Below are 54,415 nucleotides of genomic sequence, written 5' to 3'. Positions count from 1 at the left end.
ACACGGCGTCGTAACCCGGCATGCCGCCCAGCGGACCATCGGCGCCAAAGCCGCTGATGCTGCAATGGATGAGGCGGGGAAAGCGATTCTCCAGCCAGCCGTCGCTGGCGATGCCCCACTTCTCAAGGGTACCGGGCAGAAAATTTTCGATCAGTACATCGGCGCGGTCCAGCAGACGATAGAGAATGTCGCGCCCGGCGGGTGCCGCCAGATCGATCGTGATGCATTGCTTGCCGCGGTTGATGGCGGAGAAGTAAGCCGCATCGCCATTGGCGTTGAATGGGGGGCCGAGCGTACGCGTGTCGTCGCCGGTGGGCGGCTCGATCTTGATGACGTCCGCACCGTGATCGGCAAGGATCTGCGCGCACATCGGGCCGGCGAGAATACGCGATAGGTCAACGACACGGATGCCGCTCAGCGCTCCACTCATGACTCACTCTCCTGTCTCCATCTTTCTTACTGCGGCGACCATCGAGGGCCCCCGCAGACCCGCCGGGCACTAGCCTCGGCTGGGCAACTCGACCACACCGGAACCCAGTACCGAGAGCTCGTCATTCTGATTGCGCGCTTCCTGCTCGATCTCGACCAGATGCTTGCCGTCTTCGACGAATTTACGCTTGACGTGCCCTTTGATGAACAACATGTCGCCTTCCGGGTTGTGGCGGCGGATCTTGCAACTGGCGCGGCGCAGGAAGCCCTCATCGCCCATCCAGTTGGTCAGGTGATGGGTGAGCCATGAAGTGCGCTCCGGCCCGTAGTCATAGGCGCCGGGGGCACCGACTTCCAACGCGAAGTCTTCTTCCCAGTGCACCCGTTCCGGTACGTCCGGAATGCCAAAACGATTGGTAATGCCCACGCCGGGATGCGCGTCGATCAACTTCCAGGCGAGTTTGTTGGCACGGATGTAGAGTCCGCCCCACCCTTGGGCGTAAGCGATGAAGCCGGTTACGGTCATCGGTCCCTTGAACATCACAGGCAAGGCCTCGCCCTCCGTCACGTCTTCCCAATAACGCGGCGTGGAACCGCGCACTTCCTCATTGCGATACAGGTTGTACGCCTCGGCGATTTCTTCTTTCGAATACCGGCGTGGCGCCTTGGCGCGCACTTCTTTGTATTTGGTGCCCTGCTCGCGCGCATGATCGCGCTCGGTGCGAAAGCACCAGCTGTCCGCTTCGGCAACCTTGTCGCCTTGCTGATTGAAGAAGTCGACGTGATAGATCTGCTGAACGGCACGGCCGGCAAAACGCGTTTCGTGCTCGATGAGTTCTTTCAGATAGGCTTCGGTACGGATTTCATCGTTGCGATGCACGGGTTTGTGCCACGTCCAGTCCGCGCCCGACCACATCGCATGCACACCCGGCAGCCCACCCACATACCCCGACACGATGCGGTCGGTGGCAAACAGGAAACTGGGCAGCGCGATGATGCCGCCGTATTTGGTTTTGGCCGCATACGCAGGATCGCACCACAGTGGATTGTCATCCCCAATGCCGTGCGCATAGTGGCGAATGTTGTCGCGGGTGGCTTCGTAGCACCAGGGTTCGGCGGTGTTGTCGATTTTCCTGCCGATGCGTTCCCGCAAGGCATCGAGACCGTTCTCGGTGATTTTGGGAAAACTTCTCTCGGCTAATTGAGCGGCCATGCTGTGTCTCCTGGTCTAGTTTTCAAGCATTCTCGTGTTCAAGCGGATTGCGCTACACGCTCCTGGTCCCGCAGTACTTTTCGATTTACTTTTCCCGCCGGCGTTTTCGGCAATTCGTCGACGAACACCACATGGCGGGGATATTCGTGCTGGCTCAATCGGCTGCGCACGAGGTCCTGGATTTCCTTGACGAAGGCATCGCCGCCGCTGCGCTGGGTAACGACGAATGCCTTGACGACCTGGCCGCGGATGTTGTCCGGCACACCGATGGCGGCCACATCGCGTACGTCGGGATGCTTGAGAATCGCGTCCTCGATCTCCACGGCACTCATGGTCCATCCGGCGGAAATGATCACGTCGTCCGCGCGGCCGGCATGATAGAAGTAGCCCTCGGCATCGACTCGGCCCAGATCCTTGGTGGCCACCCACGCCTCGTTGCGCCACACCTTGAGCTCGCCGGTTTGCCCGGGTGGGCAGGCGTGACCTTGCGGATCCTGAACCTCGACGCGCCCGCCGGGTACCGCCTTGCCCAACGAGCCGGGTTTAACCTTGAAATCCGGTGCGCCTGGATAGTTCACCAGCACCACACCGATCTCGGTGGTGCCGTACATGCTGCATACGGGGCAGCCAAACGTTGCGCGCACGAAGTCTTCCGTTTCGCTATCCATCGGCTCGCCGGTAAACGAAAGCTTTTGCAAGGCGTAGGTGTAGCGGTCCGCGACACCGGCATTGCGCATCATTCTGAAATGGGTGGCGGCGGCCGAAATGTTGTTGAACCGGCCGTCCTGCAAGGCTCGCAGCAGGCGCTCGGCATCGTACTTTCCTGCGTAGGCGCCGATCGTTACCCCCAGGGCCAATGGCGCCAAGGTACCGTGCCAAAGGCCATGCCCCCAAGCAGGCGAAGACGGGCAGAAGAAACGATCGCCCGGGCGGATACCGGTGCCATACAGCGCGGCCAGCATCAACGTGACCAGAGCGCGGTGCTTGTGCTTGACTGCCGCAGGCAGCTCGCGGGTGGTGCCAGAGGTGTATTGGAAGATCGCGTAGTCGTCGGCGCGGGTGTGCGGCTGAAACGCATCTGAAAAGGTATCGAGCTGCTGCATGAATGCTGCGTCAGCAATCACGACATCGACGCCGTCGATGCCCGACGACATCGCCGCTTTATCCTGATTGGTGAGCAGGATCTTCGGCGCGCAGTCGTTGACGCGCAAGCGGATACCGTCGGGTCCGAAAAGTGTAAAGAGCGGCACCGCAATCGCGCCCGACTTCATCGCCCCGAAGATCGCCACATAAAACGCCAGTGACGGCTCGAGCATGATCGCCACGCGATCGCCGGTGGCGATGCCGCGACCGATGAGGTAATTGGCGAATCGGTTCGACAGTGCGGCCAGCTCGGCAAAGCTGATGTGCACCTCGCCGCCATCGGCCTGCACGACGACGATCGCCTCACGATCTCCGGCAACGTGCCGATCGACGCATTCGTGCGCGATGTTGAACGACTCGCGATCGCCATCGAACACATCCCAAAGCTTCTGCGGCGCGTAGTGGGCTTGTGCATCGGCATAGCGGGTGAAGTCTGTGAGTTTTTGCATGATGGGGCGAGGAAGTAGCGAGCGTTGGAGTCAATATGATCGTCTTGAACAAGGTTGTCAATAGCGTTATAGGATTGTATTAGTACAACTAACGCTCAGTTTAAAGCGAGGCGGATTGCCACGCACGATTGCTTCAGCGCACGCGGACATGCAACGCGCCGGCACCCGTTGCCGCGCGCTTGCAGCGGTAGCGCCTTCTGCCAAATGCGTTATACCGAGGGTGTGATGTGGCGCGCGTTGTCGCCGTTGCGATCGCTCAGGATCTTGAAGATGCCTTGTGCGTGCAGCACCGGGCGCGTGCCGACTGCCAGGCTGCCACGCATGAAAATCATGCCTCGTGTGCGATGGGTTTCGGTCGCATGCGCCTCGATGAATTCGCCGGACGATACGCCGGATAGAAATTGCGAATCGGTGTGCAGCGTGATGCAGGCACGTCGATCGACCGCCCGCCATGCCACGAGGCTCAGTACGTGATCGATCAACGTTTGCAGTACGCCGCCATGTACCTGGCCGGCCGGATTCAGATGGCGTGCATCGGCTTGAAGCCCGTAGCGCCAATCCGCTTCATCTTTCGTCGTCCATAGCGGCCCGATGTGATTCATGAACGTGCCGCCGTTCAATCGCCTCCAACCGGCAGCAGCCAACGCTGCCTCGACGTCCGGTCGGTCGTGGTTTGGCATATTGATCGGGGTCTCTGGCACGTCAGTCATCGAAGTCCTTGAGGTGTGTGCAGCACATCCCGCTACTATTGCCTGCGCTGGGCGGGGTACGTCGGGTGTCGCGGAATTGGGGGCGGACTTCGCTGTCCGCGTGCGCGATACGTGTCTGGCACATTTTTTTCTTCACCCTGCGCTTTGTCAATCGGCATAAAGCGTTGTACGCATACAATCAGGTTTTCCGTTTGCCTCTCTCGCCCTATGCCTTCGCCCAAGCCTCACGATGATCCCCACCCCACCGATGCCGGTCCGCGCTTGCGTGCCGTGCCCGCCGTGTCGCGCGCCGTGGCGATCATGCGGTTGCTGGGGCGCGCGCCCAATCCCATGGGCGTGAAGGCCATCGCGCAGTCGTTGGACATGGTGCCCAGCACGTGCCTGCACATCGTGCGCGTACTGGTGGACGAAGGGCTGCTGAAAGTCGATGAAAGCACCAAGCGTTATTCGCTCGGTTCGGGGCTGCTGTCGTTGGCGCGAAGCGCTTTGCAAACCAACACCTTCCCCGCCATCGTGCAGCCGGCACTTGATCGCATCGCCGCCAAATGGAATGTGACCGCGATCGCGGCCGAAGTGGTGGATCTGGATCACATGATCGTGGTGGCGCTTTCGAAGTCGCAGGCGCCATTCAGACTGCACGTGGACGTCGGCAGCCGGTTTCCCGCGCTGATCAGCGCGACTGGCCGACTTGCCGCGGCGTTTTCACGTTCGCCGTGGGCCAAGATCGAGCAGCGCTTTCGCGCACTGCGATGGGAATCGCCTCCCGACTATGCGTCCTGGAAGGCCGACGTGGAACGCGCCCGAACGCAAAAGTTCAGTATCGACGTGGGCAACTATATCGCCAACGTCACCCTGGTGGCCGCCCCGGTGTTCGATGTGAAGCATCGCATCACGCATTCACTGACGGCAGCAGGCATCAGCAACGAACTCAATCCGCGCTGGGGGGAAGAGATTGCCGCCGATCTATTGCGTGAGGCTGAATTGCTGAGCGAGATGTCGCTGTCGGCAAAGTGAGTGTGCTGGTGAGGCACGCGCCATGGATCCAAGATGCGGATAACCACTTTCCCGTGATGCCGATAATGGCTTTTTTTTCGCGTGCAAATAACATGGCCGACGATCGCGGTGAGCGATGCGTCGGCCATGTTGCCAAACTTGCGCCTATCGTTTGATCGGCGTGACGGACTTCAGTTCAGGATTGAGCGTGGCGTATTCGGCCTTCGAGTCGTGGCCGATGATCAGTACGAGGATGAATCCCACGGCTGCAAGCAGCGCGAGAAACATCACCGCATAAAGATCGTTGCCGGTCGACGTTTTCAACGAACCGAAAATGGTGGGCCCGATATAACCGCCCAGATTACCGATCGAGTTGATCCAGGCAATACCGGCGGCGGCTGCCGTGCCCGATAGGAGCGCCGCGGGGATCGTCCAGAACACAGGCAGCGCCGAGAACACACCAAACGAGGCAAGCGTGACCGCGGCCATTTTCATGACCGGATCGTTGATCGCCGCAGCGGCGACCAGCCCGACCACGATGCACGCCAACGGGATAAGCACAAAAATCTTGCGCTCGCGCCGCGCGTCCGACCACCGGGTCCAGAACACCATGGCAATTGCACCCACCAGATAAGGGAACGCGTTGATGAAGCCCACTTCAACGTTGGTCAGGTTGCCGAAACCGCGAATGATCTGCGGCAGGAAAAAGCCCAACCCATACAGTGGCACGGTGATGCCCATGTAGACGAAGCCCAACCCGATCACGCGCCAGTTGAACAACGTTTGCTTCCACGAAATGTTCACGCGGGATTCGCGCTGGGCGCGCTCCGCTGCCAGGCGCTCTTCTAGCCACGTGCGCTCTTCATCGGTCAGCCACTTGGCGTTCTTCGGACGATCGGGCAGATAAAGCAGCACGAAGAACGTGAGAATGAGTGCCGGAATGGCTTCAAGAATGAACAGCCACTGCCACCCATGCAGGCCGCCCATGCCGTCAAGATTGAGGATGTAGCCGGAGATCGGCGATCCAATCACCGTGGAAATCGGAATGGCAAACATGAACCATCCCACGATACGCGCCCGATAGGCAGTAGGAAACCAGATCGTGATGTAGTAAATCACGCCCGGGAAAAAGCCTGCTTCAGCGGCACCGAGCAAGAACCGCACGACGTTCAGACTGGTAGGGCCGGTGACCCAGGCTTGCGCGGCCGAAAGGATGGCCCACGTGAACATAATGCGGGCGATCCACTTGCGGGCACCGAATTTTTCCAGGGCAAGGTTGCTTGGTACTTCAAAGATGAAGTAGCCGATGAAAAAGATACCGGCAGCGGCGCCAAATACCGCGCTCGTAAACCCAAGATCTTTCGACATCGCCGCGCCGGCGAAGCCCAGGTTGACCCGGTCGAGATAAGCGATGAAATAGCAGATCATCAGCAGCGGCAGCAGCCGCCAACTGAGCTTTGACATCGTGGTCTTTTCAATCGTGCTCATTTTGTCTCCAACGTATTTTTATTCACGGATCGATTAGCGCGAACGGCGTGGCCGCTTGCTCGATCTCACGTTGGCTAGTGTCAAGGACACTTCCTTACCACAAACTGAATATCAGTATTATTTCTTTAAGGCTTGCGTCACAACAACGGTAGAATCCCGCCTTTTGCCGGATCCGCCGACGTGACCGCCCCAACCTCTACGCCCCCTATCGACGATCATCGCACCGACCTGATCTACGCGCTTGAAGATCGGCCGCGTGGCTGGATCTCCCTGCTTGCTGCGTTTCAGCACCTGCTGGCCATCATCGTTCCGATCGTGACGCCAGGGTTGTTGATCTGCCAGGCGCTGGGGGTGTCGTCCCGCGATACCAATCTCATCGTGTCGATGTCGCTTGTGGTGTCGGGCATTGCCACGTACGTCCAATGCAAGCGTTTTGGCCCGTTGGGTGCCGGCTTGCTGATCGTTCAAGGCACCAGTTTCAATTTCGTTGGTCCCTTGATCGCAGGTGGCGCAATGATGGTGAAAGACGGTACGCCCGTCGAGGCAGTGATGGCGGCGATTTTCGGCGTCGTGATTGCAGGCTCCTTCGTCGAGATCGGTATTTCGCGCATCCTGCCGTTCGTCAAACGCTTGATCACGCCATTGGTGACCGGCATCGTGGTGCTGCTGATCGGGCTGACGTTGATCAAGGTGGGGCTGATCAGCATGGGGGGCGGCTTTGCGGCCATGGCAAACGGCACCTTCGCCAATGCGGAAAACCTCACCCTGTCGGGCTTGGTGCTGGCGATCATCGTGGTGCTCAATCGCGTGCACGTGGTGTGGGTGCGAAGCGCTGCGCTCGTGATTGCGCTGGCGACCGGCTATGCGGTGGCGGCGACGATGGGCCGCCTGGACTTCACCGGCATGCGTGAGGCTGCCCTCTTCCATATTCCCACGCCCCTGCATTTCGGCATCGGCTTTTCGTGGTCGTTGTTTGTGCCGATGTTGATCATCTATTTGGTGACGTCGCTTGAGGCGATCGGCGACATCACGGCCACGAGCAAAGTATCGCGCCAGCCCGTGGATGGGCCGGTGTGGATGCAGCGCATCAAGGGCGGCGTGCTGGTAAACGGCGTGAATTCATTGTTGGCCGGCGTGATGAACACGTTCCCCAGTTCGATCTTCGCGCAGAACAATGGCGTGATTCAATTGACCGGCATCGCCAGCCGGCACGTGGGCGTGTGGATCGCCGGCATGCTTGTGCTCTTGGGATTGTTTCCGCCGATCGCGGGCGTGCTGCAGGCCGTGCCCGAGCCGGTATTGGGCGGCGCTGCGATGGTGATGTTCGGCGCCGTGGCGGCCTCGGGCATCAATATTCTGGCGAGCATTCGTCTCGATCGGCGCGCGCTGCTGGTGATTGCCGTGTCGTTGGCCCTCGGCCTGGGCGTGACGCAAGTGCCGGAATTTCTGGCGCATCTGCCCACCACGTTGCGGCATGTGCTGGAATCCGGTGTGGCCACGGGCGGCTTGTGCGCGCTGATCCTGAACTGGTTCCTGCCGGAAACCCCTCCAGCACGACCCCAACACTGATCGCCGTCTAGCGGGCCCGGCGCATGGGCATGGCATCGATCACCGGAAAGATGTCCTGCAAACTGGCGTGACCCACCTCGGTCATCTTCTCGCCGCCGTCTTTACCCACGAGCACCAGGGTGGCCGGACCATCGGCCTTCAATCCCAGCGCACGCAGCAAGGCCTGCGTCTGCTGGGCACTCAGCGCCATATCATTGCGTGCGCCTTTGCCGGCCAGCACGGTGAACAGCACCATCTCCCGGTCGTCGAAGTCGCGTCTGACGGACGTCTGGCTCAACGCGCCCTCAATGCTGCGCACCAAGGGATCATCAGCCGAAGGCGCAACCAGCACCAGCGGGCGTGACTGCCAGCGCTCAGCCTCGAGCGGATTGCCGGCGGCACGCGCCGGTGATGCGGCCATCATTGTCAACACCGCCAGACCGGACGCGGCGCAAGCCGACAACAAAAAAGATCGGACGACACGGTTCATCTGCACACTCCCTGTTCATATGAATGACATCGGGTGCTTTGATCACAACCGCCACACCGCAACACTGACTCACTGTGCGGCAAGTATCGATCCCACGTGCGGGCATGCGGTCGAACCGGTTTACTCCGGCTTGATGCCCGATTTTCTGATCAGATCGCCCCACTTCACGCTTTCAGCCTCCATGTAGGTTTTGAACGCGGCGCTATCGCGGCCTTCGATCTTCATGCCCTGCAATTCCATTTTTTCACGAATGCCGGGATCGGCGAGCGTGGTTTTCACACCGTGCTCCAGCTTCTGCACGACGGCGGGCGGCGTGCCGGCGGGCGCATATAGCCCAAACCACGTCAGCGCTTCAAATCCCGGCAAACCGGATTCGGCCACGGTGGGAATCTCGGGTGCCGTGGGCGAACGCTGCAGGCTGCTCACTGCAATTGCACGCAGTTTGCCGCTGCGGATATGCGGCAATAACGTCGGCAGGTTGCTGAACATCAAAGGAATCTGATTGCCCAGCACATCGGTAATCGCCTGCGACTCCCCCTTGTAGGGTACATGCACCATCTGCACACCCGCCATGGCCGCAAACAATTCGGCCGACACGTGCTGCGGCCCACCCAATCCCGATGAGGCATAGGTGACCTGACCCTTGTTGTCCTTCAAATACTTGATGACGTCCTGCACACTATGCAAGGGCAGCGCGGGGTTCACGACCAGGACCAGGGGTACGGACGAGATCAACGACACGGGTACGAAACTCTTGATCGGATCGAAGCGCAGATTGGGGTACATGCTGGGGGCCACCACCATCGTCGACTGCGTGCCCAATAACAAGGTGTAGCCATCCGGTTGTGCGCGGGCGGCCGCTTCTGCGGCGATCGTACCGGTCGCGCCTGCGCGATTCTCGATCACGTAGGGTTGGCCGAGCGTTTGGCCCAGCCCTTGTCCGAGCAGACGCGCCACGTTGTCGACGGCGCCGCCGGCGGAAAATCCGACCAGCAAGGTGGTGGGCTTATCGGGATAAACGCTCTGCGCCTGCACACTCGATCCTGCAATCATCACGCTGAAGGCGACGGCTGCACCAAGCCACTGACGGCGAACCCGCATTTTCTTTTCCATTGTCTCGCTCCATATCGTTGTTATAGGCGTGTGAAGACCGCGTTCGATCGACGCTCGATGTCTTCCAGCCGGGAATTGCCGTGGCGCCGCCGTGATCCGAACGGCGCCCGCGACCCGCATTGGGATTACGTTTTCTGCGTGGCGCGCCAGGCGTCGTAACGCGCCTGGTTTTCCTTGTTGGGCGGGTACAGGCCCGGCAGTTTTTCGCCGGCTTCGACCTGCTGCATGATCCACCCCTCGAGCCGTTCCTGCTCCGCGGCCGCGTCGACCACCGCGTCGAGCAGTTCGGCCGGGATGAGGACTGCGCCATCGCCGTCCAGCACCAGAACGTCGTTAGGCATGATGGCCACGCCGCCGCAGCCGATGGGCTCCTGCCAGCCCACGAAGGTGAGCCCGGCCACGGATGGCGGTGCCGCCGCGCCGCTGCACCACACGGGCAGATTGCTGGCCAGAACCCCTTCGGCATCGCGCACCACGCCGTCGGTCACCAATGCAGCCACACCCCGCTTCTGCATCCGTGCGCACAGGATGTCGCCGAAAATTCCCGCGTCTTTCACGCCCATCGCATCGACGACGGCGATGGCGCCCGAGGGCATCGCTTCGATCGCGGCGCGCGTGGAAATCGGTGAGCCCCACGATGCCGGTGTAGCCAGATCCTCACGTGCAGGAACGAAGCGCAGCGTGAAGGCCCGGCCGACGATACGTTTGCGACCCGCCACGAGCGGCATCGCACCGCGCAGCCACACATTGCGCAGCCCTTTCTTGAGCAATACGGTCGTGAGCGTGGCGGTCGTCACGCCCGAGAGGACGTCGATCGTTTTCTGGTCGAGCGGCAATGATTCCACGGACATTGTGTGGGGTCTCCCTGTTGAGTGGTCTTGCTGCGATCGGATTGCGGCATGCGGTGGGGTACCCCGCCCGGTGCGCACGCCGACTCAAGATTTCTACCTCATTGTCGGATTCCGGTAACCGAAGCACAATGTCTTTTTTAGGCGTTTAAAACATAGTTTTTATTCATTCCAAGCAGGTGCTGCACGGTGGACACACGCTATATCGATACCTTCGTGATGGTGGCCGAGTGCGGCTCGATGGCCGAGGCCGCGCGGCGCATGAGCATTACGCCCACCGCACTTGCGCAACGCCTGAGGTCGCTTGAGCGGGAGTTTGGCGTGCCGCTCGTCATTCGCTCGGGGCGCTTTGTGCGCATTACGGAGGGCGGCGCCCGGTTGCTCTCGCACGCACGTCGCTTCCAGCGCGACATGCGCAGTCTGAAATCTGCAGTCGCCAGCGACGGCTTTCCCGGCGGGCTGCGTATCGGCACGATCCGTACGGCGTTGACGAATGTGATGCCGGAGCTGCTCAAGCAAGTGTCCGACCGGTATCCGTTATTGGATGCCACACTCGAAATCGGCGCTTCGCACGATCTTTATCATCAGGTGCTCGTCGGTAAAGTCGATGCCGCGTTGCTGGTCGCCCCACCCTTCAAGTTACCCAAGCCCTATGTGTGGGAAACGGTGCGCGTAGAGCCGCTGGTCGTGCTTGCTCCGGCGCAGCTTGCGCACGTGCCACTCAAAACCTTGCTCGCCGAGCAGCCGTTCATGCGTTACGACCGGCGCACCTGGGGCGGTGCGCTGGCGGAACAATATCTACAGGAACAAGGCATACAACCGCATGAGCGATTTGAAATGGATTCGCCTGACGGCATTTTGATGCTCGTGGGGATGGGGCTGGGTGTGTCGCTCGTGCCCAACTGCTATCGCCCGGAGAGCGTGCCCGCCAACGTCCATGTGCGGCCGTTACCGACCAGCGGGCTCACGCGCAAACTGGGTCTGCTCTATCCGCGTGAATCGCCTTACGCGCGACTGTTCGAGGCGCTTATCGGCGACGTCCGGGCGAATTGAGGGCTGCGGGCGACGAATGCGCGATCCCGCAGACAATCAAGCGCTCAGGAACCGTTCAGTGAGACGGCACCAGAACGCCGCGCCGACACTTAAATTAGCGTCGTTGAAATCGAACTTCGGATTGTGCAGATCGCGCCCACCGTCGGACGGGCCGTTGCCCAACCGCACCAGCGCGCCCGGCACCACCTGCTGCATGTACGCGAAATCTTCACTGCCCATGCGCCGGGGCGTGTTTTCCACAATGTCGTCTTCACCCACGAGTTCGCGGGCGACGGAAAGCGCCAGCGCCGTCGCGGCGATGTCGTTATCGACGACCGGGTAGCCTGCGATGTAATCGATCTCGACACGTGCGTCATAGGCTTCGGCGGTCGAATGGCAAATGCGCTCGATACGTTCCTTCAGCTTTTTGCGCACGTCAGGGTCGAACGAACGCACCGAAATGCCGATTTCGCCTTCGGCAGGAATCACGTTGAGCGCGTCGCCACAACGCATGCGGCCCACGGTCACCACAGCCGACTCATTGGGATCGACGTTGCGCGACACGATGGTCTGCAAGGCCATCACGATCGCGGCGCACACCACCACGGTGTCGACCGAGTGATGGGGACGCGCAGCGTGTCCGCCATGGCCAAATACCTTGATGAACACGCGATCGCCCGCGGCCAGAAACGTGCCTTCGCGAAACAGAAATTGACCTTGCGGAGCACCCGGATGGTTGTGAATGGCATAAATCACGTCGCACGGAAAACGATCGAACAGGCCTTCTTCGACCATCGTCTTGCCACCGCTATTGAAACCGGCCTCTTCCGCGGGTTGAAAAATGAGGTTGAGCGTGCCGGAGAAATTCTTCGTCAATGCCAGGTGCTTCGCAGCGCCGAGCAGCATCGTCATGTGGCCGTCGTGGCCACATGCGTGCATCAATCCCGTGTGCTCGCTGGCATAAGGCAAACCCGTTTGCTCGGCGATCGGCAACGCGTCCATATCGGCGCGCAAGCCAAGACGTTTCGTGCCGGCACCCACCTTCATCGTCGCGACCAGACCCGTGCCGGCGATGCCGGTCGTCACGGTGTAGCCCCAGTCCTTGAGCTTCTCGATAATGAAGCTCGACGTGGCATTTTCTTTGTAAGCAAGCTCGGGGCGCTGGTGAAAACCTTGCCGGATGGTTTCGAGCTCGGATTGAATGTACTGCAGGTCGTCGATGGTGGTGAATACGGGTGCGGGGGTCATGGGGCTGCAAAGGGAGTGGTGTGAACTGCCGTCAAGCGTAACGCAGGCGACAAAAGCTTGCAGTCCAGATGTTCCCTATCTTTGGCACCCCGGCGGTGTGATGTGACGGCTACAGAAAACCGATCCACCGTCCAGCGAGTACTGCGCCAAACCACAGCATGAGCGAGGCCGACGCGTGCAAGCGCATCGCCGTCGACATTTTGCCTTGGCCAACGGCGTGGGACCAGTCGGCGCGCCGATGCAACCAGACCGCATTCAAGACACCCAGCGTAACCAGCCCCACCTTGACCAAAAAGGCGGCATTTTCAACGTATTCATGCGGCCGCACGGAAAAGAGCCAGGCGCCGGTCGCGACCGCAACGAGCAACCCATCGCGGGCGATACGCGATAGATAGGGTCCCATGACCGCAAACGGAAGCGTTCGCGCCGCACCCAGCACCCGGCAGTCCAACGCGACGATCGCGCCGATCAGCACCCCCAGGGCGGCGATGTGTGCCGCGTTGACCAGCACGTACAGGTTAGGCGACCGTTGCAAATAAACGGCAGGCGGCAGACTTCCTATCCAGTCGAGCATGCGCCGGTTTAACGCTTGGCCTGGATCCGCTCGGGATAGATGTTGTACGTTTTGCCGGCTACTGTCACCTGCACGGCCTTCATCCGTTTTTCGGCATGGTCCTCGGCGCGATTGCCGGTGGCGGTGATCTTGTCGCCCACTTTGGCCGACCCTTCCACAAATCCCGATCGCTGGGTTTGTGAGGGATTGCCCAACTCCACGCGCCAGACGCCATCATTGGGCGTCTCGATATCCATTGTGGGATGGGGAGGCGCGATCTGCACGGCCTTGACCGTGCCGGATAACTGGATCTGTTCGGCGTCGGCCCAGGACCAGCCGTGGTGCGCCCAGGCACTGGTGGCGAGCATGCCGGCGGTAAACAATGCCAGGGAGGACTGCGCGACGAAACGGTATGACATGACGTGCTCCGGTGAGATAACGCAAAAAGTGACGCCAACCTGCGCAACGATTTATGCGACAGCACCAGCATCGGCTGCCGATGCCGGTCCAAATCACATCAACGACTTGCCTTGCTTGAGTACCTGATCGCAGGCCTTCTTGGTCAGTTCCTGCTTCAATCCGCCGCCTTTCAGGTCCACATTCTGGCCGTCCTTGCCGGTCAGCAAGCCACCCAATCCGGCCATGTAGCCCGTATCGCTCTTCTTGGCTTCAGGCGTCGCACCCGATAATTTTCCGAGCAACTTATCCTTCACGCCGGCGGCAGCGTTCGCATTCAGATAATTGTTCTTCATGCAGAATTCGAGCACTCCGGCGACGTTGCCCATGCTGCCGGACGTCAATGACGACATCGACATGCCGCCCAATCCCGATGCATTGGTACTGCTGCCCGCTGTGCCCCCCTGCCCGAGTCCGCCGAGTTGCCCCTTGACGGCATCCATCAATTGGGCGTGCGCGACGCCTGAGGGCAGAAAGCTCACCGTAGCGGCGGCAATTGCAATGGCATTCAATGATTTACGCATAAGAAGTGTCCTCTTCAATTCGCGGTTCATCCTAGACCTGCGAATTTGAGATCACAAGCGAAGGCCTTGGGCGCCATCGTCGTTGAATGCCGGGGCCTGTCACAAAGCACGGCCTTGCATGGTGAACCTCATAGGGAAAACGCACGATCGGCACGGTCACAATTCTGGATGTAAAGTTCTCGAAGAATTCTATTCATCCCAGGCTGAGAGGTTTATGCCCATGCGCCGTCTCCGCTATCTCACCAACCGCCATCGCGCACCCTCGACCAATCGCGCATTCGGCTTGTTGCTCGCGTTCAACGCCGGGGCAATCAATGCAGGCGGATTTCTAGTGCTCCATGTGTATACCTCGCACATGACCGGATTTGCGTCGCAGTTTGCCGATGGTCTGGTCACGGGCGATACGCGCATTCTGCTTGGCGCCTTGGGTGCGATCCTGTCGTTCGTGGTGGGCGCATTGGTGTGCACGATGCTTGTGCATTGGGGCCGGCAGCACCGGTTGCACAGCATTTATGCCCTGCCGCTGCTGCTCGAGGCGGCGCTCCTCTTCCCTTTCGGTATCGCGGGTGCCATCACCCTGTCTTGGAATACGCCATTCGCCGTACCCACCACGGTGCTGCTCCTGTGCTTCATCATGGGGTTGCAGAACGCCGTGGGGTCGAAAACGTCGAAGGGCGGCATTCGCACGACCCACATGACGGGCAACATCACCGATCTGGGCATGGAGCTGGGCAAGTTGCTGTATTGGAACCGTGCCGCCGATAAGGGTGCACACCCTGTGGTTCGGCATGACACCCAACGCCTGCGCACCAGCACCGGTTTGATCGTGATGTTTGTGGTGGGAGGTCTCGTGGGCGCAGTCGGGTTTCAATCGTTCGGATTTATTTGCGTGGTGCCACTGGCGGCAATCCTGTTGGCACTGGCATTGCCGCCCCTGGTCAAGGATGTTGCAGCATACAGTGCCCATCATCCACAAAAGCGCTGATAACCTCTGTCATTTGTTTAGATCTTCGCAAATTTGGGTGCATCCCGTTACCTTTTTATCGCATCCAAAGGCGGACGCCGCGCGTATGTCCTGAGGAGCCGGCGCATGTGCGCCTGCAAGCACTTAGGAGCAATGATGAAGTTGGAGAATGCGCTCTCGAACCTTCAGAAAGCCAGTGAGCGATATCAGGCGCTAGCGGACGATGCGACCAAACCCCTGGCGTCGCGCGATTACGCCGCCTACGCCCAGGCTGCTTACGAATTGCGTCATGCGCGTGAAGTCGTGGAAGACGCCATCGAAAAGAATGCCGCCGCGGTTCGGCGGGTGCCGCTGCGGCGCTGCGCTTAGCGTTGGGCCGAGCCGCCCGGCAAATTAGCCCGAATCAACAAGCCGGCAATTGAAATGCGACCGGCAATGTCAGGCAATGTATCGTGCGGCCCGAACCACCGCGCCTCCGCGATTTCGTCTTCCTGCACCGCAATCTCACCGCTCAGATACTCCGCAGTGAAGGCCACCATCAGCGAATGCGGAAACGGCCACGGCTGGCTGCCGAAGTATTGCAGGTTATGCACCCGCAGGCCCACCTCTTCGAACACCTCGCGATGCACGGTTTGCTCGATGCTCTCCCCCACTTCGACGAAGCCTGCGAGCGCCGTATGGCGCGCGGTGGGCGAACCCGTGTGCTTGGCGAGCAGAATCTGGTCGCCCTTTTTGATCAGCACCATCATGGCCGGTGAAATCCGCGGATAAGCGGATAATCTGCACTGCGGGCATCGCATGCAAAATTCGGTCTCCGACTGGATCGTGGCGGTGGCACAGGCGCCGCAGTAGCGATGCGTGCGCGCCCACTCGGCGATTTGGAACGCGCGACCCGCCAGGGCCATATCGGCATCGTCGAGTACGCCGAACAGCGAACGCAGTTTCTTGAACGCAAACCCTTGCGGCGCATCGCTTGCGCGTGACACAAAAGCGGTACGGCCGGGTTTGTGTGATTTCAGCCAGAGCGACTGTGCCTGGACGGCGGGTACGCCTGCGGTGTGGAAAATGCCGTCATCCGGCAATGTGCTGGACGTTTCATCGACCAGCAGTTCATCCCCACGAAACACGAAATTCACGGCACTTCCTCATCGCATGCTTGATGACTACGATAGTAGAAGAAAATGCGGTGCTGAACCGGCATAGTTCGATCGCAAGAAACGAATTTTTCTTGATGACCGGCTCGCCTTAAAGTGGCCGCATCGGCGCTTTCTTTCCAGACCATCATGTTGACGACCTCTCCCGCCCTCGCTGCACACCCCCCTTTCGCTGACGACGACGCCCGCTGGCATGCCGTGATGACGCGGGATGCCGCTGCGGACGAGGCATTCGTCTATGCCGTGAAAACCACCGGGGTGTACTGCCGCCCCAGCGCGTCGGCGCGCCTGCCCAGGCGCGAGAATGTGGTGTTCTTCGATACCGCGACTGCCGCCGAACACGCCGGTTTTCGTCCCAGTCGTCGAGCCGATGCGGACCAAACCGCGTCGGCCGCCAAACGCGCTGCGCTCGTGGCGCACGCATGCCGGGCGATCGACACCGCGACGACGCTGCCCAATCTTGACGATCTGGCCGCGCAGGCCGGCATGAGCACGTTTCACTTTCATCGGGTCTTCAAGGCCGAAACCGGCGTCACGCCCAAAGCGTATGCGAATGCTGCCCGCGCGCGCCGGATGCGCGATGAGCTGGCGGCCGCCAGCGGCACCATCACGGACGCGATCTACGAAGCGGGGTTCAATTCCAACAGCCGTTTCTACGAAACGTCCCAGGCACTGCTGGGCATGCCCGCGCGGGATTACCGTAACGGCGGGCGCAATGCCGAGATTCGTTTTGCCGTGGGCCAATGCAGCCTCGGGGCAATCCTGGTGGCGCAAAGTCAGCGCGGCATCTGCGCCATTTTTCTGGGGCCAGAGCCAGACGCGTTGGTGCGCAATCTGCAGGATCAGTTTCCTCGCGCCCGCCTGATCGGTGGCGACGCCGCATTCGAGCAGTTGATCGCCGAGGTCGTAGGTTTCATCGAGGCGCCGTCGATCGGCCTGAATTTGCCTCTGGACGTGCGCGGCACCGCTTTCCAAGAGCGGGTGTGGCAGGCGTTGCGCGATATTCCACCAGGACAAACGGCGAGTTATACCGATATTGCGCAGCGCATCGGCCAGCCAAAAGCCGTGCGGGCGGTGGCACAAGCCTGCGCGGCCAACCGGCTGGCTGTGGCAATCCCCTGCCATCGGGTGGTGCGCCGGGACGGCGATCTTTCAGGCTACCGCTGGGGCGTGGAGCGTAAACGCGAACTGCTGCAGCGGGAAGCCGTGGGTTGACCGTTCAACGCAGCGGGTCGGCATCCGCAGGTGAGGCGCTCTCCAGCCGGTATCCGATCTCGTCGGCCACCTCGCGCAGAATGTTTTGCGCCAGGTTGAAGGCCGTATTTGCGGCCGGCACGCCGGCGTAGATGGCGTTCTGAAGCAACACCTCTTTCAGTTCGTCCGGTGTAATGCGGGAATCGTCCTGCGCAAGCAAGCCCGCGCGCGCGTGCAGTTCGAATTCTTCCCAGCGTGCCAAAGCAAGCGTGACGCTCAATACCATCATCCGGCGCGTCTTGCGTTCCAGGCCCGGGCGGCTCCAGATGTCGTTCCACGCGTAGCGCGTGATCAAATTTTGATACTCGGCGGTGAAGGTGGTGGCGCGCGACAGCGATCGCTCCACCCACGCATCGCCGAGCACGGCGCGCCGGTTACCCAGCCCTTGTTCGAAATCGTCGGTACGGCTCATGGTCGTTCTCCTGAAGCGCGGCCCACGCCCGGTGCGCCTGATGGCGCGAGCGCCCACACCGGCGGGCACGCTGGTGGTGCGTCAGCATGTGTGGGCGTGGGCCGCATGGATATCGGGGTTTCAGTTTGCGGTGATGTTGTTGGCGCGCACGACATCGGCCCAACGCGACTGCTCCGCCTCCACGAAGGCGGCGAACGCGGCCGAGGAACTGCCGACGGGCGTCAGCCCCAGTTTGGCAAGTTTCTCCTTTGTGTCGGCACGCGCCAGCGTCTTTTGGATCAATGCTTGCAGCTTGGCGACGACGTCGGGCGGGGTGCCGGCCGGCAGGAAAAAACCGTTCCATTCGACAACGTCGAAGTTCTTGATGCCCGCTTCGGTCACCGTGGGCACTTCAGGCAGTTCAGGCATGCGTTTGGCCGAGGACACGGCGAGTGCGCGCAGTTTGTTGCCGGCCACATAGTTCAGGCTCGACGCGGCGTTCGCAAAATACATGTCGACCTGACCGCCCATTACATCCACGATCGCGGGCGCACCACCCTTGTACGGAATGTGCACCAGATCGATGTCGGCATCCTTCTTCAGCAGTTCCGCGGCCATCTGGGCCAGACTTCCCGGGCCATACGATGCAAAGGTGTATTTGCCGGGGCTTTGCTTGGCTGCTTTCAGGACATCGGGCAATGACGTGAAGGGCGAATTCGGCGCGACGACGAGGATATTGGGCACACTCACCGCTTGCGACACGGGAATGAAGTCCTTCCTGGCGTCGTAGGGCAACTTGCGCAAGACCGGGTTGATGGCGAAGGCAGAGGCGTCGAACAACACCGTGTAGCCATCCGGCGCGGCCCGCGCCACGGCAGCGGCGCCGATGGAGCCACTGGCCCCGCCCTTGTTTTCGATCACCACGCTTTGCCCGGATGCCTCGCCCATGCCTTGCGCAATGATGCGCGCCGCATTGTCGGCACCGCCGCCGGCCGAATACGGCACCACCACCGTAATGGGCTGACTGGGATAGTCGGCCGCGTTCGCGTACGCGGCGGCACCCATCAAAGCAAGTGCACCTGCGCACGTTCGCAGCATCGTGTTGTGTGTCATGTTTGGTCTCCACATCCCTTGGGGATTGTTGTCGTTGATGAGGGGGTTGGCATATCAGACGGTGGCGATCGGATTGACCGGTGCGCCGACCAACCCCGGTAGATGCAGGGGGGCAGCGGTCAGGAAGAACGCATGGCGGTCATTGGCCCTCAGCCACGCGGCCAGAGGCGTCAGATGCCAGAGCTCGCCCAGCGGCAGGCCGAGTTTGAAGAGGCACTGCTCGTGCAACGGCAGCAGCGGGCCGCGCGCCATGTCCAACGTGTGGTTGCGTTGTTCGACCGCATGGTTGTCGGCCGCGATGGCGGCGATCCTGCTGTGCTTGATCCACGCCAGCAAGTCGGCGTCGCGACCATCCAGCACGCAGCAACGCGTGCGCAGTTGCTCCTGGTCGTCTGGGCCCAATGTGAGGGCAAGGTCGGCCAGGCCCGTGTGCAAACACAGCACATCGCCCGGATAAACCTCGATGTTGTCGGCCGCCATGACCTGCTGCAGATCCTTCAGCGTCACCTGGCGGCGCGCATCGCCGAAATGCGCGCGCAGATCGACCATCACGCCCCGGCCCTGAATGCCGTGCATCGCCATCGGCGCAATGGATAATTCCGCTGTGCCCTGGAAACCGTCGTCGTGCGGCAGGCTCACCGTGAAGCCGTTGTACCCCGTGGGCATGGGCCGGTCAGTCCCATGAGGATCGAAAAGCGCGCCCACATGTCCCAACGCGTCCCATTGCGTCGAGTACTGGGGCGACAACGTCACGCTATCGTCGCTGATCACATCGGTTGCGCCAGGAACGTCGTTGGCCAGGGGATACCGGTACATGGGCACGCCATTTTTCTCGGCAGCGCGAATGACCGGACCCTTGCGGCGCGGATTGAGCACCGGCGCATGCGGCACATTCAGCGGCAGGCTCAGCGAAAAAGAGAGTCCTTCTCTAATCTCGCACGCCGCGCGCAGGCGTTGCTCGGCCTGAAGATGGTTGAGGGTGCCCAATCGATCGTCCGGGCCGAAATCGCCCCAATTCGATCCGTCGGGACGGGTCGTCCATCGCGGGGATGTGGTCAAAATGGTGTCTCCTCGTGCGCCGGCCGTGCGCATCGCGCCGGCGTGTGTCGTGGGATCCTGCCGGCCCGCCGCGTGATCGCGGTCTCATGCTGGGGACAACGAACGATACCTGTTTAAATATCGGGTTTGCACGTCGACGTCCACGCAATGAACCCTGAAGACCTTCAAAAGCTCGTCACCATGGAAATGCCCTATGGGCGCTACCAGGGCCGACTGATCGCCGACCTGCCGGCCACCTATCTGCACTGGTTTGCCCGCGAAGGGTTTCCGCCGGGCGAGATTGGCCGCTTGTTGGAATTGATGCGCGAGATCGACCACAATGGTCTGAAGCCGCTGTTGAATCCGCTCCGCGACCCGAATCGCCCGCCTTACGAAGCCTGACCCTGCCATGAATACTGCCAGCACCCCCCTTTCTTCCCCGCCCACGGCGTCGCCGCCGAATCCATCGCCCGGCATGCCCGGGTTCGGCGCGCTCGTGCTCCTCATCGTCGGCACCTTATGGTTGGGGATGGCCTACGGCGTACGCCATGGCGCCCTCTTCCTCGTCGGCGGTGCACTCGGCATCTCGCTCTATCACGCCGCCTTCGGGTTTACATCGGCGTGGCGTGTTTTCATCATGGATGGGCGTGGCCGCGGCCTGCGCGTGCAGATGATATTGCTCGCGATTGCGGTCGTGCTGTTTTTTCCGGCGCTGGCCAACGGCGTCTTGTGGGGTCAGGAGGTTCGCGGCCTGGTGGCGCCAGCCGGCGTAGGCGTCATCGTGGGCGCCTTCATGTTCGGCATCGGCATGCAATTGGGCGGCGGCTGCGCCTCGGGTACGTTGTTCACGGCGGGCGGCGGCAATGCCCGCATGCTCGTCACCCTGCTCTTCTTCGTCATCGGCTCCGTGCTCGCCACCGTGCATTTCGACTGGTGGGTGGCGCTGCCGTCATTGCCGCCGCTGTCGTTGGTCTCGTCCGTGGGTCCCGTGTGGGGCATCGCAATTTCGCTGGCATTGTTTGCGGCGATCGCCGCCTTCACCATGGCATGGGAAAAACGGCGTCACGGCAGCCTGGAAACCGCACCGCCTGCTTCGCGGCATGGCGCGTCGCGCCTGCTGCGCGGGCCGTGGCCGCTGGTGCTGGGCGCCGTTGCGCTGGCGGTGTTGAACTTCGCCACCCTCGCCCTGGCCGGGCGCCCGTGGGGCATCACGTCGGCGTTCGCACTATGGGGGGCCAAGGGTGCACTGATGCTGGGGATCGATCCCACGGCATGGGCGTACTGGCAGGCGCCGGCCAATGCCACAGCACTGGCGCAAAGCGTATTCGCCGACGTGACCTCGGTCATGGACTTCGGCATTATTGGCGGTGCGATGCTGGCGGCAGCGCTCGCCGGCAAGTTTGCGCCCAGCCTGGATATCCCGATGCGCTCGGTGCTCGCCGCCGTCGTGGGTGGATTGTTGCTGGGGTATGGCGCGCGCGTGGCCTACGGCTGCAACATCGGCGCGTACTTTTCCGGCATCGCTTCGGGAAGCCTGCACGGATGGGTATGGCTGGTGGCCGCGTTTGCCGGCAACATGGTCGGCGTCAAGCTGCGACCGTTCTTTTTCTTCGAACGCAAGGTTCTATCGCGCGCCGACGGCTGATCGGAGGGGTGGCGGAGTCACCGCCACACGCCGGTCACACCGCGAACGCAAATCCCGAGGTAGCACCGATCGCGACGGCCGATACCGCCAAAGCGACGACGTCGCGCTTGTCATTGCCATGCCGCCAGGCGGCAAATGCGGCGTACACCGAGGCGAGCGCCACCAGCAAAATTCCCAAACCCATGTCGTTCATCGTCTATCCCGAAAGTGAATGCCTTGTCAGGGGATAGACGCATCGGCAATCGGTTTAATCCACGGTCATCAACGATAAATACGCCGCAACGAAAATGATCTACCGCTGCGCCCGACCCTTTCTGCGCCGCGGCAAGCAAGCAGGCTGGCGACGCGCCACAACCGGCGGGCACGGCCATTTCACGTAAATTCGACGACGCGTTGCCTACGATTCGGCAAACGCGTGAGAGGTTAAGGCCCATGGGCGAAGTCATACATGCATTCGGAAGCGAGCCGACTAAAGCCGCCACCAACAAAGCCGCCACAACCAAGGCGAGCAAAGTACCTGAAGTGACCTTGGGGTTCTGGCTGACCAACATTGCCGCCACGGCGCTCGGCGAGACCTGGGGCGATGCGGTATCGGCGGCGTTGGACTTTGGTTTTTTCTCGGCAACCCTGATTCTGGGTGCAGTGTTTGCCGCCGCCGTGACGGCGCAGGTGCGTGCACAGCGCTTCTTGCCCGTGTGGTACTGGCTGGCCTTTGCGGCCACGACCACGGTCGCCACGACCTTGGCGGACGTGGCCGACCGATCTCTTGGCATCGGGTTTACGGGCGGCCTGCTGCTCCTGGCCAGCCTGTTCGGGGCGTCGTTGTGGGCGTGGCGCCGCGCGTTGGGATCGCTGTCGATCTACCGTATCGATACCGCCCGCTCGGAACGCTTCTATTGGACCGCCATCGTGCTGGCGCAGACCCTCGGCATGGCGCTGAGCGACTGGACGATGGAAGTGCCGGGCCTCGATCGTGAGGCCAGCATGATGATGTTTGCCGCGTTGCTGGCTGCGATGGCGGTCGTGTATTTCCGTACCTCGATGTCGCGCACGCTGCTGTTCTGGCTGGCGTTTGTGGCCACGCGTCCGCTAGGGGCCGTAGTGGGTGGACTGCTGGATCACTCGGCACAAGCCGGCGGCATGGCGTTGAGCCGCGGCACCACGATGATGGCCTTGGCGGGCGTCGTCTTGTTGTGCATCGTGCTGTTCAGGCAACGCGCCGCCGACAAGTCGCTATGAGATGCACTGCGGTGCGTTCAGTCGCTTCGCGACAACACACCTCCCACCCCCGCGAGCGCTTGACGATCGGGGTTACGTCCAGCGGCGATTGCTGGTGAAGCTGATCGACAGCCACTCGTCCAGATGCGCGAATTCGCCGAGCTGGGAGGCGATATCGGCGCGGATCGCATCGAAATTGACGACGGTCGCGTCGTAGTCCGCCGGCACCAGCACATTGATGTCGATCATATGCATCCGCCCTTGCTTGGCGACGTACATGTTGTAGTCGATGAAGCGATAACGTGCGCTCGCCTCGGTCATGACCCGCTTGACCAGATCGGTGGCGTCGAGGGGGGCGATCAGGAACACATCCCGCAGCGCCCGGCGGATGATCCGTAACGGCACCGGCGCCAACCCCGCCACCACGATCATCAGGATCAAGGAGTCGGCATACGGCTCCCATTGCGGATAGCCGGCACGGGCGAGAATCTGCGCCGCCCCGAATCCGATGAACAGGCCCAGCGTAATGAAGCCCGACATGAGAAAGCTGTTCATGTCGATCGTGATGAACTCCGATTCCAGCACGCGATTTACACGCCGCTCATAGAAATAAAGTCCGAAGCAGCCGATGCACGTGATCACGGCATATATCAGCGCGCCATCGAACGACACCACGTTGCCGCCCGAGAGCATGCCCTTCAAGCCATTGATGAACGCATACACACAGATGGCGAGCAGGACCGAGCCATTGAACAGCGCGACCAGCGGTTCGAGGTGCCAATAGCCATACTGGAATCGTTTGCTGCCCGATCGCAACAGCAACCGCGACACGACCAGCGCCAGGATCGACATCCCCGCGTCGATCGACGCAAACACCCCATCGAAGATGATCGCCTGTGAACCCGATAGCAACCCGAAGATGATGCCGAGCATGGCGAGCGCCACGGTGCACCAGATCGAGAGGGTCAGAACGCGTTGTTCGGTGGGATGGCGGGCGACTGTCATAGGCAACACAAGTAGTGGAAAACCCTAGGAATGTAACCGATCACGGTGGATTTTGCTAGTGATCGGCGCCGTCACAACCATGACGAAGATGTTTCAAGTCCTTGGCGTATAAGGGTTTTTCGCCAAGAATATGTCGCAGTCAGCCATCTGGCTGTCACATGCGCCGCCCAGAATGCGTCAACTGGACATTTTGAGGACGGCGACCGATGACGCTCGCAATCGAAGTTCGCGGCTTGAGTAAAACCTTTCGCGGATCGCGCAAGGCGCTGGACAACGTCACGTTGAATGTGGCGCCTGGCGAAATGGTGGCGCTGCTCGGCGCTTCGGGATCGGGCAAATCCACGCTGCTGCGTCATATTGCCGGATTCGTGGCAGGCGACACCGGTGCCGGATCGATTCGCGTACATGGCGATGAGATTCAACATCACGGTCGACTCTCGCGCCGCGTGCGCCTGGCCCGCCAGCAGATCGGCTTTGTCTTTCAACAATTCAATCTCGTTGGGCGGTCGTCGTTGATGACCAATGTGCTGACCGGCATGTTGCCCCGGGTGCCGTTGTGGCGCAGTCTGAGCAAATTCTTCCTGCAGCGGGAAATCGACGTCGGGATGGCCGCGCTTGCCCAAGTTGGTATAGACGATTATGCCTTTCAGCGCGCCTCGACACTCTCGGGCGGCCAGCAGCAGCGGGCTGCCATCGCGCGTACCCTGGTGCAAAACGCCCGCATCATTCTCGCCGACGAACCCATTGCGTCGCTCGATCCCGAGTCGTCGCGCCGCGTGATGGATACGCTTGCCGAGATCCAACGCACCCGCCAGGTCACCGTGGTGGTGTCGCTGCATCAAGTGGATGTGGCGTTGAAATATTGCCCCCGCGTGGTGGCACTGCGCCAGGGCCAAGTCGTCTACGACGGACCGTCGACCGAGTTGACCCCGCAGATGCTGCAAGACCTTTACGGCGCGGAGTTGAGCGAGTTGCTGCCGGCCGGGCTGCCCACACGCACCGACCCCCCATTCGCTGAACCCGCGGCACCCACGGTCACGGCCGATCGCCGTCATAACCGATTGCGCCGCCCTGCCCTGCAGACAGCCTAGTCAGCCAGACGTCTCGGCGCGGCCGACGGTCCAGCCCGCCGCTATATCCCTTCTTCCGCCCCACTGCTCGTTTACGGAGTTCGACATGCTTCGCAGAACCTTTTGCGCCCTGATCGCCGCCTCGGCCTTTGCCGCCCCTGCCTATGCGCAGGAAGGTAAAACCATCAACTTCGGCATTATCTCGACCGAGTCGTCATCCAACTTGAAGTCGGGTTGGCAGCCCGTGATCGACGATCTGAGCCGCGTGCTCGGCGTGCCTGTCAAACCGTTCTTCGCGTCCGATTATGCCGGCATCATCGAGGGCATGCGCTTCAACAAGGTTCAGGTGGCCTGGTATGGCAACAAGTCGGCCATCGAGGCGGTTGATCGGGCCAACGGCGAAGTGTTCGCCTCCGTCATCGATAAAGATGGCAATCCGGGCTACTGGTCGGTCCTGATCGTCAACAAAGACAGCGATCTGAAGTCGGTTGACGACGTGATTGCACGCGGCAAGTCGCTCAATTTCGGCGCGGGCGATCCCAATTCGACGTCGGGCACCGCGGTGCCGGGCTATTACCTGTGGGGCGAGCGCCGCGTCGATCCGAAGACGTTGTTCAAGACTTACCGCGCGAGCAATCACGAAACCAATTTGATGTCGGTGATCAATAAGCAGGTCGACGTCGCCGTCAACAACACCGAGGCGCTGGAGCGCTATCGCATCAGTACGGGCAAGGATGCCAACGACAGCGTCCGTGTGCTGTGGAAGTCGCCGTTGATTCCGGCCGATCCGATGGTGTGGCGCAAGGACCTCGATCCGGCGTTGCAGGCAAAGATCCGCGACTTCTTTCTGAATTACGGCAAAGGCCCCAATGCGGCCACCGAGCAGGCCAATCTGAAGGCGCTCACCTATCGCGGGTTCCGCGCGTCGGACAACACGCAGTTGGTGCCGATCCGCCAGATCGATCTGGCGCGTGAGAAGGCCAAGATCGAAGCCGACGGAACGATGAGCACCGAAGACCGGGCCAAGAAGGTCGCCGAGATCGACAACAAGCTGGCCGCGTTGGCGCAGCCCGTGAAGACCAACTGAGAGGCCTGACCGCTATGACTGTTGCCATGGCTGCTGGCACCCCGAACGCGCGCCCACCGCGCATGTCGCTCGCAACGATGCTCGCCTGGGCTACCGTGCTGGCGATCCTGCTGGGATCCTGGAACGGTGCCGATATGCGGCCGTTCGATCTGTGGCGGGATGCCGGCAACATGGCGACCTACGCGGCCGACTTTTTTCCGCCAAATTTCCGCGACTGGCGGATGTACTTGAGCGAAATGCTCATTACGATCCAGATCGCCGTATGGGGGACCTTTCTGGCCGTGGTCGTAGCGGTGCCGATGAGCCTGTTGAGCTCGTCGAATATCGTTCCGGCCTGGGTGTATGTACCCGTACGGCGGTTGATGGATGCCTGCCGTGCCATCAACGAAATCGTCTTCGCCATGTTGTTTATCGTGGCGGTGGGTTTGGGACCTTTTGCTGGCGTGCTGGCATTGTGGATCCATACGACAGGCGTACTGGCGAAGCTGTTTTCCGAAGCCGTCGAAGCCATTGATCCGCGGCCCGTCGAAGGCGTGCGCGCCACCGGCGCCAATGCGCTGGAGGAGATCGTGTACGGCGTGATACCCCAAGTCATGCCGTTGTGGATTTCATATGCCCTTTACCGCTTCGAATCCAACGTCCGTTCGGCCTCGGTGGTCGGCATCGTCGGCGCAGGCGGCATCGGCATGGTGCTATGGGACATCATGCGCAGCTTCCAGTACGCGCAAACGTGCGCGGTGATGATCATTATCGTGGTGTTCGTCACGCTGATCGACATGCTGTCGTCGCGTATCCGCCGCGCGTTTATCTGACGCCAGTCCCGTCGGCGCCCTATGCGCCGCGGGCACCTTGCGCGCCTTGGGCATGGCGCGCAAGGTCGATCAGCGCACCGACCGCACGCCCGGCGGGTCCATTGTTGTCGAGCGTGACCACGCGTAATCCCAGGGGGCAATCGTAGGGTGCCACGGCACGCGCCAGGCGCTGCGCAATCGCTTCGGCCGACTCCCGTGCGCGCGCAGTGAGCCGACGACGAAGCACGTCGGAATCGACGGCGATTTCGACCGCCAGCATGTCGGGATAGCGCACGTAGGCCGCGCCGGCATGGTGGCGCGAGCCATTGATGATGACGGTACTGCCGCGGGCAAGCCAGCCATCGATCTCGGTGCCGATGCCGTATCCCAAGCCATGGCTTTCCCAGCACAGTGCAAAGGCGCCTTGATCGCGCAACCGCGCGAAAGCTTCGGTCGTGAGTTCGATCGACGGTTCGTCTGCCGAAGGCGCGCGGGTAATGAACCGGGTGGCGATCTTCACGCCATCGGCAGGTGAAAGCGATGCGCGCACTCCGCGCAGAATGGTGTCCTTGCCGCTGCCGGACGCGCCCATCAGATACACGAGACGCCCTGCCGAGGCGCGCACGCCGTCGGCGTCAAGGGGCGGCACAGGCACCGGCCCTGGCGCGATCATGCCGCGCGAACGCCAGTCACAGACGGCAGATAACGATTGCCCGCGCCCTCTCGTGTCGTGCCCGCAAAGTCGTATTCCCGCGCCACCACGAAATCCGCATCGGGCTCCGCTTGCACATATACGGCGATCGCCTGCACCGGCACCCTCACGCCGATCAGGGGCGCGGACAGCGCCACCAGCCGTTCATGGGCATCCTCCAGCGCGGCGGCGTCGATATGGCCCGTAAGCGAGATATGAAACGTGAAGGTCTCGAATGCGTAGGGATAGCCCCAGCGCGCCAGCATGGCGAGCTGAGGCGCTGACAGATCCGACGCCAGCCGTCGTGCACGCTCTTGATCGTTGATCGGCGCGCGCCACGCGTCGAGTGCCGCGACCGCATCGCCGGCGAGTGCATTCATCCGCGCCTCGCCCGGCGCATCGGCCTGGATACACCACGCCAGGAAGCCGCGTAACCGCTTCACGGCGAGGCTGATCTCAAAGCGCTCGTGGGTGGCCACGAGCGCGCGCATCGCGCGGTCGATATCGAGCGGTGAAGCGCCGTCGCGCAAGCGAAACGGCGCCTTCAACGTGGCGTGTAGACCATAACGGCGTGGCGCTCGGGTCCATGTGTCGAGCGCGGCAGGTGCGTCGGCAAGGCGGTCCAGTGCCGCGCCGGTGAGCTCGCAACGGCCGAGCCACTGTCGGCCGATCTGACCCCAGGGCTCGGGCGGGCGAAAATAAACGGCGTATCGATAGGCAAGAGGATGGGTCATGCGGGCGTCAACGCGTGCGGGGCCGCAGCGGATGCTGCCGCGATCTCTTGCCCGATGGGCCATGGACGGCTGGCATAGTGCAGGCGGCCATTGACGATGGTTGCGCTCACGCGTGGCATCCCGGGCACACTGTCGTCGACCAGAATCACGTCGGCCAGGCCGCCGGCGATCAACTGCCCGCGATCGCTGAGGCCGGCGGCCTGCGCCGGGTGCGCAGACACCAGCGCCCACGCCTGCGCCAGCGGCAAGACGTGTTGCTGGGCAAGCTGCAGCGCCGCGAGCAATGGCGCCGGATAGTAGTAATCGGAGGTGAGGATGTCGCACAAGCCCGCGCGGATCATGGCCGTGGCGTTGGGTGCGGTGGTATGACTGCGTCCGCGCACCACATTCGGCGCGCCGAACACCGTTACGTCGCCTTGTGCATGCGCGGTCCGCGCGACCGCTTCGGTGAGCGGGAACTCCGCCACATGGCAGCCCAGATCGTGGTGATAATGGCGCATGGCATCATCGGGATCATCGTGAGATGCGATGCGCAGCCCGCTGGCGTGGGCGGCGGCGGTCAGGCGGCGCATGGCATCCGGCACGTGCGCACTGCCCTCCTGAGCGCGACGCACACGGGCTTCGTAGGTGTCGATGTCGCACTCGGCGCGCTCGGCGTACTGCAGCAGTTTGCGAGCGTCGCCCAGGCGGCGAACCATGCTGGGCAGGTGATCGTTGAGCGCCAGAAACCGCACGCGACCGGCGGCTATCCATTCGATGGCGCGGTCCACCCCCGCCAGATGATGGGTTTCGAAGCGCAGGTGCACGTAGTGATGCGCGCCCAGCAGGTGCTCTGCCGCAAGCAAGGCGTCGAACATGCGTTCGGCGTACGCCTCGCCGCGCAGCCCGCCTTCCCACGACAACGTCACGCCATGGAATTCGGTCGTGATGCCGTTGGCCAAAAGTTGCCGGTCGACCTCGTGCAGTGCATTGGCGTAGGGAAACGTCACACCGGGGCGCGGCATCACGGTTCGCTCGAACGCATCGCCGTGCAGATCGACGATACCCGGCAGCACCAGCAGATCGCCGGCGTCGAGGAGGCCTTCGGCAGCACCATCGGGATGCGGTTCGAGCGCCGAAATGTGCGCGCCCGCGAAGCGCAAATGGCCGGCCATCACACCGGTGGGTGTCAAGATACGGTTGCCGCGAAGTCCGGCAAGACGGGGATGGGAATCGACGAGCGAGGATGAGGTCATGACCGAAATCCTAAAAGCGCATTGTGACAACTGGATGTCTAGATGAATCTGCGAGCAGAATGGTCGCCAACCACGAGGCAACTGCGGTACGCATCTGCCGCAATCCCCGTGAGCGTCACGCCATGCTTCAGGTCTCGTCGCTTATGCTGATCTGTACCCAATCGCCAGCGAAGCGCGTGACGCTGTACTGCAACGGTTCGCCTGCTGCATCCACGTTGAGGGCCTCGACCTGCAGAATGGGACGGGTCTTGGGCTGCCCCAGCATCCGCGCCACATCCGCCTCCGGCAACGTGGCGGTAATGCGCGACCACTTGCGGGTGTAGTCGCCGATGCCGTATTGCACATAAGCCTTGGACAGCGATCGCAGCGCCGCCAGTTTTTCGGGCAGGTCGGAGAACCGCGTCTGATCGAAATGGTGCTCGGAGACGTTGATGGTTCTGTCCTCGGCACGGCCGATCAATTGCACCCGCAACAGCGGCGCGGTGCGCGCCAGGCCCAGATGACGCGCGATGTCGGCCGCGCGCAGCACCTGGCTGCCGATCACCTCGACGTGCCCTTCGAGACCTTGGTGACGCAGGTTTTCCGAGAACCGGGTGCGCTTGCCGATCGCGTAATCGATCGCATGCTCCTGCACGAAGGTGCCACGCCCCTGTTCGATGCGCACCAGACCGTCCTGTTCGAGCACGCCCATCGCGCGCCGGATCGTATGGCGGTTGACCGAAAACTTGCTGGCCAGTTCCGATTCCGGCGGCAGGCGTTCGCCGGCACCATAAAGCTTGCTGCGAATGTCGTGCGCCAGCGATTCGCCGATCTGGCGCCATACGGCGATACCCGATCCTCGTTCAACCCTATCCATGTGCTCTGCGATCATGATGTGTCTTCAATGAGGAGATTGTGCCTGATCCCGCCCGGAATCGCGGACGGCGCTGTCATCAAAAATTCACGCTGCGGTGTTGAACTCACCCTTCGGAACGAGCATACTACATCTATTCGTCTAGACGTTTAGAGGCTTTGATATGACCCTGGCATCTCCCGATCCCACCGACCGCGCCGCACCGGCCAACGCACCTGTTGCCGACGATGCGCGCCGCGCCTGGATGCGCGTGCTGGCGCTGGCCAGCCCGCAGGCGCTGAACGATGCGTGCGCCAAACTGGGAGCGCTTCCGCCGTATCAATGGCTGCGCGCGCCGCAGACCGGCATGACCATGGTGCGCGCGCGGGCCGGCGGCACCGGCGAGCAGTTCAACCTCGGTGAAATGACCATGACGCGCTGCGCGCTCACGCTGGACGACGGCACGGTCGGCATGGCGTATGTACAAGGACGCGATGCCCGGCACGCCGAGCAGGCGGCCATGATGGACGGACTTTTGCAATCGCCCGCCTGGCACCGCCGGATCATCGATACCGTGATCGACCCTTTGGACCACGCCCGCCAGACCGCACTTGCGCATCGCTCGCGGGTGGCCGCCCAAACCAAAGTCGACTTCTTCACGCTGGTGCGAGGCGAGAACTGACATGACGATGACCCATCACGCCGACCGCGTTCACATGCACCCTGAAACCCCTGCCCGAACGTCGCGTGCCGGCGTAGCCATTCTCCCGGGGTTCGACGATCCGGTAACGCAGGCGCAGACGACCTTTCGCGCAGCGCTGTCGGCGTTATCGGCGCCCGGCACCGTGCAGAACGCTGCAGCGCCACGCGCCTGGCCCAATGCCTTCTCGCCCGCGATGAGCGCATTGCTGCTGACACTCGCCGATAGCGACACCCCCGTTTGGTTGCCCCCCGGATTATCTGAACAGGCGCTTCAGTATCTGCGCTTTCATTGTGGGTGCCCATTGGTTGCCGACCCTGCGCACTCACGTTTCGTGGTCGTGCCCGCGGGCTACGCCGCACCCGAGCTTGCGGCGTGCGATCCCGGTGATCCCGCCTATCCCGACCGCTCGTCCACGGTGCTGATCGAGGTCGAAGATCTGCAGTCAGGCGCACCGGTATGCCTGACGGGCCCCGGCATTCTGCACACGCGCACTGTTGCCTTTGCTGGCGTGCCCCGCCTTTTCTGGCCGGCTTGGCAGCGCAATCACGATCGATTTCCTTTGGGCGTGGATGTGCTGTTCGTGCACGACACGCAGTTTGCCGCCCTGCCCCGCACCACGCACGCCGAGGAGATCTGAATGTACGTAGCCGTCAAGGGAGGCGAACGCGCCATCCTCAATTCATATGACATGCTCGATGATTATCGACGCGGCGACCCCGCGCTGCCCGAACTTACCTTGCCGCAGATTCAGGCACAGATGCCGCTCGCGGTATCGCGTGTGATGGCCGAAGGTGGCTTGTACGACACTCACCTCGCGGCGCTCGCCATCAAGCAGGCGGCAGGCGATCTGATCGAAGCGGTGTTCCTGCTGCGCGCCTATCGCACCACGCTGTCGCGACTGGGATCTAGCCTCCCGATCGACACCGCCAGAATGCAGCTTCAGCGGCGTATTTCGGCCACCTTCAAGGATGTGCCCGGCGGCCAGATTCTGGGGCCCACCTACGATTACACCCAGCGCCTGCTTGATTTCACGTTGGAGGCCAACCGTCACACGACGCCGCTGGCACCGGCGAACGCACCCTTGCCGGCCGCCATGCCGCGCGTGACCGACATCCTGCAGCACGATGCGCTGCTTCAAGCCGAGACGCCTTTGCCCGGCGATCCCGCGCCCTTTGACCTCACCCGCGAGCCGTTGCGGCTGCCGGCCGGCCGTGACGCGCGCTTGCAAAACCTTGCCCGCGGCGATGAGGGATTCTTGCTTGCCATGGGCTACTCCACGCAACGCGGCTATGGCAACACGCACCCGTTTGCCGCAGAGATCCGCTACGGAAGCGTAGAAGTCGAATTGTTCATAGAAGAGCTCGGCTTTGCCGTCACGGTAGGTGAAGTGGAGGTAACGGAATGCCAGATGGTCAGCCAGTTCGCGGGCAACGCCGATGCAGGTCCGCAATTCACGCGCGGCTATGGTCTGGCCTTCGGCTACGGCGAACGGCGCGCGATGTCGATGTCGTTGGTCGATCGCGCCATGCGGGCATCAGAACTGGGTGAAGCGGGCGATGCGCCTGCCAACGATCAGGAGTTCGTGCTGTATCACACCGATAACGTCGAAGCGTCCGGTTTCGTACAGCATTTGAAATTGCCGCATTACGTCGACTTTCAAGCCAGTCTGGAGCTGCTGCGCCGATTGCGCACCGAACGCGATGCCGACGTCGGTTCTGCTGAAGTCGATGCGCCGATACCTGCCGCCGTCCCCCAAGATCAGGAGTTCACATCGTGACTGCCGCCAACGCGAATCCGGCGATGCCGGTCGAACGCGATCCCCACTACAACTTCGGCTACCTTGACGAGTCCACCAAGCGGATGCTGCGCCGCGCGCTGCTGAAGGCCGTGGCCATTCCGGGCTACCAGGTGCCTTTCGGCAGCCGCGAAATGCCGCTGCCGTATGGCTGGGGCACGGGCGGCATTCAGGTCACTGCCGCCATCATCGGCGCGGCCGACGTGCTGAAGGTCATCGACCAGGGGTCGGACGACACCACCAATGCGGTCAACATCCGGCGCTTCTTCGGCCGCGTGACCGGCGTGGCCACGACCGAGTCGACGCGCGACGCCAGCATCATTCAAACGCGTCACCGCATCCCCGAAACGCCGCTTGCCGAAGGTCAGATCATGGTCTATCAGGTGCCGATCCCCGAGCCGCTGCGATGGCTCGAACCGAGCGAGACCGAAACCCGCACGATGCACGCGCTGGCCGAATACGGCGGCATGCATGTCCGGCTGTATGAAGATATTGCCCAGTACGGCCATATCGCGACCACCTACGACTATCCGGTGATGGTGAACGGGCGCTACATGATGCGGCCCTCGCCCATTCCGAAATTCGACAACCCCAAACTCGATTGCAGCCCAGCGCTGATGCTGTTTGGCGCCGGGCGCGAAAAGCGGGTGTATGCGGTGCCGCCGTATACCTCGGTAAAAAGTCTGGACTTCGAGGATCATCCCTTCACGATCGAAAAGTGGGATGAATGCTGCGATATATGCGGCTCGGAGAACACCTTTCTGGACGAAATCATCCTGGACGATCGCGGCAGCCGGCGATTCGTGTGCTCCGATACCGAATACTGCGCACGCCACGCCGCCGAGAATGAAAGCCCTATGGGGGACGACACCGAAGCGCAGCGCACCGCCGCGCCGCCGATCGGCATCGATGCCGGAGATCCGGCACATGTTGGAGCAGCATCATGAGTGCAACCCAGCCTTTGCTTTCCGTACGCAACTTGACGCACACATGGGATGGCGTGCACGGTTGCCGCGATATCGATTTCGATCTTTTTCCCGGCGAAGTGCTGTGCGTGGTGGGTGAATCCGGCTCGGGTAAAAGCACGTTGCTGCAGGCCGTGTCGTATCAGGTGACGCCCAAACTCGGCAGCGTCTGGTACGACACCCGCGACGCCGGCTTTACCGATCTTGCGCAGTTGACGGCGGCCGAGCGGCGCATGCTTGCCCGCACGGATTGGGGATTCGTGCGCCAGAACGCGCGCGACGGTTTGCGGATGCAGGTGAGCGCCGGCGCCAATATCGCCGAGCGGCTGATGGCGATCGGCGATCGGCATTACGGCGATCTGCGTGCGGTGGCTGGCGAGTGGCTCAGCAAGATGGAAATCGAGGCCGACCGGCTCGACGATACGCCGCAGCAGTTTTCTGGCGGCATGCAGCAACGCCTGCAAATCGCCCGCAATCTGGTGACGCGGCCTCGAATGGTTTTCATGGATGAACCCACCGCCTCGCTGGATGTGTCGGTGCAGGCGCGTCTGCTGGATCTGCTGCGCCAACTCGTAACCGATCTCGATCTGGCGGCCATCGTGGTCACCCACGACCTGGCGGTGGCGCGGTTGCTGGCGCACCGTACGGTGGTCATGCGCGGGGGCTATATCGTCGAGAGTGGGCTGACCGACCAGATCCTCGACGACCCCCAGCACCCTTACACCCAGTTGCTGGTTTCTTCCATTTTGCAGAGTTGAACACGATGCCGCGCACACCCTCGATCCAGGTCCGCGATCTGGAAAAAACCTTTACCCTGCATCATCAAGGCGGGCTCACCCTGCCGGTGCTCGAACGCATATCGTTCGAGGCTGGCCCCGGCGATTGCCTTGTGCTTGCGGGCCCCTCCGGCACGGGCAAAAGCACCCTCCTTCGATGCCTCTACGGCAATTACCTGGCAAGCGCCGGCAGCATCCGCATTCGTCACAACGACCGCTGGACGGCACTCACGAACGCACCCGAGCAGACCATTCTGCGCTTGCGCCGCGAGGCGATCGGTTATGTGAGCCAATTTTTGCGGGTGATCCCGCGCGTGAGCACGCTGGAGGTCGTGGCCGAACCCTTGCGGCAAAACGGGGTGGCGGCACAGGATGCGCGCGACAAGGCCGCCGCCATGCTGTCCCGCTTGAATGTGCCCGAGCGTTTGTGGGGGTTGCCGCCCGCCACGTTTTCAGGCGGTGAGCAGCAGCGGGTGAACATTGCACGCGGCTTGATCGGCGGGCACCCGATCCTGCTGCTGGATGAGCCGACGGCATCGCTGGATGCGGATAACCGCGCCGTGGTGGTCGATCTGATCCGCGACGCCATGGCCGCCGGGCGCTGCCTGATCGGCATCTTTCACGATGAAGCGGTACGTGCAGCAGTGGCCACCCACACGCTGGCGATCTCGCCCATCACCGTTCCCAAGAACGCACCGCAACCCGCGTTCGCCTGAACGCGCGCAAGGAAAGTTTCATGTCTCAGCTCTACATCACCCACGCGCGTATCGTGCTGCCCGATACCGTGCTCGAAGACAGTGCGCTGCTGATCGAAGATGGCGTGATCGCCGCGATCGCACCCACCGTCGCGCCGGCTTGCGACACCCTGAATCTGCAAGGTCAGTGGTTGATGCCCGGCCTGATCGACGTGCATTGCGATGCGATCGAGAAAGAGGCCGAGCCGCGTGCACGCGTGCTGTTTCCTTTCGATTTTGCGTGCGCCCAGGTCGATCGCCGCAACGCGGCAGCCGGCATCACCACACCGTATCACGCCCTCTCCTTCGCCAATAACGAATGGGGCGTGCGCAATAACGCCACTGCGGCGCAAGTCGTACGCGCGATGGCCGCGTACCGGCCGCATGCGCTCGTGGACAACCGCGTGCATTGTCGCTATGAGATTACGGATGCCGACGCACTGCCGGTGCTGCTTGGGTTGATCGAAGAAGGGTTGATCGATCTGGTTTCGGTAATGGATCACTCGCCGGGTCAGGGCCAGTTCAAGACGCTGGATGCCTATCTCGACTACCTCATGGGCAATCACGGCATGACGCGCGACCAAGCGCACGCTGCGGCGCGTGCCAAGCTCGACAATCAGCAAGGCGCGCTCGGCCGCGTCGAACAGTTGATCGAGGCGGCGCGCACCCGGAGCATTCCCACAGCCAGCCACGACGACGACTCGGTTCAACGTATCGCCACGATGCGGGCGCTGGGCGTGTCGATGAGCGAATTCCCGATCACGCTCGATACCGCACGCGCCGCCGTCACCTGCGGGTTGCCGACGATCCTGGGGGCACCTAACGTGCTGCGCGGCGGCAGCCAGAGCGGTTCGATGCGGGCGATCGATGCCATCCGTGCAGGCGTGGCGAGTTGCCTGTGCTCCGACTATCAACCGTCCACGTTGATTGCAGCCGCGTTCGTGGCTGCGGAACAAGCGGCACTTTCCATGTCTCAGGCAATCGCGTTGGTCACTGCAACGCCTGCCGCCGCTTGCGGGCTCAGCGATCGGGGCCGTATCGAGGTGGGACGCCGCGCCGATCTGATCGCGGTGGACCGGGTGAACGGCATGCCGCTGGTGAGCCGCACCTGGACGGCAGGCCGCCTCGTGTTTGCCACGCACTACATGCCTGCGTCCACCATCGCGGCTGCTGCGCCGGCACCGGCGTTGGACCGGGCGGCCTGCGCCGCCTGAAGGGCCAGCGTGTATATTGCCCGCGTAACCTGAACCCGCTTTCATGCGCGGTTCAGCCCCCCGCCCTTACGCTAGGCACATGACTCCCGAATACACCAACCGGCGCCTGCGGCGCATGGCGTCGATGACCTCGCTGGTGGTCGCGTTCTTCCTCGTCGGCGTCAAGGGCTGGGCCTGGCTCGAGACGGGCTCCATCGCCATGCTCACCTCGGCGGCCGACGGCCTGGTCGACGTGGTGGCCTCGCTGGTGACGTTTATCGGGGTGCGATATTCCGAACGGCCGGCCGATCCCGGCCATCGCTTCGGGCATGGCAAAGCCGAGGCCGTTGCGGCGTTCATCCAGGCCTTGTTGCTGGCCGGCGTGGCGCTGGCGCTCGGTGTGGAGTCGGCGAAGCACTTGATCACGCCCGAACCGCTATCGGCCATCGGCCTGGGCATCTGGGTGATCATTCTGAGCAGCATTGCCGCAGCCGGCCTGGTGAGCATGCAAACCTATGTGGTCAAACGTACCGGCTCTACCGCGATCGCCGCCGACCGTGCCCATTACGTGACCGATGTGGCGGTCAATCTGGCGGTGCTGTGCGCGCTGGTGCTTGAACGCACGTTGGGTTGGACGCGAGCCGACGCGACCGGTGCTCTGCTGATCGCGGCCTACATGCTATGGAACGCGCGCGGCATGGCGGTCCAGGCGCTGGATCAGCTCCTGGATCGGGAGCTCGATGTGGATTGCCGCAAGCGCATCAAGGCGGCCATCCTTGCCTGCGACGGTGCCCTGGGCGTGCACGACTTGCGAACCCGCCATGGCGGCGATCGCATGTTTGTGGAATTTCATGTGGAAGTGGCCGGCGATATCTCGGTGCACGACGGTCATGAGATCGGCGACCGTGCCGAGGAAAGCGTGCGCGCCCTGTTTACCGCCGCGGATGTGCTGGCGCACATTGAGCCGGCAGGCATCGACGATAAAAGACTCGACCACGATCTTGTGGCCATGACTGGACCGCTGGGAAGAAAATAACGAATCGGCAGCCCCCACGATCGATGTGCGCTCACGTCGTCGCGGCCGGCCGAGCCCACCCGCTCGCCTGCATCATCTGCCGCCAAGCAGGTTCAGCCGGGCTTTCGGCCCGGCTTGCTTGCCGATCAAGCCGCCCGTGTGGCCGGCACGTCCATCAGCTTCTCCAACGAGATCGGCAAGCTGCGCACGCGTTTGCCGGTAGCGTGATAAACGGCATTCGCCACCGCAGCGGCAAGCCCTGTCATCCCGATCTCGCCAATGCCGCGCGCACCCCATTCGTTCAGATGCAGGTCGGGATAGTCGAGCAAAATCACTTGCGTCTCGGGTTGATCGGCGTGCACCGGCACCATGTACTCGGCGTAGTTGTTATTCACGGGCAAGCCATTGCGCTCATCGAACTCGGCTTGCTCGAAAAGCGCCATGCCCAACCCCATCACGATCGCGCCATCGACCTGATTGCGCGCCGCCGTGGGGTTGATCACACGCCCGACATCGATCGCGCTGACCACGCGCGCCACGCGCAAACGCGAGATGCCCGGATCCCAGCGCACCTCGACGAAATGCACGCCGAAGGATCGAAACGAAAATTCCTTGTTGCCGTTGCCCTCGGTGCGGCCATGCCCCTCAGCGCTTGCGATGCGCTGTTTGGACAGCACCTCGCCGAACGGCACGCTATTCGAGCCGTGCACCAGATTGCCGCCGGTGAGCGTGATGGCGTCAGGCTTGGCATCGGCGAACGGCGTGCCCGGGTTGCCGGCGTAGCCCTTCAATTGCTCGATGGCTTTGCGGGTGGCGTCTGCAATGGCGGGCATGACGCTGGCCGTGGCCCACGAGCCGCCCGACACCGGTGCATCGGGGAACGAGGAGTCGCCGAGTTTGACGTGGATCTTGTCCAACGGCAGCCCGGTGATGCTGGCGACCGTTTGCGCGGCGATCGTGTAGGTGCCCGTGCCGATGTCCTGCACGGCGCAGATCACGGTGGCCGTGCCATCCGCATTGAGACTCACACGTGCCTCGGACGGTGTGCGGAAGGCTTCCCAATTGCAGGCGGCCATACCATAGCCGATCAATTCGGTGCCCTCGCGCATGGACCCCACGCGCGCATCGCGCTTCTCCCAGCCGAACGCCTTCGCGGCTTGATCGTAGGCGTCGTTCAGGTGATTGCTCGACCACGGCTGATCGGTGCTTTCGTCTTTCTGCGAGTAATTGAGCTTGCGGAAGGCCAAGGGATCCTGACCGGCGGCAAGGGCCATTTCGTCGATTGCGGATTCGAGCGCGAAGAGGCCCGGCGCGGCGCCCGGGGCGCGCATCGACGTGGGCGTGCCACGGTTGACCTGAGTGGTATGGTGGCTGACCAGCACATTCGGGCAGCTGTAAAGACTGCTGGTCACGCTGCCGCAGGTTTCCACGTAGCCATCGGTAAACGAGGTGCTGTTGATCGACTCGTGACGAATCGACACCAGCTTGCCGGCAGCATCGGTCGCCAGCCGAATGTGCTGATGCGTCTCGGGCCGGTGGCCCGTGGTGGTGAACATCTGCGCACGCGGTACAACGAGTTGCACCGGCCGGCCGATCTCGCGTGACGCAGCGCTGGCGGCCACCGAGTGCGGCCACATCCAGAGCTTGGCGCCAAAGCCCGAGCCGATATAAGGCGCGCGCACTTCGACCTGATCCGGCGTCAAGCCGAAGACGCGCGCCAGCGTATTGCGATGAACGGTCACGCCCTGGGTGGCTTCATACACGTGCAGGTTGCCCGCTTCCCAATAGGCCACCGTGGCGTGCATTTCCATCGGGTTGTGGGTTTCGACCGGCGTGGTGTACACCGCATCCACGCGGTGGACGGCGCCATCGAACGCCGATTCGGGTTCGCCCCGGCGATGGCCCTTGCCCGAATCTTTCGGGGCGGCGGCCTTCACGCCCTGCGCCAGGGTGGCCACCTGCGACTTGGCCGCGTCATAGCGTACGCGCACCTTGTAGGCGGCCGCACGCGCATTTTCGAACGTGTCGGCCACGACCAGCGCCACGAATTGCCCGGCATACGACACCACGTCGTTTTCGAACGGCAGGCGGCGCTCGTCCACGATGGCGCCGGACAGCGACGTCACTGGCGAGCCCATCGGTTGTGGCACCTTGAACAAAGCCGGGAAGTGATCGTGATGGAAGATGTCGATCACGCCCGGCGATTTGCGCGCGTCGTCCATATCGATGCCGGCGATCTTGCCGCTGGCGACGGTGCTGAACACGCCATAGCCGAAGGTCATGCCCTCGGGATGGTTGTCGGCAGCATATTTGGCGTGGCCGGTCACTTTCTCACGGCCTTCCACGCGGCGGGTTTCAACGCCGATAACGGTGTCATTCATGACGCACTCCTATTGCGGTGTCGTGGCTCAGGCAACGAGCGTCGAAAGGTTGCGGACGATGGCCTGCTGGCCAAGCGGAATCTTGTAGGCGTTGTGCGTCTGCGCCACGGCGGTCTTGAACGCCGCCGCTGCGGCGGCCTCGAAGAGCGCCGGGGTTGGGCGCTGCCCCACCAATTGCGCCTCGGCCTCCGTTGCGCGCCACGGCTTGGTGCCCACGCCGCCCAACGCAATGCGCGCCTGCTTGATCACCCCGCCCTCGAGGCGAATGATGATGGCGCTCGACGCCAGGGCGAACTGATAGGAGGCCCGATCGCGCAGTTTCAAGTAAGCCGACTTCGCACCCGCGAGCGGCGCGTCCAGGGTCACATGCGTGATCATCTCGTCGGCCATCAGCGCGTGTTCTTTCTCCGGCGTATCGCCGGGGAGAAGGTGGAAGTCCGCAAACGCGATGTCGCGCGTGCCCTTCGGACCCTGCACCGTCACGGTGGCACCGATGGCAGCCATGGCCACGCACATGTCGGAAGGATGACTGGCGATGCAGCTTTTGCTTGTGCCCAACACAGCATGCACGCTGCGATTGATACCGCCGACCGCAGCGCACCCCGAACCCGGCGTGCGCTTATTACAGGGCGACACGCCATCGCGAAAGTAGTTGCAGCGCACCCGCTGCATCACATTGCCACCCGTGGTGGCTTTGTTGCGCAATTGCGTGGTGGCGCCCGAAAGCAACGCCTCTGCCAGAACGGGATAGTCGGCGACGACCTTTGCGTGGCGCGCCAGATCGGTGTTGGACACCAGCGCACCGATGCGCACGCGGCCATCGGGAAGCGACTCGATCTGCTTGAGCGCCACGCGGTTGATATCGACCACGGCCGCCGGGCGCATCACATCGATCTTCATCAGATCGAGCAGTGTGGTGCCACCGGCCAGAAAGGCCGTGTTCTGCAGGGCGGCATGACTGACCACCGCTTGGCCGACGTCGCCGGCGCGAGAATATTCGAAGTGTCGCATCAGCTCACCTTCGGCATGTTGGTGCGCGCGGATTGCACCGCGGCGAGGATGTTCTTGTAGGCGCCGCAGCGGCAGATATTGCCGCTCATGGCTTCGCGCACGCTGGCATCGTCACGCCCTATCCGGGCATCTTTCAAAATGGCCACGGCCGACATCATCTGCCCCGATGTGCAGTAGCCGCATTGGTAAGCGTCGTGCGCCCAGAACGCTTCCTGAACCGGATGCAGCGTGCCCTCCTGCGCCAGACCTTCGATCGTGGTGATCTCGTCGCCGTCGTGCATCACCGCCAGCGACAGGCAGGAATTGACGGCCGTGCCGTTCACGTGCAGCGTACAGGCCCCGCATTGGCCGTGATCGCACCCTTTCTTGGTCCCGGTGAGCCCAAGCTTTTCGCGCACCACATCGAGCAGCACCGCATTGGGCGGTACGTTGACCGATCGCTTGGCGCCATTGACCACGAGGTTGACGGTTTGCTCGCCCGGCGCCAACGGCGCGGCCGCGACCGGCACCTGGGCTTCGGCGGCTGCCGGTGCGGCTGCCTGGGCCTGACCCCGAGGAATCAACCCGCCGCCAGTCACGGCCAGCCCGGATGCGCCCATCGACATCAGGAACGAACGCCTGGACGGCGCGGGCGCCGCCTCAGGCGAAGGACAGGACGGACAGGCGTGGGGCTTTTCGGAAATGTCGTGATCTGCCATGGATAGCCTCGCAACGGTTAATCGTGAATCGGACGATGGTGCCATGCGCCGGACGCGCTGACGGCGAGCGGCTTTTCATACTGTGTGCAAAAAAGCGGGACAATGAAAGTGAACTCACAGGCGGCAGCAAGTGTCGATCCTCTCGTTCCACCGTCTCCCGTCAGTCCTCTCGTTCAAGGAAAGTCATATGGACAGCGCCGGCTTACAGTCGCTGACAGTTTTTCTGCGGGTCGCGCAGGCGCGCAGCTTTTCGGCTGCGGCGCAAAACCTGGGGTTATCGACGTCCGGCGTGAGTTACACGATCCGCCAGCTCGAGACCGCCCTGGGCGGGCGCCTCTTCAATCGTACGACCCGTAGCGTGAGCCTCACGGAGGCGGGCGAAAGTCTGCTCAATCAGATCACCCCGCTGATGGAGGATCTGCAACTGGCGCTGGGCAAGGTGTCGCGCGCGTCGATGGAATCGATGGGCACGCTGCGGCTGAACGTACCGTCAGCCGCCAGCGATTACATCATCCGCCCGATGCTCAAGCGCTTCCTGACCACCTATCCCGATATCAATATCGAAGTCGCGGTGGACAATAGCCTCGTGGATATTGCCAGCCAGGGTTTCGACGCCGGCATCCGCTACGACAACATCCTGACTGACGACATGGTGGCCGTGCCGTTGATCACGAATATGCGCTTTGCCGTGATCGCCTCGCCCGACTACGTGGCCCGACACGGTACGCCGCAACACCCCCAGGATCTGCTCACCCACGCGTGTGTGAACTACCGTAGCGCGCAGTCGGGCGCCCTTTACCGATGGGAGTTCGAAAAAGGCGAAGAGAAGATGCGGGTGGCCGTGAACGGCCGCGTGGCGACCAACGATCCGGAGTTGATCTGCAAGGCCGCTTATGACGGTTTCGGGTTTGCCTATCTGCATGAAGAACAGGTGGCCGATGCCGTCGCACGCGGTGAACTCGTGCGCGTGCTGACCGACTGGATGCCATCGACCGGGTTGTACCTGTACTACTACAGCCGCAAGGATATGCCCAAGAAACTGCGGGTATTCATCGATTTCGCCCGGGCGTTCCTGGCGCCGTGAGCGGCGCACCAGCGCGTAGGCATGACGGCGGCGCGCGCTACTGGGGCACGATGCGCAGCACCCGGCCATTCTGTTCATCGGTCAACACGTACAACGCCCCATCCGGCCCGTCGCGTACATCGCGAATCCGCGCGTTCAATTCCTTGAAAAGAATTTCCTGCTCGCCTGTGGGCACCCCGGCCATCATTTTCACGCGGCGCACGCTTTTCTCCACCAGCGTCGAGACGAAAATATCGCCTTGCCAGGCGGCAAATCGCTCTCCTGTATAGACCGCCATGCCCGACGGGGCAACAGAAGGTGTCCACACCAAGAGCGGGGGCTGCGTGCCGGGCATTTGCGTATACGGCGTCACGCGTGCGCCGGTGTAGTCCAGCCCCTGCGTGGCCATGGGCCAGCCGTAGTTGCCGCCGGCCGCCAGCAGATTGAGTTCGTCGCCGCCGCGCGGGCCGTGCTCGTTGGCGAACAGCCGTTTGGCCGTTGCGTCATAGGTCAAGCCCTGCATATTGCGGTGGCCCATCGTGAAGATCTCGACCGCCACGCCCGGGCGGCCCACATAAGGGTTGTCACGCGGGATCGAACCGTCGCGATTCAGGCGCACGGTTTTGCCGATGTGGTTGGCGGGGTTCTGTGCCTGTTCGCGCAGATCGAAACCATCGCCGATGGACAAGACCAGTGTGTTGTCGGGCAGGAACACGAACCGCCCGCCATTGTTCGACCCGCCCACTTTCGCCGGTTTGGCCAGAAACAAGGGTTGCACGTCGGCGAGCGTCATGCCTTCGAGCCGCGCACGCGAGAGCTGTGTGTTGTTGGCCTGCTTCGTGCCGTAGGTGTGGGTGAAATAGACCAGACGATTGCTCGCGAATTCGGGATCGATTGCCACTTCCATCAGCCCCGACTGGCTCATCTCGCTTACCGGCGGTGTATTCGCGATGGGCTGCGGGTTCAGCGTGCCGGCGGCATCGATCAACCGCAGGCGCCCTGCCCGTTCGGTCACCAGCATGCCGCCGTCGGGCAGGAAAGCCAGCGACCAGGGATGTTCGAGCCCTGTCGCAACCGTTTCGATGCGGTACGGCACGGATGCTTGAGCGGGCGTCGCAGGCGTGGTGGCGGTCAGTGCGGAGGCGGCTGCGGCAGGCAAGCCCAAGGTCAGCCCAAGCGCCGTCACACACACTGCGGCCATCGCGCGCAGGTTCCGCGCCGCGCCCGCGTGCTGCATCGAACGCGACTCGCAGGTCGTAGTGGTGCGGATCCGAGCATCGCGAACAGGCGCATCAATCATCGATCGACCCTCCTTGGGTGGCAACCGGATGAGTCGCCTGCCGTGCCGCGCGTGACCACAGCAGGTGGAAGACAATGCCGCCCACTGCGCCGCTTGCCGCCACCGCCACGGCACCCGCAATCGTGCGGGTGGCCGCAACCAGCGTGGGCATGGGCGCGACCGCGTCGGCGATAAAGAAAGCGATCAGCAACGCGCACCACCCGCCGAGCGCAAACAGGGTGCCCCGCACCCAGCGATAGCGGCGTGCCAGCCAGACGGCAAACGGCAGTGCAGGCAGCAAGGCCGCCGCCGCCAATCCTGCCATCGTCGGCGAGAAGCCCAGCAGATCCTCGGCCGACGTGCGCAGACGAATGGCTGCGGGAATATCGACACCCAATTGCTGGATGTCGTACAGGTTGATCTGCGTTTGCACGATCGTGCCGGCGATCGTCGTGGCCGCCACGGCGGCGGCAAAATGTCCAACGGCGCGCAGGCGGCCTCGATGACGCATGGTCTATCCGTGTAATGTCGGGGGGTGCAAGGTTGACTGACAGCAGGCTGAAAAGGTTCCGCCCGCCCCGCCGCACTTTACTACGCCCTATGCCCTGGCATCCTCGAGAATCATCTCGGCACCCTTCTCGGCCACCATCATCACGGCGCCCTGCGTATTGCCCGACACCATCGCGGGCATGATCGAGGCGTCCACCACACGCAGCCCCGCCAGGCCGTTGACCCGCAGGCGCAGATCTGTCACCGCCGATGCATCCGATCCCATCCGGCACGTGCCGATGGGATGGTAAATGGTCTGTCCATTCTGCCGCGCGAAGTCGAGCCATTCGTCGAACGTCTGTACGCCGCTCCCGGGGCTGAGCTCATGGTCGACGAAGCGCTGCATGGCGGGCTGTTCAACGATGCGGCGCGCGATCTGCATGCCATGCACCAGACTTTGCCGGTCGACCTCGGCACTGAGAAAATTTGGCCGAATGGCGGGCGGCGTGAGGGCGTCGGCCGAGGTGATGTGAATCGATCCCAGAGACTGCGGCCGCAACTGCGCCACCCCAAGCGTCATGCCGGGCGCCCGATCCAGAATGCGTTCGGCGGCGTTGGCGTAACTGGCGTGCACGAAGAAGTACTGCACGTCGGGCGTGGCCATCGCCGGCTCGGTTTTGATGAACCCGTGCACGAGTCCGGTGCCCAGTGTGAGAATGCCTTTGCGCGCCCCGTAGTAGCGGCCCACCTGATGGGCCAGACGCCAGCCGCGCGACATCTCGTTTAAGGTCACGGCACTTTTTACGCGCCAGTTCATGCGCGTGGCGAAGTGATCGACGTAGTGTTCACCCACCTGCGGCAAGGCATGCAACACGCCGATTCCCAGCGCTTGCAGGCGCGCGGGATCGCCCACACCCGAAAGCTCCAGCACTTGCGGGGTTTGTATGGCACCCAGGCACAGGATCGTGTCGCGCTGGGCACGCACGGCAATATCGCGGCCGCCCTTGCGGTAGACGAGGCCCACGCAGCGTTTGCCTTCGAAGGACAGCCGCACCACATGGGCTCCGCCTTCGATCGTCAGATTGGGCCGGCGGCGCGCCGGCTTCAGATAGCCGTCCACCGCGCTCCAGCGCTGCCCGCGATGTTGCAGCACCTGGTAGTACCCCACCCCTTCCTGATTACCGCTGTTGTAATCGGCGTTCAAGGGCTGGCCGTCTTCCCGGGCCGCCGCAATGAAGGCATCGGACACCGGAAAGCGTTCCTTGACCTGCTCCAGGTGCATCGGGCCACTGGTGCCGCGGCCGGGCCCGCCCGGCGCGTAGTTTTCGATTTTGACGAAGTACTTTTCGACGTCCTTGAACGCCCAGCCCCTGGCGCCCGCCGCCGCCCAGCCATCGTAGTCCTGCGGCTGACCCCGCACGTAGATCATGCCGTTGATGAGCGTGGAGCCTCCCAGGCCTTTGCCGCGCGGTACCGAAATCACGCGCCCGTGCGTATTCGCCTCGGGTTCCGTCTTGAAGCGCCAGTTGAACATCGGATTGGTGAGCAGCTTGCTGAAGCCCGCCGGGATCGATATCCACATGCTCTTCGCCTCCTCGCCGGCCTCGACCAGGAGTACGCGATATTTGCCGTTTTCGGTCAGGCGATTGGCGAGTATCGAACCCGCCGTGCCGCCGCCGGCAATAATGAAATCGTAATCTGCCATCGCTTGTTCCGTCTTGAATGCGCGCGATCTATTGGGGCTCGGCCTGCGCCGGTGCCGCTGCATCGCGCGTCACGCCCAGAAACTCAGCCATCAGCTCGATCTGGCAGGCGAGCATCGGCGCACCATAATGGATCCTGCAGCCGCGCGCTTGAGCCGCCTTCAACAACGCCGTCTCGGCCGGTTGCATGATGATCTCGCACACCAGCTGTTCGGGCTGCAACCGGCTCGCATCCAACGGCAATGGATCGCCTTCGGCCATGCCCAACGACGTGGCGTTGATCACGAGGTCATGTCCCGACGGGTCCGCCGTGCCCACGCGCACATCCACGTCCGGGTAGAGCTGCGCCACGCGGTGTTGGACGTCCTGCGCGCGGGCCGCGGTGCGATTGCCGATGGTCAGGCGGATCACCCCAGCGGCGAGCAGCGAAAAGGCGATTGCATTGGCAGCGCCTCCGGCACCCGCGAGGTAAGCCGTTTTGCCCTCGAGCGACACGCCGGCCTGCACCAGGCCGCGTACGAAGCCTTCGCCGTCCAGCATCGTGGCCGTCAGGCGCCCGTCCGGATCGCGCCGCACCACATTTGCCGCGCCGATCAATCGGGTGGCGGGCGATGCGTCATCACATAGTGCCAAGACCGCTGTCTTGTGCGGCACGGTCACGATCACGCCTGCGAGATTCTCGAGCTTTCGCAGGCCTGCCACGACCTCGTTGAGGTTTTCGGCGCGCGTGTGCATCGGCACGAGGATGCCGTCGTAGCCGAGACGCTGCAGCAATTCATTCATGCGTTGCGGCGTTTTCACTTGAAGGATGGGATCGGCAAGGATGCCCATGAGCCTGGTCGTACCGGTAATTTCTTTCATGTGTTGGCACTCCTTGCGCCGCGGTGTTCGAGTTGTTCGCGCGCCACCTGTTCGATGCCCGCAGCATCCAACCGGTAATGCGCATAAAGCGCGTTGGGCGGCGCGATCAGACTGTATTCATCGTGAATGCCGTGACGGTACAGCCGCACGCCTGTGCCTTCGTCTGCCAGCACCTCGGCCACGGCCGAACCCAGGCCGCCCAGCACGTTGTGCTCTTCTGCCGTCATCAAAAGCGAACATCCCGCCGCGGCCTTGAGTACCGCCGCGCGATCCAGGGGCTTGATCGTCGGCATATCGATCACGCCCACGGAGTAGCCCGCAGCGTTGAGCGCGGTGGCTGCGGCAAGCGATGCGTGCAGCGTGATGCCGCACGCAATCAACGTAAGATCGCGGCCGACTGAGTGCACGATGGCGCGCCCGAATTCAAACGGCGTATCGTCGGCGTACACCTGCGGATCGCGGCCCCGGCCAATGCGGAAGTAGATGGGCTCGGGCCAGGTGGCAGACGCTTTGATCGCCGCAGCCAGTTGCGGCCCGTCCGCCGGCGACACCACCGTCAAGCCGGCGATGGCACGTGTGGTGGAAATGTCCTCGGTGGCATGATGCGAGGTGCCGTAGAAGCCCAGGCTGATGCCGGTGTGGTGCCCGATCAGACGCACCGGCAGTTTCGTGTAAGCCACATCCATGCGAATCTGCTCGCAGCACAACAGCGCCATGAAGGATGCGAAGGTGGCGACGAACGGCATGTGTCCGCAGGTCGCCAGTCCTGCCGCAGCCGACACCATATTCTGCTCGGAGATGCCGAATTGCACGTAACGCTCGGGATACGCCTGCGCAAAACGGTTCAGGCCGTTCGAATACTGCAGATCGGCTGAGCCGGCGACGACGGGATGGCCCTCGCGGGCCAGCGCGATCAGCGCATCCGAGAGGTAATTGAGTCCGGGATTGACGGCATTGAGCGCGCGGTACTGCCAGGAGTCGGGCGAGCGCAGCGTTGCAACTGAAGAGGGTTGGGCTGCGCTGGCGGCGTTAAGGCCGGCGGCGGTCGCGCCGCCGATGGAAGGCGTTGTGGTCATGTCAGATCTCCCGCGCCATGATTTCGTCGATGGCGGCGGCGGCATCGTCCGGCGCCAGATAGCCCAGGTGCCAGCCCGGCTCGGTTTCCATGAACGAGACGCCCTTGCCTTTCAACGTTCTGGCGATGATGCACGCCGGCTGCTGGCGGCCTTCATCGGCCTTCAGGCGGCGCAGCAGTGCGGTCAGATCGTGCAGGTTGTGGCCATCCACGTCATGCACCTCCCATCCGAAGGCAGTCCATTTCTCCCTTAGCGATTCCACACCCATCACGTCGTCCACCCGGCCGTCGAGCTGATAGCCGTTGCGATCGACGATGGCGATCAGGCGGCCGAGCTTGTTGTGCGCGGCAAACAACGCGGCTTCCCACACCTGGCCTTCCTGCATCTCACCGTCGCCCAGCATCACGAACACATTGAAGGTTTGCTTGTTGAGCCGCCCGCCCACGGCCATGCCGACGCCGTTGGACAACGCGTGACCGATCGAGCCGGAACTGAAATCGACGCCCGGCACTTTGGTCATGTCGGGATGGTCGCCCAACGGGCTGCCCAGACGGGTGTAGTCGTCGAGCAACGCCTTGGGGATGAAACCGTGATCGGCCAGGATCGGAAAAAGTCCGACGGCCGCATGACCTTTGCCCATCAAAAACCGATCTCGATCGGCCCAGGTTGGGTTGCCCGGCGCGATGTTCATGACGTCGTAGTACAGCGCCGCGAAGATCTCGGCGCAGGAAAATACCGAACTGTAGTGGCCGATCTTTGCGATCTCGATCAAACGAATCGTTTCGAGGCGCACAAAGCGGGCTTTGTCGCGCAGGACCTGGATCTCCTCCACGGTCGGGCTGTGAGGCGCATGCGGCATGGCGCTGTTCCTTTCGGTTTAGAATATATGATATATAATATAGCCATTGCGCCGGTTTGTGGTGGCGGCACGCTAGAATTCTTTCTCAAGCACCAAGTCCTCCTCCGCATTGCCCACGCCATGACCAATCTCAAGCCGGTAAAAAAAGAAAACCTGTCCGTCAGGGTCTACAACGAAATCCGCAATGCGTTGATCAATGGCCAGTACGAACCTGGTGAGCGTCTGATCATCGGCGAGTTGGCGCACGAACTGGGCGTATCGATCACCCCGGTGCGCGAGGCCATTTTTCGGCTGATCAGCGAGCAAGGCCTGGAGATGCAGGCCGCCACGGCGGTGTATGTGCCCTACGTCAATTCGGAAAAGCTGTGGGAAATCCAGCAGATTCGCTTCCATCTTGAAGGCATGGGTGCCGCCGAGGCCGCGAAGAAGATCACCCGCAAGCAGTTGGATAATCTGATTGCGCTGCAGAAGGATTTCATCGCGCACACCGCTTCCGATCCCAAGCGCGCGAGCTATCTGAATCGCAAGTTTCACTTCGCGCTGCTTGAAGCGAGCCGCATGCCGACGCTGCAGAACACCGTCGAGGCGTTCTGGGTGGTCACGGGGCCGATCCTCAAGATTTTTCACGTCAAAACGGCAGGACTGGACTACTCCGGCGGCCAGCATCGCCACGAAGCCATTCTGGATGCGTTGGAGGCGCGCGACCCGGAAGCGGCAGCGCGCGCCATTCAGGAAGATCTGATGTGGGGCGGCAAGATCATGATCGATTGGCTGGTTGAAAAAGAAAAGGAACAGGATTTCCAACCCAAGCCCACCCGCAAGTGAGGAGACAGCATGCTGAAGGTTTTTGGCAGTCCGAGCCGCTACATACAAGGGCCGGACGCAATTGAAGTATTGGGCCGTTCGGCGGCGTTGTTCGGCCGCCATGCGGCGCTCGTCATCGACCGCTATGTGTATGGCGTACTGGCTGAGCGCCTGCGCCGCCTGTGCCGCGAGCATGGCGTGACCCTGCATGACATGGTGCTGGACGGCGACCTGACACCGGATGTGGTCGCGGCACTGTGCGAGCAGGCGGCTGGCCTTTCGCCCACGCTGGTGATTGCGGTCGGCGGAGGCAAATCGCTGGATGCGGGTAAGGCGGTGGCGCATGCGTCGCACTGTCATCTGATCACGGTGCCCACCGTGGCCTCCAACGATGCCCCCACCAGCAAGAACTACGTGCTGTACGACGCGCATCACAATCTGCTCGCGGTCGAACACATGCTGTTCAATCCTACGATGGTGATCGTGGACACCACCTTGATCGCAACGGCGCCGGCGCATTTTTTTCGCGCTGGGCTGGGCGACGCGATTTCCAAGAAATTCGAAGCGGCGCAATGCAGCCGGAATCACGGCAAGAACATGTTCGACGCGGGGTCCACCGCCACCGCGCAATTGATTGCCGATGGATGTGCCCAGACCCTGCTCGAGTGCGGTGAAGACGCACTGAAGGCCGCCGGCACCGGCGCGCCGACGCCGGCCTTCGAACGCGCTGTGGAAGCCATGATCCTGATGAGCGGCCTGGGATTCGAAAGCGGTGGATTGTCGATCGCACATGCCTTGACTCGGGGGTTGCCGCGCGTGGCGGGCGTGGGCCCGGCGTTGCACGGACTGCAAGTGGCGGTGGGACTGCTGGTGCAACTCGATCTCGAACGACGGTCCGACAGTACGCTCGCCGATCTCACACGCTGGTACGGGCGCGTGGGCTTGCCCACCACCCTGCGCGAACTGGGCGCGACCGCCATCGATGCCGAACAGGTGCGAGAGGCGGCACGGCTGACCCTGAAGGCGCGCCATGCCGCGAACTTCGACTACACCCTGTCAGAAGACGATCTGACGGCCGCGCTCCTGCGACACGCCGGCTGAACCGGCGCCCGCCATCTAGAAGTTCACGTTTGCGTGGCCCTTGAGCTGCAGCTTTTCGCGGGCTTCGTCGGGCGTGGCGACTTCCAGGTTGAGCGCTTCGAGAATGGTGCGAATGCGCTCGACCTGCTGGCGGTTGGACGCGGCCAATTCGCCCGGTCCGATCCACAGCGAATCTTCCAGCCCCACCCGCACATTCGATCCCATCGCCGCACCGATCGTCGCCAGCGGCATCTGATTGCGGCCGGCGCCCAGGATCGACCACTCGTAAGCGTCGCCAAACAAACGGTCGGCCGTGCGCTTCATGTGCATCAAATCTTCGGGATGGGGGCCGATACCGCCGAGCAACCCGAATACCGATTGAATGAACGGCGGCGACTTGACCAGGCCCCGATCCAGGAAGTGCTTGAGGTTATAGAGATGGCTGATGTCGTAGCATTCGAACTCGAAGCGCGTGCCGTTCTCGTTGCCGATGGCCAGAATGTCTTCGATATCCTGGTAGGTGTTGCGAAAGATCAGCGAGCGGCTGTTTTCGAGATGTTCGCGCTCCCATTGATGCTCGAATTCCTTGAAGCGATCCAGCATCGGATACAGGCCGAAGTTCATCGAGCCCATATTCAGCGAGGCCAATTCCGGCTTGAACGTCGACGCCGGCCGCATCCGCTCGGCCACCGTCATGTGCGGACTGCCCCCGGTCGTGATGTTGATGACCGCGTTGGTTTCGGCCTTGATGCGCGCCAGGAACGGCTCGAACATCGCCGGATCCTGCGTAGGTTTGCCGGTTTCGGGGTCGCGTGCGTGCAGGTGCAGAACGGCGGCGCCCGCCTGAGCCGCGCCAATGGCCGCATCGGCGATCTCATCGGCAGTCACGGGCAGATACTGCGACATGCTGGGCGTGTGAATCGCGCCGGTAACGGCGCACGTGATCACGACTTTTTGCTTGGGCTTTGCCATTCGTCTCTCCGTTCTAGTTTGTGACGCATCAACTGCATCAATTTTTCGTCGCGCCAGAAACGGCGCGCAGGCAGGTCTTGTTCGGTCAGGAGCGCGCGGCGTTGCGCCGAAAGGTTGTCGATCAGCTCGCCCTCCCACACCACGCTTTCGTTCTGCGTCGAGCCGATCCCCGCATACATGCCGCCGTAGCGCGCGCAGTAGTCGGCGATGCCGCCCGGTGCGTTCAGGTCGATGGTTTCGAAGGGCCCCATGAACGACCAGCGCAACCCCAGGCCATCCTTGATCGTTGTGTCGATATCCTCGGCGGTCGCCACGCCCGCCTGCACGAGCCGAAAGGCCTCCTGCAGCAGCGCGCCTTGCAGGCGATTGAGCACGAAACCTTCGATCTCGTGGTTGACGGTAACGGGCTTCTGCCCCACTGCTTCCATGATGGCGCGGGCGCGTGCGATCGACTCGGGCGAGGTCCACGGCGCGCCACTCAATTCGACCACCGGAATCAGATAAGGCGGATTGACCGGGTGCGCGACCAGGCAGCGCGCGCGCCCGTCCAGATGCTCGGTGAACAAGCTTGCCGGTATGCTCGACGTGGAGCTGCCGATCACGGCATCGGGCGCGGAAAGCGTGTCGAGCTGCGTGAAGAGCGCCCGTTTGATGTCCACATTCTCGGGCGAGTTTTCCTGGATGTAGCTCGCGCCCTTCAGCGCATCCGACAAGGTGTCGCACACCGTGACGCGATCTGCGACCGCGTCCACATCCGTGAGCAGGCCGTGTGCTTCGAGTTCGCGCAACTGCTGCACGATCAAGGTGCGCGCCTCACCCAGCGCGGCCGCGTTCACGTCGAATAGGCGCACTTGCCAGCCCTTGCGTGCGAACACGATGGCCCAGCCTTGCCCGATCAGGCCGGTGCCGATGATGGCGGCGGTCGACATAAGCTTCTCCCCGTTCAATACAGTTTCTGGGTGAAGCCGTCGACCACGATGGCCTGGCCCGAAACGCTGCGCGCCGCTTCACTCGCGTTAAAGAGCGCCATGTTCGCAATATCGCGCGCCGTGACCATGCGGCCCATGGCCGCCTGGTTTTCATACAGCGACGCGATGTCGTCCACCGGCTGCCCCAGTGTTTTGGCTTTGGCCTCGATCACGGCGCGAATTCGCGGGCCTTCGACGGCGCCCGGCAAAATCGCGTTGACACGAATCCCGTAGGCGCCCAGTTCGATTGCCAGCGACTTGGTAAAGCCGATGACCGCCCACTTCGACGCGGAATACACCGAGCGGCCCGAAAAACCCAGATGACCGGCCGCCGACGACATATTGATCATCACGCCGGCTTTCGATTGCTTGAGCAGCGCGACGGCTTCGCGGGCGCATAGAAACTGCCCGGTGATGTTGACGGCAAGCGTGCGATCCCAGTCGGCTTTCGAAAGGGTTTCGACCAGGCCGGTCGGGCCTGCCACGCCGGCGTTGTTGATCAGGATGTCGAGCCCGCCGAGCTTGGCCTGTACCTGTTCAAAGAGCGCAGCCACGCTGGCCTCGTCCGAGACGTCGGTCACAGACGTGTGAATATCGGGGCGCTCGCGTGCCAGGTCCTGCAGTCGCGCGGCATTGACGTCGCACACGAAAACGCGCGCACCGGCGTCATGAAAGACGTGGGCCATTTCCAGACCCAGTCCATCGGCGCCCGCCGTGATCAGCACTTTCTTATCGTGGAAATTGACTTCCTTGAACATCGATGTCTCCTCGCTTCATTTGGGGTGATGGCATATCGGCCGTTGTGCGGCATCGACCGGTTGCGCGTCGGAAGGCGCGCTCGTCAGGACCGGGATGGGCCGCCGGGGCATGCCGGATTACTAGGTCATGAGCCAGCCGCCTGCCACGTCGAGCACCTGACCCGTCACGAATCGCGCCTGATCGGAGGCCAGGAACACACATGCATCGGCCACCTCTTCAGGCGTGCCCAGGCGCTTGAGCGCCGTCACGCGGGCGACCGCGTCGTTGATTTCCTGCGGCACCGATTTCAGCAATGGGGTGCTGATCCGGCCGGGTGCCAGACCATTGACCGTGATATTGAATTCGCCCAGTTCGGCCGCCCAATGCCGCGTCAGGCCCAACAAACCCGCTTTGGTGGCGGCATAATGCGCGGCGACGATGTCGCAATAGGCCTTGCCGGCCACCGACGACATATTGATCACGCGTCCCGCGCGCCGCTCGATCATGTGCGGCGTGGCCAGATGCGTCATGTAGAACACGCTGTTCAAATTGACCGCCATCACCTTTTCCCACTCGGCAGGCGGCATTTCCCACACGCGCAGGGCTCGGCCATTGGTCTTGGGCGAGATGCCCACGTTGTTGACCAGAATATCCGCGCCGCCGAGTTCGGCGGCGATCTCGTCGTAAGCGCGTTTGCAGGCGTCGAACTGCGCGACATCGGCCGCGACGAACTTGACCGTATGACCGGCAGCGCGCAGACGCGCCTCGACAGCCCGGCCACCCGCCTCGTCGA

Annotated in this window: 58 protein-coding genes (2 of these 58 cut by a window edge); 23 read left to right on the top strand and 35 right to left on the bottom strand. The window is 62.5% G+C overall.

Annotated elements, in window-relative coordinates; translation table 11 throughout:
* The 4 genes from EYW45_RS17205 to EYW45_RS17190 all read right to left on the bottom strand — a co-directional run.
* On the bottom strand, positions 1-430 hold the beginning of the coding sequence (locus EYW45_RS17205; RefSeq protein ID WP_161136652.1) for a CaiB/BaiF CoA transferase family protein. 770 nt of this gene lie to the left of the window's left edge; 430 of the gene's 1,200 nt are visible here — the first part of the coding sequence; the start codon lies at positions 428-430; the stop codon falls past the left edge of the window.
* A 69-nt stretch (positions 431-499) separates the two neighbouring features.
* A complete protein-coding gene (locus EYW45_RS17200) occupies positions 500-1,642 on the bottom strand; it encodes an FAS1-like dehydratase domain-containing protein (RefSeq protein WP_161136651.1) in 1,143 nt (380 codons plus the stop codon).
* A 38-nt stretch (positions 1,643-1,680) separates the two neighbouring features.
* Positions 1,681-3,234: an acyl-CoA synthetase gene (locus EYW45_RS17195; protein WP_161136650.1), complete on the bottom strand. Its 1,554-nt coding sequence runs from the start codon at positions 3,232-3,234 to the stop codon at positions 1,681-1,683.
* Positions 3,235-3,443: 209 nt separating this feature from the next.
* Positions 3,444-3,944, bottom strand: coding sequence for a PaaI family thioesterase (locus tag EYW45_RS17190; protein WP_161136649.1), 501 nt, complete (start codon positions 3,942-3,944; stop codon positions 3,444-3,446).
* Between the two features lie 207 nt (positions 3,945-4,151).
* Here EYW45_RS17190 and EYW45_RS17185 point away from each other — a divergent pair, with 207 nt between their 5' ends.
* On the top strand, positions 4,152-4,958 hold the full coding sequence (locus tag EYW45_RS17185) for an IclR family transcriptional regulator (protein WP_161136648.1): 807 nt from the start codon (positions 4,152-4,154) through the stop codon (positions 4,956-4,958).
* Positions 4,959-5,102: 144 nt separating this feature from the next.
* Here the strand turns inward: EYW45_RS17185 and EYW45_RS17180 are convergent, their stop codons facing one another.
* Entirely contained in the window at positions 5,103-6,425 is a 1,323-nt protein-coding gene (locus EYW45_RS17180; RefSeq protein ID WP_161136647.1) for an MFS transporter, read from the bottom strand.
* A gap of 180 nt (positions 6,426-6,605) precedes the next feature.
* Here EYW45_RS17180 and EYW45_RS17175 point away from each other — a divergent pair, with 180 nt between their 5' ends.
* Positions 6,606-7,994 (top strand): nucleobase:cation symporter-2 family protein, encoded by a 1,389-nt coding sequence (locus EYW45_RS17175; RefSeq protein WP_161136646.1) that lies wholly within the window; start codon positions 6,606-6,608, stop codon positions 7,992-7,994.
* Positions 7,995-8,001: 7 nt separating this feature from the next.
* On the opposite strand, the gene EYW45_RS17170 is transcribed toward EYW45_RS17175, so the two are convergent.
* From EYW45_RS17170 to EYW45_RS17160, 3 genes are all read right to left on the bottom strand, one after another.
* A complete protein-coding gene (locus EYW45_RS17170) occupies positions 8,002-8,397 on the bottom strand; it encodes a DUF4174 domain-containing protein (RefSeq protein WP_202444770.1) in 396 nt (131 codons plus the stop codon).
* Between the two features lie 186 nt (positions 8,398-8,583).
* The gene (locus tag EYW45_RS17165; RefSeq protein WP_235939100.1) at positions 8,584-9,576 is read right to left on the bottom strand and encodes a Bug family tripartite tricarboxylate transporter substrate binding protein; all 993 of its coding nucleotides are present in this window, start codon (positions 9,574-9,576) and stop codon (positions 8,584-8,586) included.
* Between the two features lie 125 nt (positions 9,577-9,701).
* On the bottom strand, positions 9,702-10,427 hold the full coding sequence (locus EYW45_RS17160) for a ribonuclease activity regulator RraA (protein ID WP_161136644.1): 726 nt from the start codon (positions 10,425-10,427) through the stop codon (positions 9,702-9,704).
* A 186-nt stretch (positions 10,428-10,613) separates the two neighbouring features.
* Here EYW45_RS17160 and EYW45_RS17155 point away from each other — a divergent pair, with 186 nt between their 5' ends.
* The gene (locus EYW45_RS17155; protein WP_161136643.1) at positions 10,614-11,477 is read left to right on the top strand and encodes a LysR family transcriptional regulator; all 864 of its coding nucleotides are present in this window, start codon (positions 10,614-10,616) and stop codon (positions 11,475-11,477) included.
* A gap of 36 nt (positions 11,478-11,513) precedes the next feature.
* On the opposite strand, the gene EYW45_RS17150 is transcribed toward EYW45_RS17155, so the two are convergent.
* The 4 genes from EYW45_RS17150 to EYW45_RS17135 all read right to left on the bottom strand — a co-directional run bounded on the left by EYW45_RS17150 (position 11,514) and on the right by EYW45_RS17135 (position 14,237).
* Positions 11,514-12,704, bottom strand: a complete 1,191-nt coding sequence (locus EYW45_RS17150; RefSeq protein WP_161136642.1) for a M20 aminoacylase family protein — start codon at positions 12,702-12,704, stop codon at positions 11,514-11,516.
* A 109-nt stretch (positions 12,705-12,813) separates the two neighbouring features.
* Positions 12,814-13,278, bottom strand: coding sequence for a DUF6644 family protein (locus EYW45_RS17145; RefSeq protein WP_161136641.1), 465 nt, complete (start codon positions 13,276-13,278; stop codon positions 12,814-12,816).
* An 8-nt stretch (positions 13,279-13,286) separates the two neighbouring features.
* Positions 13,287-13,676, bottom strand: coding sequence for a DUF6152 family protein (locus EYW45_RS17140; protein ID WP_161136640.1), 390 nt, complete (start codon positions 13,674-13,676; stop codon positions 13,287-13,289).
* Positions 13,677-13,769: 93 nt separating this feature from the next.
* A complete protein-coding gene (locus EYW45_RS17135) occupies positions 13,770-14,237 on the bottom strand; it encodes a DUF2501 domain-containing protein (protein WP_161136639.1) in 468 nt (155 codons plus the stop codon).
* Between the two features lie 220 nt (positions 14,238-14,457).
* Between EYW45_RS17135 and EYW45_RS17130 the strand changes: the two genes are divergently transcribed.
* Complete coding sequence (locus EYW45_RS17130) at positions 14,458-15,222, top strand: YoaK family protein (protein WP_161136638.1); 765 nt, start codon at positions 14,458-14,460, stop codon at positions 15,220-15,222.
* A gap of 135 nt (positions 15,223-15,357) precedes the next feature.
* A complete protein-coding gene (locus EYW45_RS17125) occupies positions 15,358-15,570 on the top strand; it encodes a hypothetical protein (protein ID WP_161136637.1) in 213 nt (70 codons plus the stop codon).
* Here EYW45_RS17125 and nudC read toward each other — a convergent pair.
* Positions 15,567-16,337 (bottom strand): NAD(+) diphosphatase, encoded by a 771-nt coding sequence (nudC, locus tag EYW45_RS17120; protein WP_161136636.1) that lies wholly within the window; start codon positions 16,335-16,337, stop codon positions 15,567-15,569. The two genes, EYW45_RS17125 and nudC, sit on opposite strands and share 4 nt — an antisense overlap.
* A gap of 147 nt (positions 16,338-16,484) precedes the next feature.
* On the opposite strand from nudC, the gene ada reads away from it, so the two are divergent.
* A complete protein-coding gene (gene ada / locus EYW45_RS17115) occupies positions 16,485-17,570 on the top strand; it encodes a bifunctional DNA-binding transcriptional regulator/O6-methylguanine-DNA methyltransferase Ada (RefSeq protein WP_161136635.1) in 1,086 nt (361 codons plus the stop codon).
* A gap of 4 nt (positions 17,571-17,574) precedes the next feature.
* Here ada and EYW45_RS17110 read toward each other — a convergent pair whose 3' ends face one another.
* The 3 genes from EYW45_RS17110 to EYW45_RS17100 form a co-directional block, all read right to left on the bottom strand.
* The gene (locus EYW45_RS17110; protein ID WP_161136634.1) at positions 17,575-18,021 is read right to left on the bottom strand and encodes a carboxymuconolactone decarboxylase family protein; all 447 of its coding nucleotides are present in this window, start codon (positions 18,019-18,021) and stop codon (positions 17,575-17,577) included.
* 120 nt (positions 18,022-18,141) lie between these two features.
* On the bottom strand, positions 18,142-19,098 hold the full coding sequence (locus EYW45_RS17105) for a tripartite tricarboxylate transporter substrate binding protein (protein WP_161137083.1): 957 nt from the start codon (positions 19,096-19,098) through the stop codon (positions 18,142-18,144).
* A 69-nt stretch (positions 19,099-19,167) separates the two neighbouring features.
* Positions 19,168-20,205 (bottom strand): cyclase family protein, encoded by a 1,038-nt coding sequence (locus EYW45_RS17100; RefSeq protein WP_161136633.1) that lies wholly within the window; start codon positions 20,203-20,205, stop codon positions 19,168-19,170.
* A gap of 114 nt (positions 20,206-20,319) precedes the next feature.
* On the opposite strand from EYW45_RS17100, the gene EYW45_RS17095 reads away from it, so the two are divergent.
* Together EYW45_RS17095 and EYW45_RS17090 are read left to right on the top strand one after the other, a co-directional pair.
* Positions 20,320-20,553: a DUF3820 family protein gene (locus EYW45_RS17095; protein WP_161136632.1), complete on the top strand. Its 234-nt coding sequence runs from the start codon at positions 20,320-20,322 to the stop codon at positions 20,551-20,553.
* Between the two features lie 7 nt (positions 20,554-20,560).
* Positions 20,561-21,796, top strand: coding sequence for a YeeE/YedE family protein (locus tag EYW45_RS17090; RefSeq protein WP_202444769.1), 1,236 nt, complete (start codon positions 20,561-20,563; stop codon positions 21,794-21,796).
* Between the two features lie 34 nt (positions 21,797-21,830).
* On the opposite strand, the gene EYW45_RS17085 is transcribed toward EYW45_RS17090, so the two are convergent.
* Positions 21,831-21,989 carry a hypothetical protein gene (locus EYW45_RS17085; protein WP_161136631.1) on the bottom strand — a complete coding sequence of 53 codons (159 nt, stop codon included), beginning with the start codon at positions 21,987-21,989 and terminating at the stop codon, positions 21,831-21,833.
* Between the two features lie 239 nt (positions 21,990-22,228).
* On the opposite strand from EYW45_RS17085, the gene EYW45_RS17080 reads away from it, so the two are divergent.
* Positions 22,229-23,035 carry a COG4705 family protein gene (locus EYW45_RS17080; protein ID WP_161136630.1) on the top strand — a complete coding sequence of 269 codons (807 nt, stop codon included), beginning with the start codon at positions 22,229-22,231 and terminating at the stop codon, positions 23,033-23,035.
* A gap of 72 nt (positions 23,036-23,107) precedes the next feature.
* On the opposite strand, the gene EYW45_RS17075 is transcribed toward EYW45_RS17080, so the two are convergent.
* Positions 23,108-24,019: a cation diffusion facilitator family transporter gene (locus EYW45_RS17075; RefSeq protein ID WP_161136629.1), complete on the bottom strand. Its 912-nt coding sequence runs from the start codon at positions 24,017-24,019 to the stop codon at positions 23,108-23,110.
* Between the two features lie 206 nt (positions 24,020-24,225).
* On the opposite strand from EYW45_RS17075, the gene phnC reads away from it, so the two are divergent.
* From phnC to phnE, 3 genes are all read left to right on the top strand, one after another.
* Positions 24,226-25,110 (top strand): phosphonate ABC transporter ATP-binding protein, encoded by an 885-nt coding sequence (gene phnC, locus EYW45_RS17070; RefSeq protein WP_161136628.1) that lies wholly within the window; start codon positions 24,226-24,228, stop codon positions 25,108-25,110.
* Positions 25,111-25,195: 85 nt separating this feature from the next.
* A complete protein-coding gene (gene phnD, locus EYW45_RS17065) occupies positions 25,196-26,176 on the top strand; it encodes a phosphonate ABC transporter substrate-binding protein (RefSeq protein ID WP_161136627.1) in 981 nt (326 codons plus the stop codon).
* Between the two features lie 26 nt (positions 26,177-26,202).
* Positions 26,203-26,988: a phosphonate ABC transporter, permease protein PhnE gene (gene phnE / locus EYW45_RS17060; protein WP_161136626.1), complete on the top strand. Its 786-nt coding sequence runs from the start codon at positions 26,203-26,205 to the stop codon at positions 26,986-26,988.
* Between the two features lie 19 nt (positions 26,989-27,007).
* Here the strand turns inward: phnE and phnN are convergent, their stop codons facing one another.
* The 4 genes from phnN to phnF all read right to left on the bottom strand — a co-directional run bounded on the left by phnN (position 27,008) and on the right by phnF (position 30,498).
* Positions 27,008-27,640, bottom strand: a complete 633-nt coding sequence (phnN, locus tag EYW45_RS17055) for a phosphonate metabolism protein/1,5-bisphosphokinase (PRPP-forming) PhnN (RefSeq protein ID WP_161136625.1) — start codon at positions 27,638-27,640, stop codon at positions 27,008-27,010.
* Positions 27,637-28,392, bottom strand: a complete 756-nt coding sequence (locus EYW45_RS17050) for a DUF1045 domain-containing protein (protein ID WP_161136624.1) — start codon at positions 28,390-28,392, stop codon at positions 27,637-27,639. The genes phnN and EYW45_RS17050 overlap by 4 nt, the downstream gene beginning before the upstream one ends.
* On the bottom strand, positions 28,389-29,627 hold the full coding sequence (locus tag EYW45_RS17045) for an alpha-D-ribose 1-methylphosphonate 5-triphosphate diphosphatase (protein WP_161136623.1): 1,239 nt from the start codon (positions 29,625-29,627) through the stop codon (positions 28,389-28,391). Before EYW45_RS17045 ends, EYW45_RS17050 begins: the two co-directional genes overlap by 4 nt.
* A gap of 127 nt (positions 29,628-29,754) precedes the next feature.
* Complete coding sequence (phnF, locus tag EYW45_RS17040) at positions 29,755-30,498, bottom strand: phosphonate metabolism transcriptional regulator PhnF (RefSeq protein WP_235939099.1); 744 nt, start codon at positions 30,496-30,498, stop codon at positions 29,755-29,757.
* Positions 30,499-30,724: 226 nt separating this feature from the next.
* On the opposite strand from phnF, the gene phnG reads away from it, so the two are divergent.
* From phnG to EYW45_RS17000, 8 genes are all read left to right on the top strand, one after another.
* On the top strand, positions 30,725-31,141 hold the full coding sequence (gene phnG / locus EYW45_RS17035; protein ID WP_407924940.1) for a phosphonate C-P lyase system protein PhnG: 417 nt from the start codon (positions 30,725-30,727) through the stop codon (positions 31,139-31,141).
* 1 nt (position 31,142) lies between these two features.
* Positions 31,143-31,799, top strand: coding sequence for a phosphonate C-P lyase system protein PhnH (gene phnH / locus EYW45_RS17030; protein ID WP_328703645.1), 657 nt, complete (start codon positions 31,143-31,145; stop codon positions 31,797-31,799).
* Entirely contained in the window at positions 31,800-32,939 is a 1,140-nt protein-coding gene (locus EYW45_RS17025) for a carbon-phosphorus lyase complex subunit PhnI (protein ID WP_161136621.1), read from the top strand.
* 23 nt (positions 32,940-32,962) lie between these two features.
* A complete protein-coding gene (locus EYW45_RS17020) occupies positions 32,963-33,904 on the top strand; it encodes an alpha-D-ribose 1-methylphosphonate 5-phosphate C-P-lyase PhnJ (RefSeq protein ID WP_235939136.1) in 942 nt (313 codons plus the stop codon).
* Positions 33,901-34,680 carry a phosphonate C-P lyase system protein PhnK gene (gene phnK, locus EYW45_RS17015; protein WP_161136620.1) on the top strand — a complete coding sequence of 260 codons (780 nt, stop codon included), beginning with the start codon at positions 33,901-33,903 and terminating at the stop codon, positions 34,678-34,680. The genes EYW45_RS17020 and phnK overlap by 4 nt, the downstream gene beginning before the upstream one ends.
* Positions 34,681-34,685: 5 nt before the next feature.
* Complete coding sequence (gene phnL / locus EYW45_RS17010; protein WP_161136619.1) at positions 34,686-35,414, top strand: phosphonate C-P lyase system protein PhnL; 729 nt, start codon at positions 34,686-34,688, stop codon at positions 35,412-35,414.
* 20 nt (positions 35,415-35,434) lie between these two features.
* On the top strand, positions 35,435-36,646 hold the full coding sequence (locus EYW45_RS17005) for an alpha-D-ribose 1-methylphosphonate 5-triphosphate diphosphatase (RefSeq protein WP_161136618.1): 1,212 nt from the start codon (positions 35,435-35,437) through the stop codon (positions 36,644-36,646).
* A gap of 79 nt (positions 36,647-36,725) precedes the next feature.
* Complete coding sequence (locus EYW45_RS17000; RefSeq protein ID WP_161136617.1) at positions 36,726-37,661, top strand: cation diffusion facilitator family transporter; 936 nt, start codon at positions 36,726-36,728, stop codon at positions 37,659-37,661.
* 125 nt (positions 37,662-37,786) lie between these two features.
* On the opposite strand, the gene EYW45_RS16995 is transcribed toward EYW45_RS17000, so the two are convergent.
* The 3 genes from EYW45_RS16995 to EYW45_RS16985 are packed head-to-tail and all read right to left on the bottom strand — an operon-like array spanning position 37,787 to position 41,730.
* Entirely contained in the window at positions 37,787-40,021 is a 2,235-nt protein-coding gene (locus EYW45_RS16995) for a xanthine dehydrogenase family protein molybdopterin-binding subunit (RefSeq protein ID WP_161136616.1), read from the bottom strand.
* Between the two features lie 27 nt (positions 40,022-40,048).
* Positions 40,049-41,032 carry an FAD binding domain-containing protein gene (locus EYW45_RS16990; RefSeq protein ID WP_161136615.1) on the bottom strand — a complete coding sequence of 328 codons (984 nt, stop codon included), beginning with the start codon at positions 41,030-41,032 and terminating at the stop codon, positions 40,049-40,051.
* Positions 41,032-41,730, bottom strand: a complete 699-nt coding sequence (locus tag EYW45_RS16985) for a (2Fe-2S)-binding protein (RefSeq protein WP_161136614.1) — start codon at positions 41,728-41,730, stop codon at positions 41,032-41,034. Before EYW45_RS16985 ends, EYW45_RS16990 begins: the two co-directional genes overlap by 1 nt.
* Positions 41,731-41,917: 187 nt before the next feature.
* On the opposite strand from EYW45_RS16985, the gene EYW45_RS16980 reads away from it, so the two are divergent.
* Complete coding sequence (locus EYW45_RS16980) at positions 41,918-42,814, top strand: LysR family transcriptional regulator (protein WP_161136613.1); 897 nt, start codon at positions 41,918-41,920, stop codon at positions 42,812-42,814.
* A 37-nt stretch (positions 42,815-42,851) separates the two neighbouring features.
* Here the strand turns inward: EYW45_RS16980 and EYW45_RS16975 are convergent, their stop codons facing one another.
* From EYW45_RS16975 to EYW45_RS16950, 6 genes are all read right to left on the bottom strand, one after another.
* Positions 42,852-44,093: a PQQ-dependent sugar dehydrogenase gene (locus EYW45_RS16975; RefSeq protein ID WP_202444767.1), complete on the bottom strand. Its 1,242-nt coding sequence runs from the start codon at positions 44,091-44,093 to the stop codon at positions 42,852-42,854.
* Entirely contained in the window at positions 44,086-44,583 is a 498-nt protein-coding gene (locus EYW45_RS16970) for a hypothetical protein (protein WP_161136612.1), read from the bottom strand. Before EYW45_RS16970 ends, EYW45_RS16975 begins: the two co-directional genes overlap by 8 nt.
* Before the next feature lie 87 nt (positions 44,584-44,670).
* Positions 44,671-46,266, bottom strand: a complete 1,596-nt coding sequence (locus EYW45_RS16965; RefSeq protein ID WP_161136611.1) for a GMC family oxidoreductase — start codon at positions 46,264-46,266, stop codon at positions 44,671-44,673.
* Positions 46,267-46,294: 28 nt separating this feature from the next.
* Positions 46,295-47,125, bottom strand: coding sequence for a shikimate dehydrogenase family protein (locus EYW45_RS16960; protein WP_161136610.1), 831 nt, complete (start codon positions 47,123-47,125; stop codon positions 46,295-46,297).
* A complete protein-coding gene (locus tag EYW45_RS16955) occupies positions 47,122-48,201 on the bottom strand; it encodes a transketolase family protein (protein ID WP_161136609.1) in 1,080 nt (359 codons plus the stop codon). Before EYW45_RS16955 ends, EYW45_RS16960 begins: the two co-directional genes overlap by 4 nt.
* A gap of 1 nt (position 48,202) precedes the next feature.
* Positions 48,203-49,060, bottom strand: coding sequence for a transketolase (locus tag EYW45_RS16950; RefSeq protein WP_161136608.1), 858 nt, complete (start codon positions 49,058-49,060; stop codon positions 48,203-48,205).
* A gap of 120 nt (positions 49,061-49,180) precedes the next feature.
* Here EYW45_RS16950 and EYW45_RS16945 point away from each other — a divergent pair, with 120 nt between their 5' ends.
* Together EYW45_RS16945 and EYW45_RS16940 are read left to right on the top strand one after the other, a co-directional pair.
* Positions 49,181-49,885 carry a GntR family transcriptional regulator gene (locus EYW45_RS16945; protein ID WP_161137078.1) on the top strand — a complete coding sequence of 235 codons (705 nt, stop codon included), beginning with the start codon at positions 49,181-49,183 and terminating at the stop codon, positions 49,883-49,885.
* Between the two features lie 9 nt (positions 49,886-49,894).
* A complete protein-coding gene (locus tag EYW45_RS16940; RefSeq protein WP_161136607.1) occupies positions 49,895-50,965 on the top strand; it encodes a glycerol dehydrogenase in 1,071 nt (356 codons plus the stop codon).
* A gap of 15 nt (positions 50,966-50,980) precedes the next feature.
* Here EYW45_RS16940 and EYW45_RS16935 read toward each other — a convergent pair whose 3' ends face one another.
* From EYW45_RS16935 to EYW45_RS16920, 4 genes are all read right to left on the bottom strand, one after another.
* The gene (locus tag EYW45_RS16935) at positions 50,981-51,916 is read right to left on the bottom strand and encodes a BKACE family enzyme (RefSeq protein WP_161136606.1); all 936 of its coding nucleotides are present in this window, start codon (positions 51,914-51,916) and stop codon (positions 50,981-50,983) included.
* Complete coding sequence (locus tag EYW45_RS16930) at positions 51,889-52,845, bottom strand: 3-hydroxyacyl-CoA dehydrogenase (protein WP_161136605.1); 957 nt, start codon at positions 52,843-52,845, stop codon at positions 51,889-51,891. Before EYW45_RS16930 ends, EYW45_RS16935 begins: the two co-directional genes overlap by 28 nt.
* 14 nt (positions 52,846-52,859) lie before the next feature.
* Positions 52,860-53,642 (bottom strand): SDR family oxidoreductase, encoded by a 783-nt coding sequence (locus EYW45_RS16925; protein ID WP_161136604.1) that lies wholly within the window; start codon positions 53,640-53,642, stop codon positions 52,860-52,862.
* 120 nt (positions 53,643-53,762) lie between these two features.
* Positions 53,763-54,415: the 3' portion of an SDR family oxidoreductase gene (locus EYW45_RS16920; protein WP_161136603.1), read on the bottom strand. 115 nt of this gene lie beyond the right edge of the window; 653 of the gene's 768 nt are visible here — the last part of the coding sequence; the start codon falls outside the window, past its right edge; it ends in the stop codon at positions 53,763-53,765.

Origin of the sequence: Schauerella aestuarii (genome assembly GCF_009866805.1) — a bacterium.
GTDB lineage: Bacteria > Pseudomonadota > Gammaproteobacteria > Burkholderiales > Burkholderiaceae_B > Schauerella > Schauerella aestuarii.
The sequence above is the reverse complement of the archived record's forward strand: the minus strand, read 5'-3'. Positions and strand labels throughout refer to the sequence as shown.

What these genes read in the sequence shown, in the direction of transcription:
- phnL (WP_161136619.1), top strand. Translation starts at nt 34,686, where the DNA reads ATGCCGCGCACACCCTCGATCCAGGTCCGCGATCTGGAAAAAACCTTT.
- EYW45_RS17195 (WP_161136650.1), bottom strand. Translation starts at nt 3,234, where the DNA reads ATGCAAAAACTCACAGACTTCACCCGCTATGCCGATGCACAAGCCCAC.
- EYW45_RS17135 (WP_161136639.1), bottom strand. Translation starts at nt 14,237, where the DNA reads ATGCGTAAATCATTGAATGCCATTGCAATTGCCGCCGCTACGGTGAGC.
- phnF (WP_235939099.1), bottom strand. Translation starts at nt 30,498, where the DNA reads ATGATCGCAGAGCACATGGATAGGGTTGAACGAGGATCGGGTATCGCC.
- phnK (WP_161136620.1), top strand. Translation starts at nt 33,901, where the DNA reads ATGAGTGCAACCCAGCCTTTGCTTTCCGTACGCAACTTGACGCACACA.
- EYW45_RS16965 (WP_161136611.1), bottom strand. Translation starts at nt 46,266, where the DNA reads ATGGCAGATTACGATTTCATTATTGCCGGCGGCGGCACGGCGGGTTCG.
- EYW45_RS17100 (WP_161136633.1), bottom strand. Translation starts at nt 20,205, where the DNA reads ATGCGCACGGCCGGCGCACGAGGAGACACCATTTTGACCACATCCCCG.
- EYW45_RS16930 (WP_161136605.1), bottom strand. Translation starts at nt 52,845, where the DNA reads ATGTCGACCGCCGCCATCATCGGCACCGGCCTGATCGGGCAAGGCTGG.
- EYW45_RS17095 (WP_161136632.1), top strand. Translation starts at nt 20,320, where the DNA reads ATGAACCCTGAAGACCTTCAAAAGCTCGTCACCATGGAAATGCCCTAT.
- EYW45_RS17165 (WP_235939100.1), bottom strand. Translation starts at nt 9,576, where the DNA reads ATGGAAAAGAAAATGCGGGTTCGCCGTCAGTGGCTTGGTGCAGCCGTC.
- EYW45_RS16960 (WP_161136610.1), bottom strand. Translation starts at nt 47,125, where the DNA reads ATGAAAGAAATTACCGGTACGACCAGGCTCATGGGCATCCTTGCCGAT.
- EYW45_RS17000 (WP_161136617.1), top strand. Translation starts at nt 36,726, where the DNA reads ATGACTCCCGAATACACCAACCGGCGCCTGCGGCGCATGGCGTCGATG.
- EYW45_RS17085 (WP_161136631.1), bottom strand. Translation starts at nt 21,989, where the DNA reads ATGAACGACATGGGTTTGGGAATTTTGCTGGTGGCGCTCGCCTCGGTG.
- EYW45_RS17020 (WP_235939136.1), top strand. Translation starts at nt 32,963, where the DNA reads ATGCCGGTCGAACGCGATCCCCACTACAACTTCGGCTACCTTGACGAG.
- EYW45_RS16990 (WP_161136615.1), bottom strand. Translation starts at nt 41,032, where the DNA reads ATGCGACACTTCGAATATTCTCGCGCCGGCGACGTCGGCCAAGCGGTG.
- EYW45_RS17185 (WP_161136648.1), top strand. Translation starts at nt 4,152, where the DNA reads ATGCCTTCGCCCAAGCCTCACGATGATCCCCACCCCACCGATGCCGGT.
- EYW45_RS16940 (WP_161136607.1), top strand. Translation starts at nt 49,895, where the DNA reads ATGCTGAAGGTTTTTGGCAGTCCGAGCCGCTACATACAAGGGCCGGAC.
- EYW45_RS16935 (WP_161136606.1), bottom strand. Translation starts at nt 51,916, where the DNA reads ATGGCAAAGCCCAAGCAAAAAGTCGTGATCACGTGCGCCGTTACCGGC.
- phnD (WP_161136627.1), top strand. Translation starts at nt 25,196, where the DNA reads ATGCTTCGCAGAACCTTTTGCGCCCTGATCGCCGCCTCGGCCTTTGCC.
- EYW45_RS17200 (WP_161136651.1), bottom strand. Translation starts at nt 1,642, where the DNA reads ATGGCCGCTCAATTAGCCGAGAGAAGTTTTCCCAAAATCACCGAGAAC.
- EYW45_RS17125 (WP_161136637.1), top strand. Translation starts at nt 15,358, where the DNA reads ATGAAGTTGGAGAATGCGCTCTCGAACCTTCAGAAAGCCAGTGAGCGA.
- EYW45_RS17160 (WP_161136644.1), bottom strand. Translation starts at nt 10,427, where the DNA reads ATGTCCGTGGAATCATTGCCGCTCGACCAGAAAACGATCGACGTCCTC.
- EYW45_RS17190 (WP_161136649.1), bottom strand. Translation starts at nt 3,944, where the DNA reads ATGACTGACGTGCCAGAGACCCCGATCAATATGCCAAACCACGACCGA.
- EYW45_RS17180 (WP_161136647.1), bottom strand. Translation starts at nt 6,425, where the DNA reads ATGAGCACGATTGAAAAGACCACGATGTCAAAGCTCAGTTGGCGGCTG.
- EYW45_RS17130 (WP_161136638.1), top strand. Translation starts at nt 14,458, where the DNA reads ATGCGCCGTCTCCGCTATCTCACCAACCGCCATCGCGCACCCTCGACC.
- EYW45_RS17090 (WP_202444769.1), top strand. Translation starts at nt 20,561, where the DNA reads ATGAATACTGCCAGCACCCCCCTTTCTTCCCCGCCCACGGCGTCGCCG.
- EYW45_RS17140 (WP_161136640.1), bottom strand. Translation starts at nt 13,676, where the DNA reads ATGTCATACCGTTTCGTCGCGCAGTCCTCCCTGGCATTGTTTACCGCC.
- EYW45_RS16980 (WP_161136613.1), top strand. Translation starts at nt 41,918, where the DNA reads ATGGACAGCGCCGGCTTACAGTCGCTGACAGTTTTTCTGCGGGTCGCG.
- EYW45_RS16950 (WP_161136608.1), bottom strand. Translation starts at nt 49,060, where the DNA reads ATGCCGCATGCGCCTCACAGCCCGACCGTGGAGGAGATCCAGGTCCTG.
- EYW45_RS16970 (WP_161136612.1), bottom strand. Translation starts at nt 44,583, where the DNA reads ATGCGTCATCGAGGCCGCCTGCGCGCCGTTGGACATTTTGCCGCCGCC.
- phnH (WP_328703645.1), top strand. Translation starts at nt 31,143, where the DNA reads ATGACGATGACCCATCACGCCGACCGCGTTCACATGCACCCTGAAACC.
- EYW45_RS17150 (WP_161136642.1), bottom strand. Translation starts at nt 12,704, where the DNA reads ATGACCCCCGCACCCGTATTCACCACCATCGACGACCTGCAGTACATT.
- phnE (WP_161136626.1), top strand. Translation starts at nt 26,203, where the DNA reads ATGGCTGCTGGCACCCCGAACGCGCGCCCACCGCGCATGTCGCTCGCA.
- EYW45_RS16995 (WP_161136616.1), bottom strand. Translation starts at nt 40,021, where the DNA reads ATGAATGACACCGTTATCGGCGTTGAAACCCGCCGCGTGGAAGGCCGT.
- phnG (WP_407924940.1), top strand. Translation starts at nt 30,725, where the DNA reads ATGCGCGTGCTGGCGCTGGCCAGCCCGCAGGCGCTGAACGATGCGTGC.
- EYW45_RS17025 (WP_161136621.1), top strand. Translation starts at nt 31,800, where the DNA reads ATGTACGTAGCCGTCAAGGGAGGCGAACGCGCCATCCTCAATTCATAT.
- phnC (WP_161136628.1), top strand. Translation starts at nt 24,226, where the DNA reads ATGACGCTCGCAATCGAAGTTCGCGGCTTGAGTAAAACCTTTCGCGGA.
- EYW45_RS16985 (WP_161136614.1), bottom strand. Translation starts at nt 41,730, where the DNA reads ATGGCAGATCACGACATTTCCGAAAAGCCCCACGCCTGTCCGTCCTGT.
- EYW45_RS16975 (WP_202444767.1), bottom strand. Translation starts at nt 44,093, where the DNA reads ATGATTGATGCGCCTGTTCGCGATGCTCGGATCCGCACCACTACGACC.
- EYW45_RS16945 (WP_161137078.1), top strand. Translation starts at nt 49,181, where the DNA reads ATGACCAATCTCAAGCCGGTAAAAAAAGAAAACCTGTCCGTCAGGGTC.
- EYW45_RS17105 (WP_161137083.1), bottom strand. Translation starts at nt 19,098, where the DNA reads ATGCTGCGAACGTGCGCAGGTGCACTTGCTTTGATGGGTGCCGCCGCG.
- EYW45_RS16925 (WP_161136604.1), bottom strand. Translation starts at nt 53,642, where the DNA reads ATGTTCAAGGAAGTCAATTTCCACGATAAGAAAGTGCTGATCACGGCG.
- EYW45_RS17075 (WP_161136629.1), bottom strand. Translation starts at nt 24,019, where the DNA reads ATGACAGTCGCCCGCCATCCCACCGAACAACGCGTTCTGACCCTCTCG.
- EYW45_RS16955 (WP_161136609.1), bottom strand. Translation starts at nt 48,201, where the DNA reads ATGACCACAACGCCTTCCATCGGCGGCGCGACCGCCGCCGGCCTTAAC.
- EYW45_RS17110 (WP_161136634.1), bottom strand. Translation starts at nt 18,021, where the DNA reads ATGAGCCGTACCGACGATTTCGAACAAGGGCTGGGTAACCGGCGCGCC.
- EYW45_RS17080 (WP_161136630.1), top strand. Translation starts at nt 22,229, where the DNA reads ATGGGCGAAGTCATACATGCATTCGGAAGCGAGCCGACTAAAGCCGCC.
- phnN (WP_161136625.1), bottom strand. Translation starts at nt 27,640, where the DNA reads ATGATCGCGCCAGGGCCGGTGCCTGTGCCGCCCCTTGACGCCGACGGC.
- EYW45_RS17050 (WP_161136624.1), bottom strand. Translation starts at nt 28,392, where the DNA reads ATGACCCATCCTCTTGCCTATCGATACGCCGTTTATTTTCGCCCGCCC.
- ada (WP_161136635.1), top strand. Translation starts at nt 16,485, where the DNA reads ATGTTGACGACCTCTCCCGCCCTCGCTGCACACCCCCCTTTCGCTGAC.
- EYW45_RS17170 (WP_202444770.1), bottom strand. Translation starts at nt 8,397, where the DNA reads ATGATGGCCGCATCACCGGCGCGTGCCGCCGGCAATCCGCTCGAGGCT.
- EYW45_RS17045 (WP_161136623.1), bottom strand. Translation starts at nt 29,627, where the DNA reads ATGACCTCATCCTCGCTCGTCGATTCCCATCCCCGTCTTGCCGGACTT.
- EYW45_RS17005 (WP_161136618.1), top strand. Translation starts at nt 35,435, where the DNA reads ATGTCTCAGCTCTACATCACCCACGCGCGTATCGTGCTGCCCGATACC.
- EYW45_RS17145 (WP_161136641.1), bottom strand. Translation starts at nt 13,278, where the DNA reads ATGCTCGACTGGATAGGAAGTCTGCCGCCTGCCGTTTATTTGCAACGG.